Below are 57,671 nucleotides of genomic sequence, written 5' to 3'. Positions count from 1 at the left end.
AAAACCAATTACCGCGACATCCGCCATCTCAGTGTCCGGGTATCGTTAATTTTTACGATGCTGAACAGTATTGGCTCGACGTTGATTTTTTTTCTGGTTGGTCTGGTGGTATTCGGCTCCAGCCTGTATTTCAAAGACATCCCGACAGACTCGGTCGTCGGCTTCGCGCTGGTGATCCTGTATATGATCGACCCGGTAGAAAACGTCGTCAGTTCATTATCCCGTTTTAGCGAATTTACCGTCTCCTACCGTAACGTCGAAGGGCTGCCGCTGACCCGGGACGAGGCCGACATGGCCCCATCAAGCCACCATTCGCTCTCAGAACGGCTGGCATGGCAGACGCTTAACGTCCGCCAGCTCACCTTTCACTATCAGGCAGATGCCGGGGATCAGTACCGCTTTGGTATCGGCCCTATTGATGCACAGTTCCGGCGCGGAGAAGCAGTCTTTCTGACCGGCGGCAACGGCAGCGGTAAATCGACGTTTGCAAAACTGTTGGTCGGCTTGTACCAGCCAGATCAGGGCCAGATCAGTCTGGATGATGACATCGTGTCTGACACCATCCCGCTTACCGAATACCAGCAGGCATTTTCCACGATTTTCGCGGATTTCTTCCTGTTCGATCACGTTCTGGATGAATGGGGTAACCCCGGTGATGACGCCATGATCCAACGCCATCTGATTGATCTGGAACTGAACAATAAAGTGAGCGTCTCCCACGGTCAGCTGTCCTCGACAAACCTCTCCTCCGGGCAGAAAAAACGCCTGGCGCTGATCATGTCCTACTGTGAAAACACACCAATCTGTGTCTTTGACGAATGGGCGGCGGATCAGGACCCCAGATTCCGTCGGCTGTTTTACACCGAGATCATTCCCCGCCTGAAAGCGCAGAATAAGCTGGTCATTGTGATTACCCATGATGACCGTTACTTCCATCTGGCCGATCAGTTGCTCCGGTTTGATGACGGTCAACTGGCCACAGGGGCACCCGCATCGGCGAGCGGGACATCGGCTGATTGAGACATCTGCTGATTGAGGCGATGGCGGGTATTGCGTACATTTAGCCGCGCAATACCCATATCGTGGTTCGAAACACGAATGACGACGAACAGTCTCTTTCTATTTTCTACATGGGATATATTATAAAATTATCCCTTTACAACAGGCAGCATTGGCAATGGCTCTAATCCCCAAAAACTACGCGCGGCTGGAAAGCGGTTACCGTGAAAAAGCACTAAAAATCTATCCATGGGTGTGTGGACGTTGCTCACGGGAGTTTGTTTATTCAAACCTACGCGAATTAACGGTTCACCATATCGATCACGACCATACCAATAACCCTGAAGATGGCAGCAATTGGGAGTTATTGTGTCTGTTTTGTCATGACCACGAACACTCGAAGTACACGGAAGCCGAGCAGTACGGTACAACCGTTGTGGCGGGGGAAGACGCGCAAAAAGATGTTGGCACAGCCACCTATAATCCCTTTGCCGATCTCAAATCGATGCTTAATAAGAAGAAATAGTAGCAGCAACGTCCGCTTTACACACTGAGGCATTCGACAAACGAACACCACACCGATGAGACAAGCGCCCGGCAAGGACACAGTAGCCGGGCACCCAATGAGGGAAACAGGGAAAGTTACAGGCCCAGCTCAGATAACCCCGGATGGTCATCCGGACGGCGTCCCAGAGGCCAGTGGAACTTGCGCTCACTTTCTTTGATAGGCATGTCATTGATACACGCGTAGCGGTGATGCATCAGCCCGTCTTCACCAAATTCCCAGTTTTCGTTGCCGTAAGAACGGAACCAGTTACCGGAGTCATCGCGCCACTCGTAAGCGTACCGGACAGCAATTCGGTCACCGTCAAAAGCCCACAACTCCTTGATAAGACGGTATTCCAACTCTTTTTTCCACTTGCGCTCGAGGAAACCCCTGGCCTCTTCACGATTATTGGCAAACTCTGCGCGGTTACGCCATTTGGTGTCCAGAGAGTAAGCGAGCGACACTTTATCGGCATCGCGGGTGTTCCAGCCATCTTCCGCCAGCCTTACTTTTTCAATCGCTGACTCGCGGGTGAACGGCGGCAGTGGTGGACGGATTTGTGAATCGGACATGGTGGTGCCTCCAGTATAATTGGATATTTCAGTGAGTGTTTCATCGTTGGAACCCAGACTCGGCTACGGGATCGGCTTCAGTAACAGCTGAGCGACATCTCTTGCATCATCGGCGGCGCTGTAATCGCCCATAACACGCGACATGGTGATAGCGCCTTCAATCAGTATCAGTAGCTGCCGGGCCAGAGGTAACGGCTGCGCGGTATTCAGTTGAGCGGTAAGCTCAAACACGTAGTCCAGTAGCTTCTGTTTGTGCACGCTGGCTATTTGACGAACCGGATCAGAAGGATCTCCCACTTCACCTGCCGTGTTGATAAACGCGCATCCGCGATATCCCTCCGACTCGAACCAGCCTTTAAGCACGGTGAACATATTCAGGATGCGCTCCCGCGGCGTATCCGCCTTGTCGCATTCCGTCCTGAACCACTCCATCCAGCGCACATCACGCGCGCTCAGCGCCGCGGCAGCCACTTCGTCTTTGTTCGTGAAATGGTGATAAATACTTTTCCGGGCCACGCCTGACGTCTTCACCAGAAGATCCATACCGGTGGCATGAATACCGTTCTGGTAGATGAGCTGTTCAGCGGTCGCGAGAATCTTCTCTCGTGTGTTAGTCATGTTTTTGTTCATAGGGTGATGGTAGAACGATCGTTCTCCTCGATCAAGTGTTAGTCGATAATCTTTTTTGTCCCCCGGCGGGGGACATTAATAAAGTGCTTTAAAATCAAAAACAAAACATACATCTGGCAAAAAAACTGTATAACGCTGTAGCGTGCAGGAACGAAAACCCGATGTCCGGCGGGTTATCCCGTACGATCTCAGTGTGATGGATGGATGACGCGTTAGGGAGAGGCAGGTTAAAAAAATCCTGTAAAAATAAGGCGGTCTGAATTCTTGAAAACACAGTGAGTTTACCCGGCCCATGGGTCCGGATGATGTCTGCCCTTTCCTGAACAGAAGCCCCGTTAAATAGTTAACACGTTATGCTTCCTACGATGAGAATACGGTTACTCTCAACACATTCAATCGTTACCACATTGTCATTACACATCCCAAAGACCTCTTTCGTTAAAGGCGTCATGTTTCAGAACGTCGCCCTTCATGCGTCCTTGCCATTGGGTGATAAACGCTTGGGTGTTGGTCGCAGCAAGATGCGCAGTCAGTGCATCCTGATCTTGCCAGCGTTCAGATACGAGCACTCTTGCCACCAAAGGATCCTCTAGTGCAACGTCATACGCGAGGTTTCCTTCACGTTTGCGCGCGGTTTGAGCAAGTAGCTTTATATCGGCCATAAACTGCTGTAAGTAAGAGGGGTCAATCACTACATAACCGGAAATGATGAGCATATTCTTTGCCTTTTCTGTTACTCCCCGACCGTCATACAGGGCTGGTCGGGAAAGTGATTATCAAAAGTTTGTCAGCACAATTTTGCCCTGAATACTTCCCATTGCAGCACGCTGATGGGCGGCAGATGCCATGGCTAACGGATAAGTGCTATCAACGACGACCCGGATAATGCCGCTTTCCAGAAGATGACCAGCTTCAGATAATTGCGCACCACTGGAACGTACTTGCGTTGATGACACCAAAATATCTTTTTGAGCGGCCTCACTCCTTGCGGAAAAACCCAAAGGATTAACGAGAAATAATGCACCGCCTGGTCTTATACAGCGCAGAAAACGCGCCATATTGGCGCCACCAACTGCATCAAGAACGAGATCAACATTCTTTACGGCGCTCTCAGCCGCTGTTGTGGTGTAGTCGATAAATTCGTCAGCACCCAGGTCGCGTAATAGCGCCTCATTGCGCGAAGACGCCACTGCAATCACCCGCGCACCTTTCCAACGAGCAAGCTGCACGGCAATATGTCCCACGCCGCCACCGGCACCATTGACCAATACGGTCCGACCGGCTAATGGCACCGCTTTGTGAGGAAAAGGCTGGAAAGGATTTGGCGCATCATGCCCCGTTTCGATAAGAAACTGCCAGGCCGTGAGGAGTGACATCGGTGCGCCCGCGGCTTCAACATGTCCAATTCCCCGAGGTTTCAGCGCCAGTTCTGATGCAGGAACGCTGACATAGTCTGCATAGGCACCACTGCCCGCCATCACCCTTTCAGGAAAGCGCACCATCGAATAGACCTCATCTCCGATGCTGAACGCTGTAACATTTTTACCGACCGCTGCGACAACGCCGGATACGTCAGTACCTAAAATGAGCGGGAAAGTGGGATTTGGCCACCATTCCCGCGGCAATGCCCGATAACCGTCACGCAGATACCAGTCTGGCGGGTTAAGGCTGGCCGCCCGCACATGGACAAGAACATCGTCATTTCCCACCCGTGGCATGGATATGTCTTCATAAAGCAGATTATCTGGCCCGCCAAACGCATGTAGCTGTACTGCTTTCATCATTTCAGTCATTACCATCTCGCTCTAAAAGGTACTCAGGTGACAGAGCATACGACCAATACTCATAGTTGATAATATGGCCGAATTTCGCTTTACTTATGCCATGAAGGAACAAATAGGTATTGAAAGACTCACGGGTCTCATTGCATTCGCGCGTGCAGGTGCGTTGGGTAGCTATACTGCTGCTGCCCGCTCGCTTTCCGTTTCGCCTTCAGCCATCAGTAAGAGTATTCAGCGGCTGGAGAAGCATCTCGGTGTCACCTTATTCACCCGAACGACACGTTCGCTCGTACTGACTGCCGAGGGGCGTGAGCTGCACGAACGGGCTTTGCAGTTATTACGGGATGCCGAGGAGATAGAGCAGATAGCGAAGCGCTCACGCGCCGAGCCAGCAGGGATGTTGCGCATTGCGGCATCGTTACCGGTGGGCATCCATATGATTGCCCCGGTGCTTGCGGAATTTTGCGCACGTCATCCAAAAGTGATGATTGATTTACGCTTGAGCGATCAGGTAGTAAGCATCGTTGATGAAAATATTGATATTGCCATTCGAATTGGCGAGCTTGCAGATTCAAACCTCCTGTTGCGTCGCCTCCCGCCCTATCAGATAGGTTGTTATGCTTCGCCTGAATATTTAGCCCATAGCCCCCTTCCGGCACACCCCGATGACCTCATCGGGCATAAAACGATTAATCTGCGTTACCAAAATACAGGGCAACTTTTTCGCTGGCCGTTCCGCATCGGGGAGCGGGAAGTTGAAATAGTGCCTCCGTCAACGGTGATTGTTGATGCAAGCGAAGCGGTCATCGCAGCAATTGCCGCCGGAGCCGGAATAGGCATGGCTTCAGATTTTATGGTCGCGGCTCTGGTAAGGGAGAAAAAATTAGTCCCTGTACTCTCTGATTTTGCTGTGGAGCGTCGCAATATTTCAGCGGTCTGGCATGAAAGCCGTCGTTCAAATCCTGCGGTACGCGCCTTTCTGGACCATATGCTTAAATACGCTTAAATTGCCTGCCTCTGGTGATAATAAACACTGCACAGTGAGCGTTACCGTGAGCATGGTCTGCTGGTGTATGAGAACCTGCTGAAGCAGGGTTTTTACGCCTGGTATCCATTATTACTGGGGAAGATCATTCTCGGACAGTTTTTTTATTGGATAAGTAACCAATGGTTTGATTTCTTTAAGGACAAACATGCTCTGCATTTCTTTAATTCCCGGTAAGCGGCGTACAACTGACATGGCGAAATCAGCATAGTAGTCCAGATCAGATACCACAACTTGTAGCAGAAAGTCTGCATCTCCACCGATGCTATAGCAAGCAACCACATCTTCCAATGCAGTGACCTCTTCTTCGAATTTTTTTGCCTCCGCTTCACTGTGGCTATCAATCGCTACCCGAATGAAAACCATCACGCCCAGACCGATCTTTTTACGGTCAAGGACAGCACGGTAGCCCTGAATCACCCCATCTTCCTCAAGCTTGCGCACTTTGCGCCAACAAGGAGACGCTGACATGCCTATCTTTTCAGCCAGTACCTGATTAGTTACACGCGCATCGTCTTGTAACAGCTTGAGAATTTTCATATCTATCGGGCTAAGTGCCATAATGGAAAACTCCTTTCTTTTTTTAAGCATCAGAGGGTAATATTTACCTAAAAATCACGAACAAGTAAATAATATAGGTAACAATTTTCCATTTAGCTGCTGCATAATATATGTGCTTATTCGATAAATTATTACAAACAGCATAAGGGAACCGCTGAATCATATGTTGATGCATATAGTCATGTTTACATTCAGGAATCCATGGAGCTGGTCATCCCTGGAAGCTATTAATATTGCAGACTGGAAGGTTGTTGATATTGAGCTGCCCAGTGATTTTACACTAAATAGTGGTTTGCTATCTGTATTAAATGACCTCCCCAGTATTCATTGAAATATTTTCTACATCATTGAGGATAAAAGATGAAATTTGATGCCAGCCAACATCGCTGTACGATTATTATTGATAAAGATCTGCCAGCGGGTCTTGCTATGAATGCAGCAAGCGTCATTGGAATCAGTTTTGGACGTATGATTGAAAACCTTGTTGGTCCTGATATGCAAAGTCTTGACAACGTCAATTATCCAGGTGTTATTTACAGCCCACTTCCTGTTCTGCTGTCATCAGGTGAGTATCTTCATGAAATACAGACTAATGCAGAAAATGACAATGACATTTATATTATGCCATTCAGTGCATTGGCACAGTCATGCAAGACATATGATGAGTATGGAGAAAGAATATCTTCAGTCAATAGTGGAAATATCGAACTGGTAGCAATTGGACTCATTGGCCCCAAAAAGAAAATAACAAAAATGACAGGAAATCTCCCACTCTACAAATAATTTACCGTCAATTATTAAAATGCGGCCTCAATTTCTCACGTCAGAAGTTCCCCCGATAGCATGTAAGCTGCAAAAAACCTTATTTAAGCCCGTTGGGCTTGCCGTTCAGGATCTGGTCTTTGCAAGGGCCGTTGTTGCTCACACCAAAATATCTATGGACAACGAGTTTAAATAATCTTCTTTCCCGTATTTAATTTCGACAGGAATAATCATGTTAGGAACTGCTCAAATCATATCTTACATTGCTGCGCTCGGTTTAGCTGCCGCAATCCCAGGACCAGGTATGACTGCATTAGTCGCCCGTAGCGTAAGTGGTGGTGTTGTAACCGGTTTTACGATGCTGGCCGGATTAATTCTCGGAGATTTGATTTATTTATCTATTGCGGTGTTCGGTCTGGCGGTGATAGCTCACACTTACACATCCCTTTTCACACTGATTAATTGGGCCGCTTCACTCTATTTATGTATGCTGGCATGGCAATTTTGGTGCTACCAGTCTCAGGCAATAAACATTGCCAAAAGAGCAACAAAACGAGAATTAGTATCTGCCTGGTTTTCAGGATTGACCATTACACTTGGGAATCCTAAAACCATCGCCTTCTATCAAAACATTTTAAATGGAGTTATTATGTTAGGAATTGTAACGGATATGCCAGCATGGGTAATTATACTTTTAGTCTCCTCCCTGCTTTATTGCATAAGTTTTTGCTTTAAAAAGATGTCATCATTAAACTCCTGATCATTATCCCCAGCGGATTTATGATTGTCTCGATTATTTCGTTATTACAACAAGGCAATATTATTATTGCAGGTTTGATGTGGCTTGCTGGTTGTATTATCGGGGGTATGGCGGAAAATCGGATATTCTCACCTCAGACTTATCATCCTGGACGTAAAGTCGGTACCATTACCGTACCGGGAACCTGGTCTGTTATTATCATTTTTTTGGTCTACTTCCCTCTTCGCTACTATATCGGTTATCGTCAGGCAATGGCGGCCGACCATGCTCTTAGCATGCCGCTGATTTTATTATTAGCAGTGTCTTCCGGCGGTGCTGTCGGTTTCTTTACCCTTCGAGCATGCATTATATTCTGGCGTTATAAAAAATTTGCCGTGAAGGAATAGCAGAGTGGGTCAATTCAGCCGGTGCAGGGACTCCGATAACACCGGGTCCCTGGGATGTTCAGGCAACCGCCGCGCGGGCATCTGCATCAGAGATGGCCTGTTGAGGAGATAGTCTCTGGTAATGGGGGTATTCGCTCACAGGCGTCTTAAACGTGTTGCAAGAGCCTCACCAGCCGCACACGTTCGTCTCCTCGTCGGATTCGTAGCCTCTTACGATGTTAATCAGTTCTTTGACGGCATCTGCCGCGATCGCCGGGTCCTTTAACGCTACCAGGGTGGCGAAGTCTTTATCAACGGACACGCCATTATTGTTGTTGGTCACACTCAGCACGACGTCGCTGTCATCACCCATTTTTCCCGACAGCGCACTGATCAAATCCGTCACCGCCTGGGCGGCGACATCCGGCACATACAACGCCATCGGTTTCAGAAACACCCGTTCTTCTCTTTGATGGTGTTCACGGCCTGATAACGCCAAGGAATAACCTTTATTCTCGATATCCACGATAACTCCCTTACCCTTCGATTAAAATTTTAGGATCAACATAAAAATCGACGTTAAATAACGTGTCATCGGATAACGCTTCTATACGGTGCCACGTTTCTGGCGGGAAGACACCAAACTGCCCGGCCTCAATCGTCAGCGTATCAACCGGGTCCGGACTGGTTTCGTCCGCATAACCGTAATAGCGGATAGTCCCCTGCATGACGCATAAACGTGGGTAAACCCCCTGTCGGGTTCCGGCATCCAGATGACGTTGCCAAATAGACGCGGGGGCAGTTTCTTTTGTCCAAAATGGTGTGGTTCGTGTATGAATATAATGAGCGGGTATAACGATTCGTTGCATAGTTCAGCCTCTCTTTCCCCGATAAGATTGAAATGACGGGAAGATAAAACCATATGTTGCATATCATATACCTCTTTTTTTTAATTTGTGGATTATTTTTTACGCAAAATTGAATGAATTAAATAAAAACGTTATAAATCAATCAGATAAAATAAAAAAGACATAAAATTTAACGATAAAAAACAATCACTTAAAATTAATAAACCTCATTTAATAGCCTGATATCAATAGGTCTGACACCCAATAGACTACCCCATAAATACTCAATTGTAGTTATTGTTAAATGAATATAAGGAGAGTAGAAATGGGCGATAGAGTTCCGTTAGCAATAGGCATCGCCACAATGAAGAAGAACGTAAAATTAAATTCATTTTATTATGGATTCCCGGTATTTCTCGTCACCACAATAGATAGCAAAAATGGGAATACCAATATTTCCCCAGCCTCGTCAGCCATTTCTCTGGGGGACAAGATTATTATAGGCATTAGTAAAGGGAGTAAAACTCACAGTAACTTGCTGTCAGGCTCTGATGTGGTCATCAATATTCCTGACTATAATCTGTGGGAGAAAGTGGAAGCGCTCGGCAAACTGACAGGGGGAGAAACACTGTCTGAAAGCCAGATAAAATGGGGCGTTCAGGTCTGTCATGATAAATTTGCCCAGACCGGACTTCATACGGAAACATCCACCCGCGTCGCACCACCACGCGTGGTTGAATGTCCGATTCAGGCGGAATGTAAAACCGTCAGCACAACGGATAAAGGACGTTTTATACTCGCAGAGCTTGATATTCTGACCGTGTGGGTTGAAAACCACCTCTTAGGTCAACATGATGTTGTCGATTCATCAAAATGGAAGCCGCTGATCTACAACTTCCGTGAATACGATACCACCGGCGACGCATTAGGCTTTAATTTTAAATACGGGCATTAATTGCCACGCTCCCGTTATCCTCTAAATAATCCGAGTTGCAGGACAATGACCGTACCGCGTTTGTCCTGCAACGGCGTTTATAGGAGAGCGGTGCCTCTCACACAGCGGCGGGCATATTCATCAGGAAATGAATTTCACGCCTTGTTTTAACACGATATCGCACGCCTTGGTTTTGACCTTTTCCGCGAGTGGGCTGTTGCCAATCGCATTCAGATCGACCTGTTTCCCCTCACCGGTCTTTAACAAACCCGATACCCCTTGCAGGTAATCCGCAGGTTTCTTCTGTTCCGGTTGAGAAGCCAGCCCCAGCTTACTCATCAACTGATTTTTGATATTTTCGGTGTTCGTGGCCGCAACCAGTTTCTGTTTTATGCAGTATTGCAGGATGCCCGCCGCATTATGCATGCTGCCAGCACTCAGCGAGCGCGCATCACTACTGAGCAGGCTACCAAGCCCGCTGGCATTACCATCCGAAGCATTATGCTGGCTTAACTGGCTGGCCGCGCTGGAAAGGGAATCTTGCCAGCTGGCCGCCTGAACATAACCAGAAACTGCCATCAGGGCGGCAATACCCGCCATGTTCACTGCACGTTTGATTACTGTCATAACACGCTTGCTCTTCTTTGTTATCGAAAACTGCAATGAGTATACCTGCGCTGTGGCAAGCCACCATCCGATAAAACTGAAACAGAACGCGTCATCATCATGGTGCAGTAACTGAGCTAATACGCCATCAGCCCGATGAGCCAGACTTATTTCCTGTCAAACGGCGCGTAATATTCCACTTCAAAATACCCGGTATCTATTTTGCCGTTTTCATCTTTCCTGCACCGAATGATCTCCAGTACGCCACCATTGACATGGGTATAGTCCTGGCCGGGTAAGATGTGGTGGTAAATCGCTTTCAAAAACGATTTGTATTCCTGCTCGTCACCGGAAAAGGCGAAGCGTAAATAACGGTCACTTGATGTTGACGCCTGACTGTCCACATCATCAGCAAGCAGGCGTTCATGCGGCTCGACTGCACTCATGTGATGCGCCACGCGTACATGGCGATTAACCCGGTTTTCATCCGGGATCACGGTCGAAAAGGAATAAATGACTACCTCGTCGCCATCATATTGCTGGCTTGCCTGCTCCCACCAGTGGACCCGGTGCGAAATGTCATTCCCCGCGAGGAAGTCATCAACATTTTGCGAATGTTCAAACGAAAAGGTGGCCGTCGGTCTGGCCGGTAAATTAACCAGTTCGGGGATCGGCAGCCAGTCAACACCCGCGCCTAATGACGGTTGCAGATTGGAGAAATCCCAGAATGAGGTTCTGCGGTAATGGCCTGGAGACATACCAAAACGTTTTTTGAAGGTGCGGGTAAACGACTGCTGGGAGTCAAAGCAATAACGTAACGCCACATCCTGAACGGTTTGGCTGGTGAGCTTTAGCTCAACCGCCGCCTTACTCAAACGCCGGTTGCGAATATAGCTTCCCAGAGAAACGCCGGTTTCCTTCTTAAACAACCGCTGCAAATGCCATTTGCTATAACCCGATTTCGCGGTGACGTCATTGATCATCAGTGGGCTTTCAAGATGGTTTTCTATCCAGCCAACCAGCTCAGTAGTAAATCTCACCATCGATGGCATCGTTGATAACATCATTGCAAAATCCTCCTTACTGACTACCAGAAATACACTCAACCCTACCGATAACATGCCGGCATCTGCGTCCCCCCCCGCCGTATAACCGCGGCGTGGGCGAACACAACATACCGAAGAGAAGAACGTCAGTAAGGCAAGTAGCGCGCCACCACATCATCCGGCAGCATCTTGGTTAGCAGCCGTCTCAGTTGTTCCGTTTCCTCAGGCGTCAGGCGAGCAGTGATCTTCGCCGGCAAAACCTGCATCCCTTCCTGTTCAAACTGCTGGCAGATTTCCCGCCCTTTTTCCGTCAACGCCAGAATCACCTGCCGTTTATCACTGGGGTGAGACTGACGAATGAGCAACTCCCGCTTCGCCATCCGCTCAATCATGCGGCTCAGCGCGCCGCCGTCCATCATCACGTTTTTGCTCACCTCTATCGGGCTGGTCAACCCTTTATAGATACTGATCAAGACTTTGAACTGTGGAGCGGTGATATCACCATCAGCAAAATACTCATTGAGCAGGTGATCTTTAAACTGATTCGACAGGTGGATAAGCAAACCTATCGGGCAAAGCGCGTCGTCGTGGTTACTGTTCATGATATCGTAAAATTGACCAGGCATTAATTGATTAAGAAATTAATGCCTGGTCAATGAAATGTCAACGGCGATTCGTGCCTGGTGACATTTTCGCAGCAATAAAGGAGGGGATGAGGCGTTAACGAAAGGTCATGACCGACTGCAACAAGCGTTGCGCATAAGGGTGGGAAACGTTGGGCAATGCATTAACCGCGCAGCTTTCAACCATTTCCCCCTCACGGAAAAACATCACGCGATGGCACAGATACGCCGCCGCCTGAATATCATGCGTAATGAACAGGCAGGCAAGATTAATGCGTTTTTGCAACGCGATGAGCAAATCCAGAATCTGTACCTGAGAAGAGACATCCAGCGCGCTGATCGCCTCATCCAGCACCAATAACTGAGGCTGGGTTGCCACCGCGCGGCAAATGCACACGCGCTGGATCTGACCGCCCGACAGCTCATGGATATAGCGCTCGCGTAACGACGGCGCTAACCCGGCTAATGCCAGCAATTCGGTGATTCGGTGATCCTGTTCGGCACGATGGAGGGTTTCCTGTAGCCGCAACGGTTCGGATAACGCCTGATACACCGTCATCAGCGGGTTAATCGACGAGGTGTAATCCTGAAACACCGCGCTGATACGGTGCTTCCTGTTTTGGGCACAAGAAACCGGCTCGCCCGCCAGCAACACACGTCCCCGATCCGGCTGCTCCAGCCCGCAAATCAGGCGTGCCAGCGTACTTTTCCCGCCGCCGCTTTCACCGACGATACCGAGACATTCGCCCGGCTCAAGCGAGAACGACAGCGGCTTTATCACTTTATGCTCTCGTTTACGGAAAAAGTGACCGTGCGTTTGCCAATAACTTTTTTCAACCTGCCGGACCTCCAGCAACATACGCTATGTCCCCATAATCCGGTGAAACGCCTGACTCAACCGCCTGCGGGTATCAATCAACGTCCGTGTATAGTCCTGCTCGGGGCAGGTAAAGACCTGTTCGGTCTCGCCCTGCTCCACCACCCGACCGTCTTTCATCACCACCACAAACTGTGCCAGCGCCCTGACTAACGCCAGGTCATGGGAAACAAACAGCATCGCGCTCTGTGTGCGTGTTTGCAGCCCGATAAACTGCTGAACGATATCGAATTGCGTAATACTGTCGAGCGATGCCGTCGGCTCATCGGCAATGATTAACGCTGGTTGCAGCGCCAACGCGATGGCAATCATCACCCGTTGCAACATGCCACCGGAAAGCTGATGGGGGTAAGCGGCCAGCACGCTGTCCCCCTCCCGTAACCCCACACTCTCCAGCATGTGCCGGGCGCGGGCACGACGCTGCGCACGCGGTAATGACGTATGTTGCCTGAGCGTTTCGTCCAGATGGTTGCCCACGGTATATAGCGGGTCAAACGCGCTGGGGGCGTCTTGCATGATGAGCGCAATCTGCCGACCACGCAGCGAAAGCCATGCTTTGGGTGAGAGGTGTTGCATGTCGCACCCGTTGAACATCGTTTCACCGCTGGCGTGCAACCAGGGTGGCAACAAGCCAAGCAGGCTCTTGCACAGCAGGGTTTTCCCGCTGCCACTCTCGCCTACTATCGCCGTACAGCAACCACGATGGAGCGCCAGCGTCACATCCTGCACCAGCAGGTTACCGGTGCGCTTGTCAGCCACCGACAGTCGATTGACATCGAGTAATACCGGTTGCGTCATGATGGCGACGTCTCCCGGTGGACGTAACCGGCAGGCTCCAGTGCGTCATGCAAGAAGTCGCCAACCACATGGCAAGCTGCTACCACCACGGCAATGGCGATACCGGCAGGCAACATCTGTGTGGGATGGGTCAACATGACATTTTTCGCTTCGCTCAGCATATTTCCCCATTCCGGTAACGGTGGCTGAGCCCCTAACCCCAGGAAAGAGAGCGCGGAAATCATCAGGATCACACTGCCGATATCCGCTGACGCCAGGATAACGCTGTCAGCGGCAGCGGCGGGCAACAAATGCCGTCGCATGATGTACGTTGAGGGAGCGGCAATAACACGCACGTAGTTGATATAATTTTTGCTGCTGTGCCTGAGCGTCATACCGCGGATCATCCGTGCATACCAGGCCCATTTCGCCAGTACCACCGCCAACAGAATATTTGGCATGCCCGGCCCAAGAATGCCGACGATGGCAAAAATCATCACCTCGCTGGGAAACGCGAGCATGGCATCGCACAGGCGCATCACACCGCTATCAAGGCGGCCTTTGAAATAACCGGCGATCACCCCGATGATTCCGCCGGTCAGTACAGTCAATACCATAGCGGCGATGCTATAAAACACCGTGGTTCTGACGCCAAACACCAGGCGTGAAAAAACACACCGCCCCAGGTTATCCGTACCGAGCGGATACAGCAGGCTGACGCCCTGATATTTGTCTTTTATCGATATCAACGTCGGGTCATGCGGCGCAATCGCAGGGGCAAACACACCGGCCAGACAGACCATCAGCAACAACAGGCTACAGCACAACGCCAGCTTGTCCTGCCTGATTCTCGCAGCGATACCGGGCCGTCTCATTCCCGGGCCGCCTTCATGCGTGGGTCAAGCCTGACCTGCATCACATCGGTCAAAAAATTCCCTACCAGAAACAGCAGCGCCATCAGCAACATGTAGGCCTGAATGATCGGATAATCACGGTTAAAAATGGCGGATAGACACAGACGACCGACACCGGGCCAGGCAAAAATATTTTCTATCACCACCGTACCGGCAATCAGTTTGGGAATACTCATGCCTATCGCCACCAGTGACGCATGCAGGGAATTCACCAGCACATGCTTAGTGATAATCAGCGGTTCAGGCAACCCCCTTGCTCTGGCGTACAACACGTAATTTTGCCGCAGATTGCCGAGCATACTGCCCCGGATAAGGCGGATATAAGTACCGATATACCCCAACATCAGGGTACAGGCGGGGAGGATCACGGAATGCGTTTCCTGCATACCGCCAACCGGGAACAGGTTCAGCCTGACCGCCAGCCCCCACATCAGCAACAGGCCAAGCCAGTAATTGGGGATAGAAACGGTTAAAAACACCAGACTACGCACGACCTTATCCCACCCGGAATGTTCGGTTATCGCACAGGTGATGCCTAAGCTCAGCGACAACGTCACGATCAGCACCAGCGTGACCGACGCCAGATGTAAGGTCGCGGGCAGCGCTTGCATAAACTCATACCAGACTGGCTTTCTGGTGATAAATGACGTGCCGAAATCCAGGTGCAGCGCCCGCCAGAGCCACCACACATAACGCTGGAGGAATGGCCTATCCAGCCCCAGCTCATGGCGCACCAGCCGTATCGCTTCATCGGTCGGGACTATCTCATTAACACGCAGGGCAACCTCTGCCGGGTCGGAGGGCACCAAATTCAGCAACGAGAAAGCCAGAAACGAGATGACCGCAGCCAGCGGCACCATCATGAGTAATCGTTTGATGAAATAAGCACGCATCCGCGTCGTTTTCCTCTTCCACGCCCTGATGTCATAGCCGATGCCATCCCCGTTGCAGCACCATCAGCATGATCGCCCGGTATTCAGAACGACATGTTCTCGAAAGGGATCTCATACTGTGAGGCATTAAATGACACCCCTTTCAGCGTCGGTGCATAAATCGCTTTCGTCCTCGAATACGTCAACGGGATGTACACCGCTTCCTCCGTCAGCAGGGTGAATAACTGCGTGTAGCGTGCCTGACGCTGCTTTTCATCCGGCGTCAGTAAAATATCGCCAATCAAGGTGTCGATCTCGGCCTTGCGACGTAACCCCTTCTGCGCCTGATAATCCGCATGTGCGGGGATGCGGAACGAGGAGATATACGATGCCGGGTCATAAGGCGTTCCCCACGACAGCGAGTATTGCAGGTCAAAATCACCGGATTTCTGGCGGTCCAAAAACGCCTGTTTTTCTTCGCCCAGAATAGTCAGTTGCACGCCGACGTTCTTAAAATCACCCTGAATCAACTCAGCAATTTCTCGCTCCGCCGCGTTGTTGCGGTTATACGACAGCATCAACACCAACGCTTTGCCGTCTTTTTCCCGCACCGTTTTTCCTGCCGTCAAATGCCAGCCAGCGGCGTCCAGCAAGGCACTCGCCTGCTGTGCATTAAACCGGTAAACCGGCAAATCAATGTCACAATACGGTACACGGCGCGACAGTAAGGTATCGGCGACACTTTCGGTGTTACCCATGACACCACTGGCAATAGCCGTTTTATCAATCGCGTATTGCAGCGCCTGGCGCACCGCTTTATCGCCGGTGATAGGGCGACCGCTATTGAGCACCAGTGCGCGGGAGGCAACCGGTGGGCTTATCAACGTCCGATACTTCCCCGACGCCTCAAGTGCGGCAAAGCTATCCATATCCAGCATGTCGCCGTCCGCCCCGAAAATGAGCTGGACGCTCTCTTTTTGCAACGCCATCAGCATCGACTGTTGGTCAGGCATCACCCGCCACAGCACGCTGTCGAGATGCGGTCGGCGACCCCAGTAATCGGGATTGACGACAAAGCGCGCATACTGATTAGGTTTATGCTCCGCCAGCACCCAGGGGCCGGTGCCGGCATACCCGCTGATGCCCTCTTTGGTTTTACCGTTGATAAACACTTTCGGTGACACAAAACGGAAAGGCCGGGTTAAACCCAGTTCGATTAACGTCGGGTAATAGGGGTGTTTGAGTGTTATCTCGACACGGTAGCTATCCAGCACCGTGACCTTATCAATCTGCTGTACCAACTCAAGCCAGGCATGGCGTTGATAGTTGTCTAACACCGCGTCGATATTGCGTTTAACCGCATCCGCCGTGAACGGCTCACCATCGCTAAACCGCACGCCGTGGCGTAACGTGAAAACATACTGTTTGCCGTCGGGTGATATCGTCCAGCTTTCCGCCAGCCAGGGTTTAACCCCCTCAGGCGTATTGATGACCAGCGACTCAAACACCATATTCTGAGCGGCCATTTCGCCCGCATAAAGATGAGGATTGATATCACGAATATCTTTGGTACTGGCATAAACCAACTGATTGTCGCGCATATCGGCAGCAACAGAAAACGCGCCGAACAGCAAACACAGTACCAGCGCTGCCAGTGTGATGGGGCGTACCCTAGCCATGACATGTTACCCTGAAATAATGAAAAACAACGTCGACACATCCGCAACGAAAAATCTGCAATGAAAAACATGACGACAATAGTCGTTTATTTTTCTGCAACGATCATAAACATCGGCGTAGAAGCGTAATTAATTTTTTCCTCGTCGTCCCATAGATTTTCAGCAATATTTTCATCGGTAATCACCTGCTGAAAACCACAGACTGACAGGGCACGACGATCCCACTGCGGACGTATTTCCCGGCTTAACGGCAATGCTCTGGCGATATTTTCCATCGCAACAGTATCGGTATTCGCATAATGATCATCAATTTTTAATCGACAGGCATTGTGCCGGTCACGCAAATAGCCTTCACGCGCCTCATCATTGAAAAGATGGGCGTACCAGTTAGCATCAAAGTTAATTAACCGTCCGCCGGGTGCCAATACCCGATGCCACTCTTGATAGGCTTGCTGCGGGTGTTCCAAATTCCAGGTCACATTGCGGGTAACCAGCAGGTCGAAGTGATCATCGGGAAACGGCAAGGTATGGACATCCGTGGCAGTAAACCGGATATCAACGCCATAGTGTGCGGCATTGTTCCGGGCCTGCGCCAGCATGGCGGGTGTCACATCCACAGCGCTAACGTTATGCCCCGCCATCGCCAGTGTGACGGCAAAAAACCCCGGACCGGTGCCCACATCCAGTATATTTAATACCGTTTTTTTCGGCGCATGACGTAAAATTATCGACTGCCATAAGTGACGTTTAGCGCATGCCAATTCAGCGACGTTAACGTCGTTATATCCTTGTGCTCTATTGTTCCAATAATGTTTTACATCATTAAGTAAATCATCACTGGCGATATCATCCATGACGATGTCATGTGTTATTAATTGCGTCACAACAGGTCACCCCTATTCGACAAATTAAAAAATTACGACAAATTAACACCCATAAAAGAACTGTGCGGGGAATTCACCATCAAGGAATAATAGACCGCGAGGAGATAGTACACCGTGAAGAAAATAGATACCCGCACTGCGTATGAACTTTTATAAAAATATCACACTTCATTGAGGTAGATCATGAAAGCAATAACGCGCCAGACAGGTTAATTTCCTGTCGGCGCGATGTTCATCACAGTTACGGATTATTGGGTGAGCGCGTCTGGTGGGATATCCATATGGCGCAACACCTCCCCCATTATTTGCCCAAAGACAGGGCCGGCGACTGAGCCGCCGAAATGTTTACCCGCATCGGGGTGGTTGATCATCACCACCAGTGCCACACGCGGGTTGCTGGCGGGTGCCACCCCGGCGGTGTAGTTGACATAACCACCGTCGTATTTGCCGTCTGACCCCATTTTCTCTGCCGTACCGGTTTTAATCGCCAGACGATAGCCCGGCACCGCGGCCGTCACCCCACTCCCGCCGGGCAAGGCGTCGCTCTCCATCATGTGCACCACGGTTCTTGCCACATCATCATCGATAACCCGGGTGCCGAGCACCGGCGGCGTCACTTTAGTGATGGAAACCGGGCGGTAAATGCCGAATGAGCCGATAGTGGCGTACTCACGCGCAATCTGTAGTGGCGTGACGCGTAACCCGTACCCGAACGCAAAGGTTGCACGCTCAATGTCAGACCACCGCTCGCGATGCAGCGGGAAATAGCCGCTGGTTTCCCCTTCAATGCCTAAACCGCTGGCAACGCCCAGCCCAAAACGATGGTAGAGATCGACCAGCACGTTTGCCGGCATCGCCAGCGCAATATGAGACACCCCAATGTCGCTGGATTTTTGCAGGATGCCGGTAATGGTCAGTCGGCTCCAGTGCCCGACGTCTTTAATCAAATGACCATTCACCGGGTAAGGCGTGGTGTCGATAACCGAATCAGGCCGGATCAAATGGCGCTGCAGCCCAGCCATCACCACCAGCGGTTTAACGGTGGAGCCGGGTTCAAAGCTGTCCGAAATCGCCACATTTCGCATGTTCTTTTGCGGCTCGCCTTCGTAATTGTTGGGGTTATAGGACGGATAGCTGGCCATACCGAGAATTTCGCCGGTGTTAATGTCAATCAACACCGCCGCGCCGGAATCCGCCTTGTTCAGCTGCACACCGTCACGCAGATGTGAATAGAGAACGAATTGCAGATAACTGTCGATGCTCAGGGTCAGCGTCGGTGCCTGCTGCGCTGGATCGTCAGCCATCAGGCTCACCACATTGCCGTAGCGATCTTTACGGTAAACCCGTAACCCCGGTTTACCCTGCAACAACTTGTTGAAACTCCGCTCAATACCGTCCAGCCCTTGCCCGTCCACCCCCACAATGCCAATCAGGTTGGATACCGCGTCACTCATTGGGTAATAGCGGCTGGCGTCCGCCGGGGTGGAAATACCGCTAATATGCAACTGGTGGATATAGTCAGCGATACTGGATTCAACCTGACGTCCGATATAAAGAAAATGGCGGTGCGCATTTTCCTGAATCTTCTCTTTGATGGTACCAAGCGGCAGCGATAAGGCGGTGGATAGTGCACTCCACTGCGCGCTGGCAAGCGACGGATCACTCTCCAGCACATGGATAGGGTCAGCCACCACGTCATTCGACGACACGCTGACCGCCAGCGGATGACCGTTACGGTCGGTAATGCTGCCACGCAACGGTTGCATCACCAGTTCACGTAACGAACGCTGATTGGCTTCTTTTTCCAGTTGCAGGCTGGTCACCACCTGCAAATACCCGACACGCGCTACCAGCAACACCAGACAAACACAGATACCAACACACAGTAAAACAAAGCGCCCCTGAAAATAGGTCGCCGCCGCCACACTGACAGAACGTTTTTTGAGCATACACCACGCCAACTGAACAGAGGATGCGTCTCGCAATGCGGTACACCGCGGCGAAACGCACCCGATGACAATACTAATTTATCCTGTGGCGGCACTATAAATGACATCAATAGGCGGAACAGAAGCAGGAAACATCCTCACGTAATTCATTAATCATTGAAATGAAAGACACAGATGAAAACACCCTGTGACGAAAAAGCAGTCAACACTGTCCATCTCCCTCACTTATTTAACAATCATTTTACTTATTAATTTTCACAGTTAAATAGCCACCATCTATCACAATATTCATGTAATTCGATTTCATCTCTGAGCAAGCGGCGACTAAGATGAATAGTGAATTTCAGCCAGCGGACGCTAAGCACACAGTAGAGAGCGATTAACTCACTCATGAAATTCAATATACTGCGTTAAATATTGACGCAACACCCACGGCAAGCACCATGAGCAATTTCTTGTCCACCGCTCACTGCCCGGCAATCTGTGCAGGCCGGGTTAATGGGGACACATAGCATAAGGTAGAGAACGCATGACAACCGAAAGCAAATGCCCGTTCCATCATCAAGGTACGCCGGTTACCGCCAGCGGTAGCGGCACCGATAACCGCGCCTGGTGGCCCAATCAACTGAATCTGAACATTCTGCACCAACACTCTTCCCTGTCTGACCCGCTGGATAAAAACTTCAACTATGCCGAAGCCTTTAACAGCCTTGATCTGGACGCCGTCAAAAAAGACCTGCATGCCCTGATGACTGACTCACAGGAGTGGTGGCCTGCCGACTTCGGTCACTACGGCCCCCTGTTTGTCCGTATGGCCTGGCACAGTGCCGGGACTTACCGCACTGGCGATGGTCGTGGCGGAGCCGGTGCCGGTCAGCAACGTTTCGCGCCGCTCAATAGCTGGCCGGATAACGTCAACCTTGATAAAGCGCGTCGTCTGCTGTGGCCGATTAAACAGAAGTACGGTCAGAAAATTTCATGGGCTGACCTGATGATCCTCACCGGCAACGTCGCACTGGAATCGATGGGATTCAAAACCTTCGGTTTTGCCGGTGGCCGCGCTGATGTGTGGGAACCGGAAGAAGATGTGTACTGGGGTTCGGAAACCACCTGGCTGGGTGGTGACAAACGTTACTCCGGCGAACGGGATTTAGAAAACCCGCTGGCGGCGGTACAAATGGGGCTGATTTACGTCAACCCGGAAGGCCCCAATGGCAACCCAGACCCGCTGGCCGCAGCGAAAGACATCCGCGAAACCTTCAGCCGTATGGCGATGAATGATGAAGAAACCGTCGCACTGATCGCAGGGGGTCACACCTTCGGGAAAACCCACGGCGCAGGCGATGCCGCGCAAGTTGGCCCGGAACCGGAAGCCGCTGGTATCGAAGAGCAAGGCCTGGGCTGGAAGAGCTCGTTTGGCAGCGGCAAAGGCGGCGACACCATCTCCAGTGGGCTGGAAGTGACCTGGACACAAACCCCCACCCAATGGAGCAATTATTTCTTCCAGAACCTGTTCGGTTACGAGTGGGAACTGACCAAAAGCCCGGCAGGTGCCCACCAGTGGCGGCCGAAAGGTGGTGCGGGTGCCGGTGAAGTGCCGGACGCACACGACCCATCCAAACGTCATGTTCCGAGCATGCTGACGACCGACCTGTCGCTGCGCGTCGACCCGGCGTATGAAAAGATCTCCCGCCGCTTTTATGAAAACCCGGATCAGTTCGCTGATGCCTTCGCTCGTGCCTGGTTCAAACTGACGCACCGTGATATGGGGCCACGCGCTCGCTACCTCGGCCCGGAAGTCCCGGCTGAAGAGCTGGTGTGGCAAGACCCGATCCCGGTCGTTAACCACACGCTGGTCAGCGAACAGGATATCGCTAACCTGAAGGCAAAAGTCCTGGCTTCCGGCCTGACGGTTTCCCAGTTGGTCTCCACCGCCTGGGCATCGGCTTCCAGCTTCCGTGGGTCTGACAAGCGTGGTGGTGCCAACGGCGCGCGCATTCGTCTTGCCCCGCAGAAAGACTGGGCAGTCAATCAGCCGGAACAACTGGCGAAAGTGCTGGGCACGCTGGAAAGCATCCAGAACGAGTTCAACCACGCGCAGTCCGACAACAAGCGGATTTCACTGGCCGACCTGATCGTGCTGGCGGGTGCCGCTGGGGTGGAACAGGCAGCGAAAGCCGCTGGTCATGCGGTAACCGTACCGTTCACCCCCGGCCGGATGGATGCCTCTCAAGAGCAAACCGACGTTGAGTCATTCGCCGTACTGGAACCGATTGCCGATGGTTTCCGTAACTACCTGAAAGGCCATTACAGCGTGGCGGCTGAAGCGCTGCTGGTGGATAAAGCGCAGTTACTGACCCTGAGCGCACCGGAGATGACGGTGCTGGTAGGCGGGCTGCGTGTACTGGGCGCGAATGTCGCTCAGGCATCACATGGCGTGTTCACCGCCAAACCCGGCGTACTGACTAATGACTTCTTCGTTAACCTGCTGGATATGGGCACCGTCTGGAAAGCCACCGCAGCAGAAGAAGGTGTGTTTGAAGGGCGTGACCGTGTCAGCGGTGACCTGAAATGGACCGGCACCCGTGTCGACCTGGTCTTCGGTTCACACTCGCAGTTACGCGCGCTGGCAGAAGTCTATGGCAGTGCAGACGCACAGGCGAAGTTTGTCCACGACTTCATCGCCGCCTGGACCAAAGTGATGAACCTCGACCGTTTCGATCTGGCGTAATCATCACCCTACCCCGGCGTGTTTCACGCCGGGGTATTTCCCGCTAACGTATACCCTTCATACTTCACGTTGCAGTTTTCTCTTCGGGTGCCAGAATGCTGTTATCCTGTTTTCTTCGATTTATATCCCGCCAAATATTCATAAAAGATTCACAGTAAGTAAAAAATAAATATGCTGCTGGATCTATTTATCCATCAGGTGATAAAAAATATCCGCAGCGATTATTAAATACAAATATAGAACATAAAATAAACAAAATTAATCGATTGATTTTTAATATAAAAAATTAAATTCCCGCGCAGAAAACGCCTCCCTTTTTCACAAGTATACTTTGGTATACATGACCTATACTTTTTAATCGTGGACGCTCTGTCTCGATTATTTTATTTTCCTGCCACGCATTAAAGAATAACGCCGCACCATCGTCGTATTGCTCAGAGCACACTGACAATGCCGGTATCCGAGCCTATCCCAGTAGGCGTTATTGGCGTAGCCAGTTTGGACTCGGACTGCGCGGAGAACCCGCAGCGTACACGTAATACGTGAGGAGTTCGAGCACTGCCCAGGGCCAAAATGGCAAGTGAAATAGCCCTAATGGGATAGGCTCTTATTTTGGCTAATAGATTTGGCAAATAGCTCCGGAACCCCGTTCCGGCTACTGCCTGACTTACCGGGAGGAAAATCATGCGCCATCCACTCCAGGACATCATGACGGACAACCGTGCGCTGCTCACCAGACAGCGCGCGGCACCGTCCTATCGGGCCGATATCCTATTTTTTACCCTGCTGGCGCTGGTTGTTGCGCTGGTGGTATACGGCATGGAGCAAATGAGCCTGCCGCTGTCTATCCTCGATGCCAGCCCGGTCAGGCTGGATATCGCCCTGCTGCCGGAATATGCGCTACGCACCACGTTGCGCATGTTCGTGGCACTGGCGGTGTCGTTACTGTTCACACTGGTTATCGCCACGCTGGCGGCCAAAAGCCGTAAAGCCGAAATGGTGATCATCCCAGCGCTGGATATTCTGCAATCGGTGCCGGTACTGGGTTTTTTAACCTTCACTGTCACCTTTTTTATGGGGCTGTTCCCCGGCCGCCAGATGGGGGTGGAATGTGCCGCGATTTTCGCGATTTTCACCAGCCAGGCGTGGAACATGGCGTTTAGTTTTTTCCAGTCGTTACGCACCCTGCCGGCCGATCTGAGTGAAGTCAGCCAGCAATTCGGCTTTTCACCCTGGCGGCGATTTATCCGGCTGGAGCTGCCATTCGCTATCCCCGGACTGGTCTGGAACATGATGATGTCAATGTCCGGCGGCTGGTTCTTCGTGGTGGCCTCAGAAGCCATTACCGTCGGCAACACCACCGTCAGCCTGCCGGGGATCGGCTCCTGGCTGGCGCTGGCTATCGCTCAGGAAAACCTGACGGCTATCGCCTGGGCGGTGGTCGCCATGACGGTGGTGATCGTGCTTTACGATCAACTGCTGTTCCGGCCGGTGGTGGCCTGGGCGGATAAATTCCGTTTCGAACAAACCGCGTCGCAGAAAAGACCGCGTTCCTGGGTATACGACCTTGTTCGCCGGACTCACATCTCGACGGCGATCATCAACGTGCTGAGCTGGCCGTTTTACACACTGGCAGCATTGCGCTGGCCGTCGGTACCACGGTTTTTACGCCATACGCCCAGCCCTCGCTACAACAAAATCACCGACCGCTTGTGGCTGGCGCTGGTCATTATCGGCGTAGTGGCAGGCGTGGTACAGCTGGTGCAATACATCGGTGCCTCGCTCGGTATGGCTGATGTGATTGCCGTGTTTGGCATGGGGTTGGCAACACTCGCTCGTGTGGTGGTGTTGATTGCGCTGGCCAGTGTTATTTGGGTACCAATCGGTGTGTGGATTGGCCTGCAACCCAGTGTGGCGGAACGTCTGCAACCACTGGCGCAGTTTCTGGCGGCGTTTCCGGCCAACGTGTTGTTCCCGTTCGCCGTCATCCTGATTGCGGGTTTTAACCTCAATCCAGATATCTGGCTGTCGCCGCTGATGGTGCTGGGTACCCAGTGGTACATCCTGTTTAACGTCATCGCAGGCACAGCAGCGTTGCCGACCGACCTGCTGGAAGCTGCGCGTATTTACGGTATCCGACGCTGGCAGTGGTGGCGTCAGGTCGCGCTGCCGGGCATTTTCCCCTACTACGTGACAGGCGCGCTCACTGCCTCCGGCGGCTCCTGGAACGCCAGTATCGTGTCCGAATCCATTTCCTGGGGGAAACAACATCTGGAAGCTACCGGCCTTGGCGCTTATATCGCCAACGCGACCACCGCCGCCGATTTTCATCAGGTCGCGCTGGGCATCGCGGTGATGTCGGTATTCGTGATCGCGTTTAACCGCCTGCTGTGGCGTCCCTTGTACCAATTCGCCGAACGCCGCCTGCGCCTCGGTTAAGGAGAACATGATGACTATTCTTCAGCCCATCAATCTGGCTCATCAGCAGAACTGTCTGGTGAATGTACAACACGTCCGGCATCTGTATGGCAAATCCGGCAGCGCCGAACGACTGGTGCTGGATGACGTAAACCTGACGTTGTACGACAACGAAATCGTCGGATTACTCGGCCGCTCCGGTTCCGGCAAATCGACCTTGCTGCGTTCGATAGCGGGCCTGCTGACACCCAGCGCCGGTCAGGTGGATTTCCCACCGGGGCCGGACGGCAGGCCGACGACTGTCAGCATGGTTTTCCAGAGCTTCGCCCTGTTTCCCTGGCTGACGGTGCAACAGAATGTCGAAGTGGGACTGGAAGCGCAAAACGTACCGGTGGAGCAACGTCGCAAACGGGCACTGGCCGCCATTGACCTGATCGGTCTTGATGGCTTTGAAAACGCCTACCCCAAAGAGCTTTCCGGCGGGATGCGTCAACGCGTCGGACTGGCGCGTGCGCTGGTGGTGGACCCAGACATCCTGTTGATGGACGAGCCGTTTTCCGCGCTGGATGTGCTGACCGCTGAAACCCTGCGCACCGACCTGCTGGATCTGTGGGGCGAAGGCAGAATGCCGATCAAATCCATCCTGATGGTGACGCATAACATCGAAGAAGCGGTGTTAATGTGCGATCGTATCGTGCTGTTTTCCATCAACCCCGGTCGGGTCGCGTGTGAAATCCGTGTCGATCTGCCGCAACCGCGTAACCGTCAGGATCCGGCGTTTCGCGCGCTGGTTGAAGACATTTACGTTAAAATGACAACGGATAACAGCGCGGGTACCGCACGTCAGGGGATTTTCCCCGGTTCAGGGTTGGGTATGGTGTTGCCGTTGGTCTCTACCAACTCGCTGGCAGGCCTGATTGAAGCCGTACACGCCGCGCCTTATGCGGGCAAGGCAGACTTGCCTGAACTGGCTAACGCTTTGCAGTACACGGCTGACGAGCTGTTCCCGGTAGGGGAAATTTTGCAACTGCTGCGCTTTGCCGAACTGCAAGGGGGCGATATTCGGCTGTTGCCTGCCGCCGCCCGGTACGCCAATGCCAGTGTGGACGAACGTAAACAGCTGTTCGCCCAGCATTTGCTCAATTATGTGCCGCTGGTCGCGCACATCCGGCGGGTACTGGACGAACGTTCGTCGCGTACCGCCCCGGCGCGTCGCTTCCGTGACGAGCTGGAGGATTTCATGTCGGAAATCGACGCAGCACAAACGCTGAATGCCGTCACACAGTGGGGACGTTATGCGGAACTGTTCGCTTACGACGACATCCACGACCAGTTCAGCCTGGAAAATCCGTCGTAATCACAGACTCATCGTGGTGTGATCGACACAGAAAAAGGCCTTGTTCATGAGAGAAACAACATGAGTGAGAAAACACGTGTCGGTCACGCGGCCACGACACTGCGGGCTATCCCGCTGGTGCTAATGGCCGTAGGTATCGCCGTGGTGGATACCCTCACCGATCTGGAGATCGCGGTGGGGGTATTTCAGATTGCCATTGTGCTGCTGGCGGTGCGTTTTTTACCGCCACGCGGCGTCACCGCTATCGCCACGTTGTGTATCATCCTGACCCTGCTCAGTTACAAGCTCAGCAAGCCTGACGGTAGCGAATCCAGCCTGATTAACTGCGGCATCAGCCTGCTGGCGATCACGTTATCGACCTATCTGGCGTTAAAAATGTCGGCCGCGATTAATGCCTTTCACGAAGCGCGCGCCCAACTGGTGCAAATCTCCCGTGTTAACCTGATGGGGGAACTCACCGCCTCAATCGCCCATGAAGTTAACCAGCCACTGGCTTCCATCGTCACCAGCGGCGAAGCGTGCCTGCGCTGGCTCAACGCCTCCCCGCCCAACCAGGCCCGCGCCGAGCTGGCAGTGCAGCGCATCATCAACGACGCGACGCGCGCCAGCGAAATTATCGCCCGTATCCGTGGCTTCGCCAGCCGCACCCCACCGCATAAAGCGTGGCTGAACATCACCGATACCATTGACGAAATGCTACTGTTGATCCGCACCGAACTGATGCAACAGCATATTCTGTTTAGTCTCAATGTGGCGGAGGGGTTACCGCCCATTCTGGCGGACAAAATCCAGATTCAGCAGGTGTTAATGAACCTGATGCTGAACGCGCTGGATGCCATCGCGGCCAACGGTACCGAACAACGCACACTGTCGGTCAACGTGGAGCGGGATATCAGCGGCGATATCCGTTTTGCGGTTTGCGATCACGGTGTGGGTTTCACACCGGAACAACGTGAGCGGCTGTTTGAAACCTTTTTCACCACCAAATCGACCGGGATGGGGATGGGCCTGACCATCAGCCGCTCGATTATAGAAGCCCACGGCGGCCAGATTTGGGCCAGCGCCAATAGCGATGGCGGCGCGACGTTCTACTTCACCCTGCCGGGGACGGAAAAAAAGCACCATGAATGACGCCTTACTGAATAACACCTTAGCGAATGACCCTGCACCGCTGGTCTATATCGTGGATGACGACGCCTCGGTGCGTGCGGCACTGGAAGATTTGCTGGCATCGGTCGGGCTGGAAAGCCGCACCTTCGAGTCACCGCAACACTTCATCAGCGCATCACGGCCTGACCGCCCTGGCTGTCTGATTCTGGATGTGCGTATGCCGGGCATGAGCGGACTGGACTTTCAGGACGAGATGCACCGCCATGGCATCACGCTGCCGGTGATTTTTATTACCGCCCACGGTGACATTCCCATGTCGGTACGCGCCATGAAGGCCGGTGCGCTGGAGTTCCTGACTAAGCCGTTTCGCGAGCAGGACTTGCTCGATGCAATCCAGAAAGGGCTGGAGCGCGATGGCGAACAACGCCGCCATGCCGATATGCAGGCTAAGCTACAGGCGTGTTACGACAGCCTGACCGCCGGTGAACAACAGGTGCTGGAACACGTGGTGACCGGCCAATTGAACAAACAGGTAGCCGCTCAACTCGGTGTCAGCGAAATCACGGTGAAAGTGCGGCGCGCAGCGGTGATGCGCAAGATGAACGCCGACTCGCTGGCCGAGCTGGTGCGCTTGTACGATGCGCTGAAAAAGAGCGTGCAGGGGTGACCCGCTAATGAAAAAATCCCGACGCAACGCTGTCGGGATCCGTTGAATATACATAAACGCTACCGGTTTCAATCAAATTTATCCAAGAACGGCTGTGTGGGTATGGATGTGGATGTCGCGGCATTATTTTTATATCCATCAGGTTCCTGGCTATCGTCCTTTACCTTTACTTCGCCGTCTTTATAAAAATCAGACCCCAGTGTAATACCAACCAGATAAATAAGCGGGTCAGGATTCTCATTGTACAACTCAACACCATAAATCGGCCCACCAGAATCACCCGGCATTGAAGTATTATGCTCATCCGATGCAAAAAGGAAGACGCCCTCATACTTACACTCACTATCATCTATTTTGACCTTGTGTGGAACAATATCAAAACCATTCCCACCAGCCTTTTTTATAAAACTAACGACGCGATAATTAATATTATTCAACGTACCGGTATACATTCCGGCATTTTCTCTTTTGGGCATCCCATACCCTGCCTGAATAAACACATACTTGGGTTTTCCCTTTATTTCTTCATATACCTTAGCACTGAGTGCCATCAGGAATTCACTCTGTTTTTCCAGCTTTCCTTCTAATTCTGTTTTATTAAGCTCACCCCACAACGTACAGCACGGCTTTTCCAGCGGCTTGCAGTGAAAAATCAATAGGCACAAATCCGTACACCAATCAGCCACCAGTATAGCATCAGATATTTTTTTACTGGGTTTAGTGTCATTGACGGCATTAAAGCTAATACGGCAACTTCCTTTAAAATATGAAATTAATTTACTAGTATCGTCTTGACTCTCAATCAGAGCGCCAAGATTTAGTGATTTAACGATATTTTTCCCTTTGGCATTTATCAGGATATTATGCGCCGCAGTCAGTACATAATATTTATCACCCACAGAACATAACAACACCCCGGAGCCGGTAAATCCTCCACCAGTCAGCAATACCGTGGCCTTCTCAATAATATTTTTTATTTTACCATTCGCAGCTCCAGGAATACTCGCCATGACTTTACTAGTTTGCTCTTTCTCAATTTCGCTGATAATCATCATATCTCCTTAAGTATCAACCCTATTTCCCGGTTGATATTACTGAGTGGACTGACATTTAACTCGGGGAGATAAACGGAAGATGGTGACAATTATCATATTCGGGCTAACGGGTAATATGACCGTCAACCTTACAGCCCTACTGTACTGGATCATGTTGCCGTCATGTCACTAAATGTCTTTTTTTCGATAAACATCGTCCTGATTTGATAATAAGCGCCACGGCTAAGCGAGCGATAATCAACACCGTTATCCCCCCACTGCTTCAGTGGCAACTTTTATCCGTGGTAAATGCGTTCATGAATACCTTTATGACCCACTTCTGGCACCAGGCCAGGGCGTTCTTACTGATTTACGCCTGTTTGTTCCTCGGTATCGGCATTGCCGCCGTGCTGCCTATCACCTTGCCGGGCAGCATCATCGGTATGCTGATCCTGTTTTTGCTGCTGTCGTTGCAGATTATTCCGGCGCAATGGGTCAAACCGGGCTGTCACGTGTTGATCCGCTATATGGCGCTACTGTTTGTGCCGATTGGCGTCGGCGTGATGCAGTACTTTGATTTGCTACGCGCCCAGTTCGCACCGGTGATCCTCTCGTGCGCCGCCAGTACGCTGGTGGTATTGATCACCGTCAGCAGTTGCTCGCATCTGGTTCACGGGCGTAAGTCAGCCCGTCATCAGGCTGATGAGAAAAAAGGAGCCAACCATGTGGCATGATATCGTCTGGTCGCTGCCGTTAACGCTGCTGGTGTTCTTTCTGGCGCGTCGGCTGGCACAACGGCTGAATTCACCGTTGTTAAACCCATTGCTGGTGTCGATGGTGGTACTGATTGCGTTTTTACTGCTGTGTCATATCCCGTACGAACACTATTTCCGGGGCAGTTCGGTACTCAACAGCCTGTTGCAACCGGCCGTGGTGGCGCTGGCGTTTCCGTTGTACGAACAATTGCATCAAATCCGCATGCGCTGGAAGTCGATCATCAGCATCTGTTTTATCGGTAGTCTGGTGGCGATGGTGACCGGCACCTGGATTGCTCTGCGTCTGGGGGCCACCCCAGCGATTGCCGCGTCCATTATGCCGAAATCGGTTACCACGCCGATTGCCATGGCGGTGGGTAGCAGCATCGGCGGTATTCCGGCCATCAGTGCCGTGTGCGTTATCTTTGTCGGTATTCTTGGCGCGGTATTCGGTCACATGCTGCTGAATGTGATGCACATTCACACCAAAGCAGCGCGCGGCCTGGCAATGGGCACCGCATCGCACGCACTCGGTACGGCCCGCTGCGCCGAGCTGGACTATGAAGAAGGCGCGTTCAGTTCGCTGGCGCTGGTTATCTGCGGCATCATGACGTCGCTGATGGCTCCGCTGCTGTTCCCGATGATGATGGCGTTGGCGCACTAATCCGTACTGCAAAAGGCGCGAGAAACCGGTCAATAACGCGTCGGTGGCACGCCAAACATTTGACGGAAGGCGAAGGTAAACGAGGCGGTGCTGGCATACCCCAGATCCAGCGCCACCTGCGTGACACTGCGGTTGTTTTTCAACATCACCACGGATTCCAGTAACCGCATACGTTTCTTCCATTCACTGAACGCCACGCCGGTTTCTTTCTTGAAACGACGCGAAAACGTGCGCACCGACATGCCGGTGCGTGCCGACCACTCCTCAATGCCGTGAGGCGCATCCGGCGTTTGCTGGATATCACGGCATACCCGCATCAAGGTGGCGGAAGACGGCCACGACAGCGAAAACCCCGCATCCGGCAACTGTCGCAGCAAGGTCGTCAGTACCTTCACCAACTGGGCATCATCCCCGTCATAGTCATACTGTTCCGGCACGTGTTTGGTGGCATAGTGGATAAACTCACGAATAAAATCGCTGACCAGTACCACCTTGCAACTGCTGTGGTCGATAGCCACATAATCCGGCTCGATATACAGGCTTTCCAGCATCACGTCGCTGGTTGACAGAATACAGTGCGGCACATGCGCCGGGATCCACACCCCATACAGCACCGGCACGATCAGCGTCTTCCCCTCAATCTCTACCCGCATGCCCCCTTCACGCGCATAAAGAAACTCGACAAACGGGTGCTGGTGCTGTGCCACTTCGGTCCCTTTCACCAGTGGGTAAGAGCGAAAGTAGACCGGACGCGGTAAAGACAGCAATACCGGCGCAGGCTGCCCTGCTATCGGCAAGCGGGGAGATGACACAAGCGAATGAGACATAACAGCCTGACCTCTACTCGATGAAGTTTGTCTTGATAGGGTAACGCAGGCCAGCCTGATTTACCCGATAATCAACACCTGTTCGGCAGGTGCCAGCCCATGACCTGATGACCGAAGTCTCTGTGAGCATACGATTTTTCAAACCAGAAAATGGATTGGGGAACACTTCATGGAAGCGACATTACGTTTATATCACGGCGACCCGCCGTTTTTAGTCATACCTTGTCCATGTTTTGAGGGAATACGTCATTTTTGCGGCAATAACCGATGTCACGAAACAAGATGTCCCGAAATAACAGTACCCCAGTAGTGATTAGCACCTGTAATAACTCATTGAACTAACTGTTATTTAAGGAGACATCATGAGTAATGTTTGCATCGTTGATGACATCAGCGAAAAAAATGAATGGCGGCGTATTGCACAGGAACTGTTACATCAGGCTGGGATAACCATTAACGGTACCGAACCCTGGGATATTCAGGTTAACGACTCACGCTTTTTCAAACGGGTACTACAGCAAGGCTCCGTGGGGTTAGGTGAAAGTTACATGGAAGGCTGGTGGAACTGTGCACGGCTCGATATGTTTTTTCACCGGATACTCGCCGCCCAGTTGGACGAGCAGCGCCCGGCACGCTGGCGTGACCTGATGCGCATCGCGCTGGCCCGGTTGGTCAACCTTCAATCACGCAAACGCGCCTGGCAGGTCGGCAAAGTCCACTATGACCTCGGCAATGACCTGTTCTGCCATATGCTTGACCCCTACATGCAGTATTCATGCGGTTACTGGAAAGAGGCCGACACCCTTGATGACGCCCAGCAGCACAAACTGGCGTTGATCTGCGAAAAACTCCAGTTGAAACCCGGCATGACGCTGCTGGATATCGGCTGCGGCTGGGGAGGACTGGCGGTATACGCGGCTCAACATTACGGCGTTACCGTGCATGGCGTCACCATTTCCGCCGAGCAAAAAGCCTTTGTGGAAGCGCGCAACGGTGGGCTGGATATCCATATTCTGTTGCAGGATTACCGCGACCTTCACCAACAGTATGACCGTATTGTCTCCGTCGGCATGTTTGAACACGTAGGGCCGAAAAATTACGCCACCTACTTTGACGTGGTCAATCGGTGCCTGAAGCCGGACGGCTTGTTCCTGTTACATACCATCGGGTCGAATAAAACGGCGCATAACGTTGACCCGTGGATCAATAAGTACATTTTCCCCAACGGATGCCTGCCATCCATTAAACAAATTGCCGACACCAGTGAATCCTATTTTGTGATGGAAGATTGGCACAACTTCGGTGCCGATTACGATAAAACCCTGATGGCCTGGCTGGCACGTTTTAACACCGCCTGGCCGCATCTGGCTGACGATTACTCCCCCGCTTTCCGGCGCATGTTCAGTTACTACCTGACCGCCTGCGCCGGTGCGTTTCGGGCCAGAAATATCCAGCTATGGCAGGTTCTTTTTAGTCGGGGCGTCGAACAGGGATTGAACGTCCCCCGTTGAGTGTGACCCATGTTCAGGCTACAAGGCGCAGGCCGATGAACGTACGACAATAATGCGCCTACTGACGTTTAACCCGAGTGACTCACCCGAGTTGTTAACCCCTACAAACAGGAAGCTAAAACAACATGAATGTGAATTTCTTTGTCACCTGCATCGGCGATGCGCTCAAATCGCGTATGGCCCGTGACAGCGTGCTGTTGCTGGAGCAGCTCGGCTGCCATATTCACTTTCCCGAGCGACAAGGCTGTTGCGGTCAGCCCGCCATCAACAGCGGATATATCCGCGAGGCACGGCCGGGTATGAAAAACCTGATAGCCGCGCTGGAAGAGAACGACGACCCTATCGTGTCGCCTGCTGGCTCCTGCACCAACGCCATCAAACACTATGCCGACTGGCTGGCAGACGAACCGGAGTGGGCCAGACGCGCCACCCAGGTCGCCAGCCGGATGGTGGACCTCACCTCATTTATTGTTAACCGCCTTGGGGTTACCGATGTCGGTGCCCGTCTGCCGGGCAAAGCGGTTTACCACCCGTCCTGTAGCCTGTTTCGTAAAATGGGGGTGCGGGAAGAGCCACTGGCGTTATTGCATCAGGTACGTGATCTGGAATTGCTGCCGTTTCATGGACAGGAAACCTGCTGCGGCTTCGGCGGTACCTTTTCCGTCAAAATGGCGGAGATCTCCGGTGAAATGGTGAAAGAAAAAGTCGCGCACATCATGGAGGCCAAACCGGACTACCTGATCGGCGCCGATGTCAGTTGCCTGCTTAACATCGGCGGGCGACTACAACGCGAAGGGCATGCCGTTCGGGTGATGCATATCGCAGAAGTACTGATGAGCCGCTAAGGAGACGCCATGTACCTCAAGACCAGCAATACCCCGTTTCATGAGCGTATCCGCCAACAAATAGACGACCCGATCATGCGCCAGGCGGTTGCCAACGCGCAGGAGCGTATCGGTGCCAACCGTCAGAAGATGGTCGATGAACTGGGCGAGTGGGACGTCTGGCGTACCCGTGCGGCGCAAATTCGCGCCCATGTGCTCGATAACCTCGACGCCTATCTGTATCAGTTATCCGAACAGGTCACCGCTCGTGGCGGCAAGGTATTCTTTGCCGAAACACGCGAAGACGCTACCCGTTACATCTTGCAAGTCACACAGGCTAAACAAGCCCGCAAGGTGGTGAAATCCAAATCGATGGTGACCGAAGAGATCGGGATGAATGCCGTGCTGGAGAATGCCGGTATCGAGGTTATCGAAACCGATCTCGGCGAATACATCCTGCAACTGGATAAAGATGCGCCTTCCCATGTGGTGGTACCTGCCATCCACAAAGATCGCCACCAAATCCAGCGCGTACTGCAACAACAGTTGGGCTATGACGGTCCGGAAACGCCGGAAGCCATGACCCGTTTTATTCGCCAGAAAATCCGTGCCGACTTCCTCAGCGCCGACGTGGGGATCACCGGCTGTAACTTTGCTGTCGCGGAAACCGGCACCGTCAGTCTGGTGAGTAATGAAGGCAACGCCCGCCTGTGCACCACCCTGCCCCGCACGCACATCGCCGTGATGGGCATGGAACGTATCGTTCCGACCTTTGAGGAACTCGATGTGGTGCTCACCATGCTGGCACGCAGCGCGGTCGGTGCCCGTCTGACCGGTTACAACACCTGGCTGACCGGACCACGCGACCCGGGCGGCGTTGACGGCCCGGAAGAGTTTCATCTGGTGATCGTCGATAATGGCCGCTCAAAAATACTGGGCTCACCGTTCCAGGATATTCTGCGTTGTATTCGTTGCGGTGCCTGCATCAACACCTGCCCGGCCTACCGTCATATCGGTGGTCATGGTTACGGTTCTATCTATCCCGGCCCTATCGGCGCAGTATTATCACCGCTATTGGGCGGCTATGAAGACTTCAAGAATCTGCCTTACGCCTGTTCACTGTGTACCGCCTGCGATGACGTGTGCCCGGTACGCATTCCGCTCTCCTCACTGATTGTGCAACACCGACGCACGCTGGCAGAAAATGGGATGACGCCTGCGGCCGAGCGACGCATCGTCGGGTTGTTCAACTACGCCAATAGCCACCCTGGCCTGTGGAAAGTCGGCATGGTGGCAGGCGCGCGTGCCGCCCGCTTGCTCATTCGTAACGGCAAGATACCGTTTAACATCGGTGCGATCAGCGAGTGGACCGAAGCCCGCGACCTGCCGGATGCCGATGGTCAGAGCTTCCGCAGTTGGTTCAAACAGCATCAGCGTCAGACTAAGGAGAAACGCTAATGGAAAACCGTGACGCCTTTCTGGCCACCCTGGCCCGGCGACTGGGCCGCGAGCCACGTCAAACACCGCTGCCGTTGCCGCCGCTGGACAATAACCCGGCCCCGACCCGTCTGACCGATTTAACAGCACAACAGCGCTGTGACGCCTTTATTGATTACGCAAGTAACGTGATGCTGGCGCATTGCGAGGTCACACCGCTTAATCAGGTCGCAGAGGCCGCCGGAAAGCTGTGCCAGCATTATGGCGGCGCGCCGGTACTGATCAGTGGCGATGAACGACTGGTAGAGCTGGGGGTCACCGACTATCTGCAACAGCGCTATCAGGCACAGTGCTGGAACCCGGCCGCCGGGGAAGACAACCTGAAACTCGCCACACAGGCGCGTATCGGCGTGGTGTACGCCGATTATGGCCTGACTGAATCTGGTGGTGTGGTGCTGTTCTCTACCCCGCAACAAGGACGCGGCCTGAGCCTGTTGCCAGAATCAACACTGTTTGTTGTCCGCAAAAGCTGCCTGTTGCCACGCGTCGCGCAGTTGGCCCAGCATTTGCGCCAGCGGGCGCAACGGGGCGAACCTTTACCGTCGTGCATCAACCTGATAGCGGGCCCCAGTTCTACCGCCGATATCGAGCTGATTAAGGTGGTGGGGGTACACGGGCCGTTAAATGCTGCGTACCTGATTATTGAGGATTGCTAGGTGTATGGCAGTAGAGTAGGAGGTTTCGTGCGTGATGATCTCATGCCTTCCCTTGTAACATCATCGCACGCACGACAAGGAGAGGTGCAAGCGCCACCTCTCCTTGACCACTGGCTTGAGGGCTAAACTATGAACCCTGACGGGTTCACCCTTGCGGGCCAGCGCAAGCGCTGTTCCATTTTGCGTTGCAAAATGGTGTGCCGCTTCGCGGTACCTTCGGTGTTCGTCTTCGCTGTTCGGGCCGCCCGTGACGCTCTCCTGGAGCGGCACGGGCTTTCGCGGCGTCCTGCCGCTCACCCGGCGAAGTCACCCACCTCAGCGCAGTTTTTTACGCCAGAAAACCCAATACCGTGTAACCAAAATAATTCGTCGGTATTTTTATGCCTCTGCAAACAGGCACGGTCAACATTACGCTAATCCCAGCAAGGCGTTGAGACGGGCGATTTCTTGCCGCCACTGCGTCTGTAGCGCGGGTTTCTGGTGCTTCGCCTTACGCGCCAGGTCTTCAGCCAGCCGGTTTTCCAGTTCAACCAGTTGCGCCAGCAACCTGTCAGCTTCATCGATATGCGCTGATATCACCTGTGACGCCGCCGCTGGTGGTGGTGGCAAAGAGGGTGCGGTGTCAGCGGGCGCAGCCCCCAGACGCTGATAGATCAGGTCCAGATCGTGCCACTCGCTCAACACGCCGTGCTCAATCAGCCAGAAACGGTTGCAACTGCGGCTGATTAGCGCCCGGTCATGCGTCACCAGCAAGACACCACCGTCAAAGTCTTGCAGCGTATCGGCCAGCGCCTCTTTGCCTTCCATATCCAGGTGGTTGGTCGGCTCGTCCAGCATCAGTAGTCCGTAACGCGCCAGTGACAGCCCGACAAACAACAGCCGGGCACGCTCGCCGCCACTCAGGGTGGCAACGGTTTGCTGATGGCGCGACCACGGGAAACCGGCGCTGATCAAGGCCATCTTGCGGTCCTGCGCCACCGGTGCGAACGGTGCCAGCGCATCGAACAGGGTGTCGTCGTCACGTAGTTGATGCAGCGTCTGGTCGTAATACCCCAGTCGAACACGGGGATGCAGACGGATCGCCCCATCCGGCATCGCACTCGAGTACTGTTGCCACAAAAGGCGCAACAACGAAGACTTACCACAGCCATTGCGACCGATAATCGCCACCCGATCGCCGCTTTTCACCCGTTGTAACGGCAACGTGAATAACGGCGGGTGCTGCGGAGCCGGGCTGACGTCCAGCGTTGTCATCTCCAACAGACGATCGGCACTCAGTGCTTCGCCTTTCAGCGACAGCCGCCACTGACTACCGGCGCTCAGTTCGGTTTGATCCTCTTTTAGTCGCTCGATGCGTTTTTCCATCTGCTTGGCCTTGCGCGCCAGGTCTTCGTTATCATAAACCTTGCCCCAGATAGCCAGCCGCTTAGCACTGGCGGTCACGCGGTCGATTTCCTTCTGCTCCGCTTTGTGGCGCAAGGCATCGCTGCGATCGCGCTCCACCAGCGCCGCACGGGCAGCACTACAAGGCAGAGCAAAGTAATGCAGTTGTCGGTCACGCAGGATATAGCTGCCATTGGTGACGTTATCGAGCAACTGGCTGTCGTGGGAAACCAGCACAAAGCTGCCACTCCAGTGTTGCAGGAACTGCTCCAGCCACAATAGCGTCGGCAAATCCAGGTGGTTACTCGGCTCGTCCAGCAACAACAGGTCTGGCGAGGTGATCAAGGCTCTCGCCAGCAGCAGTCGGGTATGCTGCCCACCACTGAGAGTACCGGCACACAGTCGCCAGTCGTGTTCGCCAAAGCCCATCTCCGCCAGCAAGGTTTCCGCCCGCCAGCGTTCGCTGAGGCGTTCCGTCTCGGGAAGGCGGGCCAGCACCGCATCCAGCATCGTCAACGGATGCAGATCCATCGGCAGATGCTGTTCAACACGAGCCAGCAGGCAATGATTAGCGCGCGTCACACTGCCGCGACCTGGCGATAGCGTACCGTCCAGTAGCTTTAACAGCGTACTTTTGCCACAACCGTTATGGCCGATAAGACCAAGGCGATCACCTTGGTTCAGGGTAAAAGAAATGTCGTTCAGCAGAGGGCCGAAAGGGGTATCCACGCTCAGGGCGTGTACTGTCAGTAAAGTGCTCATTGCTTACTCAAGAGTTACAGGCACAAATGTGCCTCGTCAACACAACGCTGACGATAACCCGGTAAGCCCGAGAGAAGGGAAAATGCGGTTTGCTTCGCTCAAGCCACCGTTATCGCAGCACGATATCGATAACGCTTGAGCAGCGGCGATCGCCAAAAGGATGTGAAGTGTTAAACATTTCACAGCGCAGCATAATAGTCCTCCTTATTGTTATCCAAAGGTTAATCGATGAACGGATTGTAGCGGCAACGGGCGGTTTACACCACCCGCCAGCGACATTTTCCGCGTGTTATCTTCCCGCCAGCATCACCACCGCAACGCCAACCAGCACCAGACAGAACGTCAGTCGCAATGCCACCACCGGTAACTTATGCGCCAGCGCCACGCCCCATGACACGCTGAGAATGCCACCAATCGCCAGCGGAATGCCGGTCGCCCAGTCGACATTACCGGCCTGCGTGTACGACACCAGCGCCGCCAACGCGCCGGGTACCACCAGCGCCAGCGCGATACCTTGTGCCTGTGTCTGGGTGAAACCAAACAGCGTTACCAGCGCCGGGACCACAACCAGCCCGCCGCCGACGGTAAAAATACCGGACATAAAACCACTCGCCACCCCCAGCACTGGAAGATAACGTGCTGATAATACTGACGTCGAAGTGCGGCTACGTTGGCTGTTCACCCACTGCCAGATGTAGTAAGTCGCCAGTACCAACAGAAAAATGGCAAACGCCTGTTGCAGGTTATCAACCTGAATAGCCGCCGCCATGTGCGCGGCGATATAGGCCGATACAGTGGCAAAGGCGCACAACATCAATGTCATACGGGTATCGATTTTGTTGCGCTGCCGATAGCGCAGAAACCCTATCAGCACATTCGGCGTAATCATAATCAGCGCCGTTCCCTGGGCGAGATGCTGGTTCATACCAAACAGCATTCCCAACACCGGGATGGCTATCAACCCGCCGCCAATGCCCAACATACCGCCACATACCCCAAGCCCCATTCCCAGTATCAGGCACATGGCCACCTGGGTTATCACTACACTCGTCATAAACTGCTACTGCATCCTGTTACATCGTTGGTAAAAACCGTCGATGAAAAATCGTTGATAAGAAATAGAGCATGGAATACCCATTCATACCCTGAATAAAAAACAGGCGTCGCTAGCGCGCGTTGTCTGGTAATGAGTTATCTGATAACGGTTCGGCTATCTCAATCAGGTTCAGATCCGGGTCACGCAGGTAAATCGAGCGGATTTTCCCGGTCGCACCGGTACGCTCAACCGGCCCGTCGATAATCGGCCAGCCGCAGCGCTGCACATGCGCAATCACCTGTGTTAGCGGTTCGCTGGCAATAAAACACAGATCAAGCGCCCCGGGGGCAGGCAGATGAGCATGCGGCGTGAACTCACTTCCGCTGACATGAAGATTGATTTTCTGCTGCCCGAAACAAAACGCAATGCGGCCATTACCGAAGGTTTCCTGCCGCAGTTGCAACACCTGCGTGTAGAACTGCTGCGTCGCCGCCGGGTCAATACAGGTCAACACAATATGGTCAATGTGACTAATCAACGAGAAGTTTCCTGTCGTTAAGGCTATAAGATCAAAAGAAATAAGATCAAAGGAAATAAGATCAAAGGCAATAGAATGACATCCTAAGCGTTGGCGACGCCTTTGATAATGCCTTAATCGTCAATCACCCTTTCCTGTCAGGAAAGGGTCACGGCTGTGATAGGCTTGCTCTGCCCACGCTTTCAAGGACCCTCACCCGCTCATGATCAATCCCACGCACTTTGACTTGCAGTCACTGCGCCTGTTTTTGCAGGTTGCCAGAATCGGTAGCCTGACCAAAACGGCTGCCCATTTTCACATGACGCTGTCCGCCCTGAGCAAGCGCATGGCGGAGCTGGAGCGCACCGTCGATTGTGTGCTGTTTATCCGCCTGCCGCGCGGCCTGGCGTTGACTGCGGCGGGAAAAGAGCTGGTACACCACGCGCGTCAGGTGGTAAACAGCGTCGATCGCATGGCGGGCGAAATGCAGGATTACGCAGTGGGCGTACGCGGTCATATCCATATTTGGGCCAATACCTCAGCCATCATCGAATTTTTGCCGCAGGAACTGGCCGATTTTCTGCAACGTCACCCGCTGGTGCGTATCAACCTGGAAGAAAAACTGAGCGAAACGGTGGTCACCGCGCTGCTCACCGGGCAAGCCGATATCGGCATTTTCGCTGATAACGTCCCCTCGCCCGGCGTCGAAAAAATGCCTTATCGGGAGGATCAACTGGTGGTGTTGGTCTCCCCTCAGCATCCACTCGCCGGTTGCCGGGAAATCCCCTTCACCGACACCTTGCCGTACGATTTCGTCGGCCTCAACGATGGCAGTTCCTTGCTAAAACTGTTGCAGGACACCGCTGAAGAATACGGAAACCTGCTGCGCCTGCGCATTCAGGTCAGCAGCTTCGATGCCGTGTGCCGTATGATCGAAGCCGGGCTTGGTATCAGCATCCTGCCTGAAGGCGCAGTCCGCCCGGAAATTCTCGGCGTCGGGCTGCACGCCATTCGGCTGACCGATGACTGGGCTACCCGCAAACTGTGGCTGGGTATTAAATCCGGTGCGATATTGCAGCCTGAAGCCGCCAATTTGCTGGCACACCTGCGCCAGCCAGTACCCACACGCGCTGCTGATGCCGACTCCACCCCGTCACCCGAGGGTGATTGAGCGATGAAGGTGTTATCGCGCCATCGTCGGGCCTTCACGGTCGCGGCCCGCAATCGGCCAGCGTAGTTCAAACACTGCGCCGCCGGATGGTGCCGGGTAACAACGTGCCTGTCCACCGTGCGCCTGAGCAATCGCCTGCACCACCGCCAGCCCCAGCCCGCTGCCTTTGGTGTTATGCGGGTGGGAGGGTTCCCCCCGGGTAAATGCCTCAAAAATTCGCCCGGCAAAATGAGGGTCAATACCCGGTCCGCTGTCTTCCACACGCAGAAATACCTGTTCGTGCTCCACCCCGGCCTGAATGCCTAACGGGCCGGGGGTGGCATGTTTTTGGGCATTTTCCAGCAATGCCAGCACAGCCTGGCGGATCCGTACCGGGTCGCAGGGCACAGCGCGGTCGTCCAACGACAGTGACAGCGTAAATCCCGCCTGTTGTAGTGCAGGACCGAACGCATTGACCACTGTCGTCACTTCATCAGACAAGCGAGCCGGCATCCAGCGCAGTTCGAGATGACCGCCCTCTGCCAGTCCCACAACCCGCAAATCTTCAATCAGACGTCCCAACCCTTCCACTTGTGTCAACAGATTGCGAAACAACCCGATATCTGGTTCGAACACCCCTTCAGTCAACCCCTGCAAACGACCGCGCAAAATCGTGACGGGCGTACGCAACTCATGGGCGATAGCTGCATTCCAGAACGCCCGCTCTTGCTCCATGCGCTCTAGCCGTTCCGCCATCGTATTGAAGTCGCGCACCAGTAAAGCCGCTTCCCCCAGTGAGTAATCGTCAGTTTCAGCACGCGCCTTCAGCTCGCCTTCAGCGATTTGGCGCAGGCTGTGTGCCACCGAATTTAACGGCACCAGAATGCGGCGGGCCAGTCGAATGGCTAACACTACGGCTATCACCAGCGCCAGCAGGGTAGTACCAGCCATCCAGAACCACTCTATCGTGGTAGGCATCCACTGGTCAGTCGGCGAAATACTCTCTGGCGATACCACCAGCATGAGTGAGTAAAAGATATAGGAACCAAGCACCATTAGCAGCGTCACGGACAGCGCCAGCAGTATCATGGAGCGTATAATCTGTCGACTCAAGCTACCGTTGTGCTTCATGATAACTCGCCCAAACGGTAGCCGACACCACGCACGCTGGACGGAACACCACTCAATCCCAGCCGCTCCAGTTTCTTGCGCAATTTGCTGATGTGGCTATCCACCGTACGCTCGAGTGAATCCCCTTCCGGCAGGCAGGATACCAGTAGCTCCTCACGGCTAAAGACCCGACGCGGTGCACGTGCCATATGGGCAATCAATCGGAATTCAGTCAATGTCAGCTCCAACGGCTGATTGATGCCATTGCACTCAACCACTACTTCGTGGTTTTCCAAGTCTATCTGGAAAATACCAGCTCGCAAGAAACGCGGCGGCTGACGCTCAGTTCGTAGCCCGGTACGACGCAGCACCGCTTGCACCCTGGCCACCACCTCTGCCGGGTTAAACGGCTTGACCACGTAATCATCGGCACCAATGCGCAAACCCATCAGTTTGTCGATATCCTGGTCCAACGCAGTCAGCATGATTACCGGCGTATCCCCTCGCAGGCGAATCCCCGACAGCACCTGCCAGCCGTCAACCTGCGGCATTTGCACATCCAGCAGTACCAGATCCGGCCTCATAGAAAGGTGAAGCTCCAACGCCTGGCGGCCATTGGCAGCGTGAAGTGTACGTAAACCACTACGCGTCAGATATGCACGAAGAATATCAGCAATTTCCGGCTCATCTTCAGCGATAAGCACCAATCCATGGATATCGTCAGCAATGGGCATGGATTGCGTATGAACAGTCATTGGTCAGCTCATGATAAAAAATGCGGTTCTCCATCATATCTCCATATTTCTCCAACGGAAACCGCACACAGAAAATGCACACTCTCTCAGTCTGGCCTTACTATGGTCGGTAAATAGGGATTACAACGTCATATGAATACTAAGAAATCGCATCAATATCCGATCGCCTGCATGTTACCGGCCTGTCGGCTGGCCGTACCGGGTCAAAACGAAGAGAGCGGCGCAACGACAAGCCTGCCATTATCACTCAAGCGGTTATGTCGACACGGCGTATTGCTGGCACTGGTGGGCATGCTACTCACTGGCTGTGACCAGCCCGAGATCCCAGTCGAAACACCACCGGCGAAGGTTACGATCATGACCGTAAAACCGACACCCATTACCCTGACCGACGATCTTCCCGGCCGGGTGACAGCGGTAAGAACGGCGGAAATTCGCCCGCAGGTGGGCGGCATCATACAACGTCGCTTGTTCGAACAAGGCGCCGAGATCCGCGCCGGACAACCGTTGTTCCAGATTAACCCTGCTCCGTTCAAAGCAGAAGTCGATACCGCCAACGCCACGCTGCAACGCGCCCAGTCGGTATTAAACCGGGCACAGATTCAGGTTGCTCGCCTCAAGCCCTTACTCAACACCGGCGCTATCAGCCAGCAGAGCTACGACGATGCGACGGCACAACGCGAACAAGCCGCCGCGGATGTCGCACAGGCACGTGCCACACTGGCGCGTCGCCAGCTTGATCTGAGCTTCGCGACAGTCGAGTCCCCCATTACCGGGCGTATCGATCAGGCGCTGGTTACTGAAGGTGCGCTGGTCAACACCAACGACACCACGCCACTGGCACGGGTTCAACAAATTGACCAGGTTTACGTCGATGTGCGCCAGCCTGCCTCCTCACTCGAACAGCTACGCGACATGCTGAACAAGCGGGCTAAAGACAGTGACGGTATACCGGTGGAGATCTTGCGTAGCGACGGCCAGCCCTACCCGATGTCGGCGCGGATTTTGTTTTCCGGCATCAATGTGGATGCGAGCACCGGCGACGTGCTGCTGCGGATTCTGGTCGATAACCCGCAACGACAACTGCTACCGGGGATGTTTGTTCGCGCCCGCGTGCCGCTTAGCCATTACACCGATGCCTTGCTGGTGCCGCAACAGGCCGTCACACGCAACGGCGGTGAAGCTAAAATCTGGGTGGTTGATGGGCGCAGCAAAGCACATGCTGTCACGGTTGAACCCGGCGAACTAGTCAACCGCCAATACCGCATCCGCACTGGGCTGACCGCCGGTCAGGTGGTGGTGATCGAAGGTGGCGACAGGTTGAACGACGGTGCCTGGGTAGCAACCCAGCACTGGAAAAAAGTGCCATCTGCCACTGACATGGCCTCACGCTAAGCGTAAAGGAGTTAGGTACCATGCCGCAATTTTTTATCCAGCGCCCGGTGTTCGCCTGGGTGATAGCCCTGTTCATCGTGCTGCTAGGAACGCTCGCTATTCCCCAGTTGCCGATTGCCCGTTATCCGTCGGTGGCACCGCCAACCATTTCCATTACTGCGTCTTATCCGGGTGCTACACCTAAAACGCTCAACGATGCGGTGGTCGGGCTGCTGGAACGCGAGTTATCCGGTGTGAAAAACCTGCTGTATTTCGAATCATCGGTAGACACAGCCGGACAAGCGCAGATCAACGTCACGTTCAAACCGGGCACCAACCCTGAGCTGGCACAGGTGGATGTGCAAAACCGACTTAAATCGATAGAACCGCGGTTACCGCAAACCGTCAGACAAAACGGTATGCAGGTGGAATCTGCCGACTCTGGCTTTCTGCTGATGGTCAGCCTGACCTCGGATAACGGGCGTTACGATGAGGTTGAATTAAGTGACTATCTGGCTCGCCACATTGTCGAGGAATTGCGCCGGATTGAAGGGGTGGGCCGCATCCAGCTATTTGGCGCGGAACAGGCGATGCGTATCTGGGTCGATCCCAACAAGCTGTTGTCTTACGGGTTGACCATGAACGATTTGTCGACCGCCATTACCCAGCAAAACATGCAAATCGCTCCCGGACGGCTAGGCGATGCCCCCATCTTGCCGGGACAACGGGTGACGATCCCGCTGACGGTACAAGGGCAACTGGAAACCCCAGAGCAATTCGCTGCTATCGTGCTGCGCGCCAGAGAAGACGGTTCCCGGGTAGTGTTAGCCGATGTGGCACGCGTTGAACTGGGTGCCCAGTCTTACGGCTTTTCTGTGCGTGAAAACGGCAAGAATGCCAGTGCCGCCGCGGTACAACTGGCACCGGGTGCCAATGCGGTGCGTACCGCCAATGCCATCACCCAACGGATGGCCGAACTGAAAATATCCATGCCAGCGGGCATGGATTATTCGTTGCCGTTCAACACCGCGCCTTTCGTCAAACTCTCCATCGAACAGGTACTCAGGACGCTGATTGAGGCGATGGTGCTGGTGTTTCTGGTAATGTACCTGTTTTTACAAAACGTACGCTATACCCTGATCCCAGCGATTGTGGCCCCTATCGCCCTGCTCGGCACCTTTACAGTGATGCTGGCGGCGGGATTTTCCATCAACGTGCTGACCATGTTCGGCATGGTGCTGGCGATCGGCATCATTGTGGATGATGCCATCGTGGTGGTGGAGAACGTTGAGCGATTGATGGCGCAGGAAAGATTATCACCCAAGGCAGCCACCACCCGTGCCATGAAGGAGATCACCGGTGCGATTATCGCTATCACACTGGTACTGTCGGCGGTGTTCATTCCAATGGCATTCGCCAGCGGTTCGGTCGGCGTGATTTACCGGCAATTTACCTTGTCGATGGCGGTATCGATCCTGTTTTCGGCGTTTCTGGCGCTGACCCTGACGCCTGCGTTGTGCGCCACACTACTCACACCCGTCGCCGATGACCATCACACAAAAGGTGGTTTCTTCGGCGGTTTTAACCGCCGTTTCGAGCAACTGACGCATCATTATGCCAACGGTACCCGTGCGCTACTGCGCCGTTGTGGCTGTATGTTGTTGCTGTTTGCCGTACTGACCGGGTCACTGGTATGGATCCTCCGCGAGCTACCTTCTGATTTTCTGCCAGAAGAAGACCAAGGGTACTTTATGACGTCATTCCAGTTACCGTCGGACGCCACAGCAGCGCGAACGCTGGATGTGGTCAACACCTACGAACAGCACATTGCCTCGCGCCCGGATATCGAATCCAACATGTCGATTCTCGGTTTTGGCTTTTCCGGTTCCGGCCCTAACGCCGCCATGGCCTTTACCACCTTAAAAGACTGGTCTAAGCGTGGCGACACCACCACGCGCGCTGAAATAGCGCTGGCGCAACAGGCGATGTCGACCATCCGTGAAGGCACCAGCATGATACTGATGCCACCGGCTATCGATGAGCTTGGCACCTCGTCAGGCTTTACCCTGCGTCTGCAGGATCGCACCGGCCGGGGTTATCAGGCGCTCAAAGCAGCGGAAGCACAACTGCTGACGCTGGCGGCACACAGCCAGATTGTCACCAGCGTCTACCCGGATAGCCTGCCGCCAGGTAGCGCTGTTCAGCTAAAAATCGATCGTCAAAAGGCGGAAGCACTCGGCGTTTCGTTCAGCACCATCAGCGACACCTTGTCTGCCGCTATCGGCTCACTATACGTGAACGACTTCCCCAATGCCGGGCGTATGCAACAGGTGATCATTCAGGCCGATGCGCCAGCGCGTATGCAACTGGATGACGTGCTCAAACTCTACGTGCGTAACAGCTCAGGCGGTATGGTTTCGCTCAAAGAAGTGGTCACGCCGGTATGGAGCGATACCCCGTTGCAGTTGACGCGCTATCAGGGCGTACTGGCAGCCCGTCTCTCCGGCATGGCCGCAACAGGCGTATCCAGTGGGGCGGCTATGGCAGAGATGGAACGACTGGCGGCGCAGCTTCCACCCGGCTTCACCATTGAATGGACCGGGCAATCATTGCAGGAGCGGCAATCCGTCGCCCAGGCACCGATGTTGCTATTGCTATCGATGGTAGTGGTGTTTCTGGTACTGGCGGCGCTATATGAAAGCTGGTCTATTCCCATCTCGGTGATGTTGGTGGTGCCGTTGGGGCTGCTCGGTGCGGTGCTGGCGGTTATATTGCGCGGTATGCCGAACGACGTGTTCTTCAAAGTGGGGCTGATTACCGTTATCGGCTTGTCGGCCAAAAATGCCATCCTGATCGTCGAGTTCGCCAGACAGTTACGCGAACAAGGACATGGATTGGTGGACGCTGCCGTCACCGCCGCGCGTCTGCGCCTTCGCCCCATTCTAATGACCTCACTAGCGTTTGCATTGGGAGTAGTTCCGCTGATGCTGGCATCCGGTGCCAGCGCCGAAACCCAGCACGCCATCGGTACCGGCGTGTTCGGTGGTATGGTCAGCGCTACTGTACTAGCGATATTTTTTGTACCGGTGTTTTTTGTGACAGTGATGAGCCTACAGGAACGTTACAACCGCTGGCGTACACGTCATCGTAGTATTACGACAACAACTCCAGACAATCCTTAATTTTGCTTATTATATTATCGCTCCCCTCTTCATTGGGGAGCGATATACTCCCTATTTGGGGAGTGGACAACACAGCATGGAAAAATTACATTTAATTTAATAACATTAAATTTTTAGTAGCAGGTCTATGCAACACAGTGACAGCCAAGCTCCATCAGGAAATGCTTTGATTTTGTAATAACCGGTGAATTCCAGTGTGTTGTATGTCATTAATCCTAAATTCGTTCTTTTTTACAAAGAAATGCAATATACCTCTACAATAATATTCCCTCTGAGGTGAAAATATTTTACGCTATCGTTACCCCTTTAATAAATATCACCTTACCAACATGAAAAAATTTATGGATATGTTTTTTCGGTTGCCACGCTGGATGGCGATAACCTCTGCTGTCGTTCTGACGACATTAAGTTTCCTGCTTTACCAAAATTATTACAAAATACGGGAGGAGAAAGTCACTATTCCTACTGTAGCACAACCCCTGAATGCAATACTGGCAATGCCAGCCAAACTGCCAGTTGGAACCAAACCCGGCGTAGTGATTTTCGTACATGGCGATGGACCACTTGACGCTACCCACGGTGGTTTCTATCGTCCTATGTGGGAAGTTATCGCTAAGGCTGGGTATGCCAGCCTGTCATGGGATAAGCCCGGGATAAAAGGTGCACCGGGCAACTGGCTGCTACAAAGCATGGATGATCGAGCCCAGGAAGTAATGGATGCCATTCGCTGGATACAGTCCAACCCTAAGTTAGACGGTACACGCATCGGTCTATGGGGTGCCAGCCAAGGGGGATGGGTGATTCCCAAAGTGGCGCGCCTTGACCCGAATATCTGTTTCATGATAGCGGTCTCTCCGGCAATAAATTGGCTACAACAAGGCCAATACAATACCCTGGCCAGTATGCGAGAGCAGCATGCTTCCGAACAGGCCATCGAAAATGCCCAATCACGTAATGCAATTATTCTGCAATATTTAGAGCAAGGTAAAACACTAGCACAATATCAACATGACTATCCTGTAAAAACAGATTTAACCCCCGATCGTTGGTCTTTCATTCAAAAAAATTATCAGTCTGATGCTACTGATGATCTTAAAAATATACGGACAAAAGTATTATTAATGCTAGGAGGAAAAGATATCAATGTTGATGTCAGTAATACACGTGACACATACCAAAAACTATTAACCGAATCAGGACAATTGACTGTTAAGTATTACCCTCAGTCAACCCATAATATGGTTGAAAAATCAGTAGAGGATTCATTCATAAAATCCTGGGTATTAGGATTATTTTTCCCTCGACGGATTTTCACTACCAACTATCTTACTGATCAGACCAATTTCATTACCAATGCCCGTTGTACACAATAGAACGAGAAAGGAGAAGTACACTATACAATGTACTTCTCCTTATTTTGACCACATCCTATTTTTTGACTACGCCTGAATTATTTCCACTGCCAGATAACAGATATTACTCATCTGATAAATCATCAATATAGTATCAACAACACACTATACTCCATTAATACCAGCGGAAAATCCGTTTACCTATCCAAAAACTTATTACACCAATGACTGACAATACAGCCGCAACTGGTAATACCGTAATCACCCCTGTACCTTCAATAAATACTCGGCGCATCATGTTTGCCAACATGGTCAACGGTAGCCAATCGATAATGGCTGCACCGGGGAAATTTTTATAACTGAAAAAAATTCCCGATATTAATACCTGTACTAAAATGATCACCTCTAGTAGACCATTGGCTGTTTGCGCTTTTTTAGCACGAGAGGCAGCCAATACAGCAATACCCGAGAAGCACAGATTTCCCGCAAAATTCAGCAACAAAAACGCACTAAATGGTCCTTGAATGTTGACATCAAAGTAGACTTTTGCAAACCAGTAGATAATCAACACCTCAATAAAATTGATAATGAAGCAGGATAGAATGTGCGCCAGCAGAAAGATCGATGGATTCATCGGCGTAATACACATCTGACGAGTTACCTTGGTGATACGTTTTTCCACCAATGCCCAGCCAACAGCAATCAAACACGTTTCCATAATTGCCATTGCTAGTAACCCTGGCACCAGAAAATCTATGTAACGTAATCCAGGGGTTTCCAGCACTGAAAGATTTTTCACAACAGCCTGAGAAAATGATTGGTCTGATTCATTTAACAGGTAATATGTCAGCATAGCCTCGCTATTCTGTGGATCAAGGTAGTACAAACGACGTGATATATTATCTTTATCTGCCTGTGTTTCCACAATGATCTGAATGTCGCCACGTTTGAGTGCCAGAATAATATCGTTGTAATCTGTATAGTAACCAACGACATACTTAACTTTGACCACGCTCTCACGTTTCACATCGTCACGATTAATAATTGACTGAATCTCATGCGGCCTGGCTGCCAGTTCCTGTCCCCATGCGCGAATTTTTGCCTGCTGACTGGCATCCTGTGGCAGTAATATCCCAATATGCCGCTCCGGAATATCTTGTATAGAAAACGAAACTCCCAGCAACCATACCAACAACAATGGAAAACCGAACGACCAGAACAGGATTTGTGGTTCCCGAAAATATTGACGGAACTGTGTCAACATCAAAGAAAACAGTGCATTATTCATGGAACCCCCTGCCAGCCAACGTCATAAAAAGATCATCCAGTGTTTTTTTGCGTACCACCAGTTCGATAATATCGGTACGTGCGTCATGAGCTATCGCCAACAAATCATGCAGAAACTGAGTGGCATTAAAGGTCAACAGACTGATTTGCCCCGTAGAGGCATCATAGTTATAACGCAGTACTTTGGGATGCTGGTGTAGGCTTTGCAGCCTCTCTGGATGGGAAGTTCGGCATTCAATTACCTCGCCGACACAATGTTTCTTCAACAACTCATCCATTGTGCCGTGAGTGAGAATTTCGCCCTGATTCATGATACAGATGCGATCACACAGGTATTCCGCTTCCTCCATGTAATGAGTAGTCAGAATCATGGTAGCGTTATTCTCTTTATTTAATCGACGTAAAATATCCCACGTGTCGTGACGAATTCGCGGGTCTAACCCGGTGGTGGGCTCGTCCAGAATCATAATTTCCGGTTCGTTGAGAATAGCAACACCCAGAGCCAGTCGCTGGCGCTCTCCCCCTGATAAACCTTCAACGAAGGTATTACGCTTCGCCGTCAGTTCAACCATCTCCATGACATCCAGCATACGTTGGCGTGAGCAGCGGTAAAAACTGGCAAATAAAGCGAGTGTTTCTACTACTGTTAACTTATTGATGAACAACGTTTCCTGTAATACACCACTTAACCGGTGGCGCAACCAGTCCTTTTCTTTATCCCAGGTTTTTCCCAGGATCATTACTTTGCCACTATCTGGTTGTTTTAAACCTTCCAGAATTTCTACCAGTGTGGTTTTACCCGCACCATTTGGCCCAAGAAGGCCAAGAAACTCGCCCCGATAAACATCCAGTGATACCCCTTTTAATGCCTGATGATCCTTGTAGGTTTTCACCACTTGATCAAACTCAATCACTTTCTCTTTCGGTTTCATATCCATTGAATATCCAGCTCAATTAATTCAGGGAAGAGAGTTGTTGACGGATCAACTGTAAAAACTGTTCCATGCCCTCTTGATTGAAACAGCAACAGGTAATATGGAGCTTTAATTGCTGTTCAGCATCTCGAGTAATGTAGATATTGATAGTGTCGCTCTCCCAGCGGGTGGAAATATCGGCATCCATAAAATAGTCTGACTCACGGCAATGACGAATAGATAATGTATCTGACTGTGCCTGTGGTTGTTCCGTCTTAAAAGCATCCTGCAATACATTAATGTTGATTAACGGATCAGTTATACCTTTGGCGCGCCAGGCAGCATCTCTCTTCCACCACCAACGTGGTGGCTTAGGCTCCATGAACAGAAAATCAGCAAGAAAGCGTGGGTAAAGTCGTGCTTTTCGGGCGATAAGGTTATATAAACGGCTAAAGCATTCGATGCTATTAACTAGCAGCCAGGGGCTGTGTTTCCAACGACGACGAGCCAGGATACCCATTGGCAGACTCCAGGAGTGCAAATACTCATAGGCTTGCAGTACATTCTCTCTCACCTGCCCTAATAACGTGGTGATATCTGGTTGCTGGCTAAAATCCATCGGCACAGGCATAGCACGCAGTTGTGGAGCCATGAGCATTTCTGATCCAGACTGATTGCGCCCTTCAAGCACCGAATTGATGACCAGACGAGTCTCGCCGCTCATCTGATGTACTACCTGACCAATTAACGCTAACAACACCATCTGCACACTCATGCGATGCTGGCGTGCCAGCAGTTTCATCCCTTCCATGGTGCTCTCGCTCAACGGAATATCGCACTGATGATCGAGCAGGCTATGCTGGTTTATCAGTGACAATGGGAAATGAGCATACTGGTAATCAGCCAGATGCTTCAGCCAGAATGCCAGCTCCGCTTGCACAGCACTACCATCATTTACCGATCGCTCTTGTAACGCCCATTGATCCACTTGCGTCACCGATTGTTTATCGCCTGGTATACGGCCCGCCTTCAGACCAGCGTATACCGACCACATCTGCTGTTCGAACAGGTGGAATGCGCCGCCGTCAGCAATGATGTGCGGCATGCACAACAACAATAAATAACGCTGTGATTCCAGTTGGAACAGCTGTGCCCGCAAATGGGGGGGCTTATCGAAAATGAATGGTTGTGACATAAACTGAACAGCGACAGCTGAAATACGCTGGCGACAAATCGCCTCATCCACACCATCTAACCGCATAAACGGCAGGTCGAACCCATTCACATCACAGCACCGCTGCACTGGAGCCCAACTACTGAATGTCATACGCAGACTGCTGTGACGGCGAATAAGACAATTTAATGCCTGCTCTAACAATTCCGGCTGCAAATCGCCATCTATCAGTATGGCAGACTGGTTATTGGCCGTATCTCCCAACGCCATCGCCACAAACCAGAAACAATGCTGGGCATACACCAACGGTGCGTCGACGGACGACACCAGAGTCGCTGGTAATGACATCTGGTTGCTCATGCGCTCACCTCCAGCGGTGGTGTGGCCGATTTCTGGCGTAAACGCACCTGTCCAGCCAACCCAGCAATGGTGGGATAGTCATAGATGAAGCCTACCGGGAAGCTCACAGCCAATTGCTGTCTAATCTGGGCAATAATTTGCACTGCCATCAGCGAATGGCCGTTCAATTCGAAGAAATCATCTTCTATCCCAATCGGACCAATCCCCATTTTTTCCTGCCAGATACGGGCGATAGTAGTTTCGACCGCATCGCGTGGCTCTATATAGGCATTAGCGAGTGGAGGGCGCGGATACAGTTGTTGCGTTTCCAGTTCCTCACTCTCAGTTTGCGCATCGGGTTGCGTTGTCGTATCAGCATCGGGTAACGGTAATCCACGTGTCGAGATAACATATTGCGATTCCTGACGCGCCAGCAAACGGGCCATCAGCTCACTACCTTCCTGTGGACGAATACCGTGACGGATCACCGCTTCCGTATCACCGCTATTCCATTTTTTCAGACTGTCAACAGCCATACCCACTTCCTGCCAGGAATCCCACCCGACTGACAGATAACGCGTATGTGTGCGCTGACGGTTACGAGCTATCGCCCAGGCATCCTGATAAGCATTGGCAGAACAGTATGCTACTTGTCCCATGGGTCCGACTGTCGCAGCCAGCGAGGAACATTGAACGAAAAAGTCGAGTGGACGGCGCCGAAAATAGCGTTCAAGCACCAATGTTCCCTGAACCTTGGCATTGAATACAGCCAGTGAGTCCGCAGCGGTACGCTGTTGAATCAGACGACCATCCGCAATACCCGCACAATGGAACACGCCATGAATCATGCCTTGAGTACGACTTACTGCCTTCAACGCCTGACTAACCTGCCGCGTATTCCCCAGATCAACCGCAATCACACTGACGGTCCCCCCCAGTTGTTTAATTTTTTGTAGCTGCCTTATTTTCAAAGACTTATCATTATTCTCACTGTGCTCATCCAACCATTGCTGCCATTGTGGTTCTGGAGGAACATCACTACGCCCCAGCAGAATTACATGAGCCTGATAATGCTGAGCTAACCATTGCGCAATCGTCATACCAATGCCACCGAATCCCCCCGTGAGCAAGTAACGGCCATGACGCATCACTGGCAATTGCTCCTCATCTACTGGCTCCGCCACAATGGGTTCCAGGCTCTGGATATAACGCACTCCACCACGTAACGCGACAAAGCTATCATCACCCAGCGATGTCAACTCAGCCATCAATGGCGCCAAATTGTGGTCACGAGCAGGTGCAAATAGCGGCCGTGGTGGCAAATCAATATCGATGCTACGACAGGTAAGTTGCTCAAACTCTTTTTCCAATACCCGACAAGGCCCAACCAGTAGCGCTCGCGCTGGGTCACCCTGTTCGTCAGGTGTCACCACGTGCAGTGCATTTGAGATGACATGTAACAACAATGGCGTCTGGCGATCATAGTCAGTAAACTGCCGGGCAATATTCAGCAAACACTCATAATAGTCTGTGGCAACCGCAACCGATAATGCCCTTCTCGCTACAGGCCAGCACATGATGACGTGATCCAACGGAAACGCCTGCTTTCTCAGTGAGGAGGCAAAAGCCTCCAAATCCTGTGGTAAGGCGGGATCAATTACCCAGCTCAGAGGGCTCTTGCGGCTGAACGGTTTGCCGGCCACGACACGACAGACTCGCGCACCTTGTTGCTCCAACTGTTCGGCAATACGTTCAGCGACGCCAGCTTTATCCATAAAGATCACCACACCGCGACCACGCAATTTAATACGTTGAGCAACATTCAGCGGTTTTTGCTGCCAGCATGGTTGACTGGCCCACTGTTCCAGAGGCAAGCGCTCACCGGTGTTTGCCGGACCTTTCGGCGTCTCTGTTCTCTGAGCCTGCATGGTTAAATCGTAGACCTGACGCTGGAAAGCATAACCCGGCAGGGGAATACGGCAGCGAGTCTGATGACGGTACAGCGACCGCCAGTCCGGTTGGCAACCCCATTGCCAGAGTTGCCCCAGAGATGTCAGTAACTGGCGATAGTCGTTCTCACGGTGGCGGCTATCAGGTTGGGTACTCAGCACATGATTACCAACTTGAGTCATCGCAGGTTGTAACGATGCTAATCCTGTCAACGCTTTACCAGGACCGACCTCAAGTAGTATCGTTTCATTGCCATTTAACAGGCAGGCAATACCTTCATTGAATGCCACCGACTCACGCAACTGCCGTACCCAGTACTCAGGGTCAGTCGCCTGTTCATTGGTTATCCAGTCCCCTGTTACACAGGAGATGAACGGTATCTGTGGTGCCTGCATCATCACCCGCTCAACTATCTGGCGATAAGCCGACAGGCAACCATCCATCATAGAACTATGGAATGCATGTGAGGTATGAAGCGCTTTAGTTTCCACATCGCGTTCGCGCATCTGTTGAGCCAGATGTTCAATCGCATCACTCGGACCAGCTACAACACAAAATTCAGGCGCATTACTGGCTGCCAGAGAGATATTGGTACCCAAATACTCGCGGGCCTGTACCGCTGGTATGCCCAGCGCCAACATACTGCCAACTGGCATGGCATTCATCAGTTCACCACGACGGCAGACCAACATCAGCGCATCTTCAAGGCTAAACACACCCGCCAGACAAGCAGCAACATATTCTCCAATGCTATGGCCGATACAGGCTGTCGGCGTGATTCCCCAATCCATCAATTGGCGGCTCAACGCATACTCAGTAACGAACAATGCTGGCTGGGTAAAGCGCGTCTGATAAAGTGGTGAGCTAACACCTTGACCATCGTCATTAAACAACAGTGGACGGATATCTTGTCCTAGTAACGGTTGCAATAACGCAGCACATTGATCCACCGTTTCACGAAATACCACCGCATGGGAATATACCCCTGCCATCATGCCGGGATATTGCGAACCCTGACCACTAAACATAAATACCAGCGCAGGTTGTGTTTTACCCACTTTCTCAATCACTGGTTTGTATTGTGCCAGCAATGGCAAAGCTGACGAGCCACCGCCCACCACCAGGCTAGCGCGATAAGCATGATCACTACGACCAAGATGTAAGGTATAAGCTGCATCAGCCAGCGATGCCTGTGGCGCACCTGCCAGCCAATCATGGAAACGCATGATATTGTCTTGCAACGCTGCTGGAGTATGCCCGGAAAAACAGAGCAACTGCTGCTCAGGCGCGTCCCCAGAATGTCGAGGAAAACGGGACTCTTCCAGAATAACATGGGCATTTGTGCCCCCAATCCCAAAAGCACTAACCCCGGCACGGCGCACAGCTTCGCTCTGCCAGACTCGGCCCTCTGTCGGAATATAGAACTGGGTGCCGTCCAGTTCGATTTCCGGGTTAAGTCGGGTAAAACTAATCGCTGGCGGGATGTAGCCGTGTTGCAACATCTGTGCAACCTTGATTACCCCCGTCACACCGGCAGCCGAATCCAGATGGCCAACATTAGCCTTGACTGAAGCTATAGCACAACTGGCCGACACTGGATTATCGAGTTGGTAAGCCTGTTTGAGTGCCTTGACTTCTATCGGATCGCCAAGATGGGTACCGGTGCCATGTGCTTCAATATAGCTGACACTGTCTGCCGTTACCCCAGCCACCAGTAGTGCCCGTTGTAACGCCTCAGCCTGGCCCGCTACAGAAGGTGCACTGAATCCCAGTTTGCGTGAGCCGTCATTGCTAACAGCCGATCCTTTGATGATAGCCGCAATGGTGTCACCACTGTCCAGCGCGTCCTGCAAACGTTTGATGACTATTGCCCCGGCACCATCACCACCGATCATGCCAGAAGCATCAGCATCAAACGGACGGCAATGTCCGTCGTGCGATAAAATGCCGCTATTACCAAAGTGGTACCCGCCTTTGTCAGGGATACCTATATGCACCCCACCCGCCAACGCGATATCACACTCACCCACCAGCAATGACTGGCAAGCATAATGCAGTGATAACAGCGAACTGGCACAAGCCGCCCCCAGCGTCATCGCTGGGCCGTGTAAGTTGAGCTTATATGCCACCCGGGTGGAAACAAAGTCACGGTTATTGCTATTTAGCAGTTCTGCTAGCGAAACCCGGCGCAATGCATCAGGCCGATCCGCCAGACAGTGGATCAGATAGCTGCTTTCAGCGCTACTGGCAAATATCCCTATCTGACCGTCAAATTTTTCTGGTACATAACCGGCATTCTCCAGCGCATGCCAGCACACTTCCAGAAACACTCGTTGCTGGGGATCGATGGCTTCGGCTTCACGCGGCGAATAACCAAAAAATGCAGCATCAAACGCACATGGTTGCGCGAGATCAGCGGCACGTGCCATGTAATCGTCCTGCTGACGCAAAGAAACGGGGATACCAGCCTTCTCCAACTCATCATCACTCAATGTCCGGATAGACTCCACACCCTCTACCAGATTGTGCCAGAATTGCGCCACATCCTCTGCGCCGGGGAAAACCCCGGCCATACCAATGATCGCCAGTTCATAACCATGGATTGCCTGTGTGTTTTCCATTACCGCATGCTCCTTTTCGCTTGCAACGCAGACAAGCGATGCCGTCCTTCCTGAATACGGTTTTCCACCTGTTGACGATCTTGGGTCTGTACTGACTCACCGCTACGAATATGACGCACCAGTTGGTCAATGGTAGTAAAGTTGAGCAGGTCTAACATCGTTAACGTTGGGAAACCCGCCGCGACAAGTTTGAGATGGACTCGAGCCAATAACAGCGAATCCCCCCCTAAATCAAAGAAGTTTTCCTGTTGATCTGGCAATGGAATCGACAGCACCTCTGCCCATATTGTCTGCAAGGTTCCAACCAACGGGTCACTTTGTGGCTTCAGCACTGCAGGTGCCAGCAGGCTCTGCTTCAACCTTGCCACATCCAACTTGCCGTTGACCGTCAACGGTAGTGATTCAACAACACAGAAGCGGTTGGGGATCATATATCGTGGTAACCGCTCCAGCAGAAACGCGCGCAACCGATGACTATCAACCTGACGGCCAGCTACTGGCACCACACCAGCAACAATCTGTTTCTTCGGCCCATCGCTCACTACCACCACAGCAGCACGTTCGACCTCTGGATGTTGCCCCAACACCGACTCAATTTCTCCCAGTTCGATTCGATATCCACGAATCTTATTCTGGCTATCAAGACGTCCCAGATACTCGATATTACCGTCCTCTAACCAACG

The 57,671-nt window shown here is 52.5% G+C and carries 51 protein-coding genes (2 of these 51 running past the window's edge); 22 read left to right on the top strand and 29 right to left on the bottom strand.

All coding sequences use genetic code 11. The features are described from left to right. Window positions 1–1,020: the 3' portion of a cyclic peptide export ABC transporter gene (locus FAZ14_RS10000; protein ID WP_153508470.1), read on the top strand. Its footprint begins 645 nt before the window's first position; only the last 1,020 of its 1,665 coding nucleotides appear in the window; its start codon lies beyond the left edge, outside the window; its stop codon occupies window positions 1,018–1,020. Window positions 1,021–1,177: 157 nt separating this feature from the next. After that, a complete protein-coding gene (gene yajD, locus FAZ14_RS09995) occupies window positions 1,178–1,525 on the top strand; it encodes an HNH nuclease YajD (protein ID WP_016943791.1) in 348 nt (115 codons plus the stop codon). 116 nt (window positions 1,526–1,641) lie between these two features. On the opposite strand, the gene FAZ14_RS09990 is transcribed toward yajD, so the two are convergent. From FAZ14_RS09990 to FAZ14_RS09975, 4 genes are all read right to left on the bottom strand, one after another. Further along, entirely contained in the window at window positions 1,642–2,118 is a 477-nt protein-coding gene (locus tag FAZ14_RS09990) for a nuclear transport factor 2 family protein (protein ID WP_016943792.1), read from the bottom strand. A gap of 63 nt (window positions 2,119–2,181) precedes the next feature. Next, complete coding sequence (locus tag FAZ14_RS09985; protein ID WP_153508469.1) at window positions 2,182–2,748, bottom strand: TetR/AcrR family transcriptional regulator; 567 nt, start codon at window positions 2,746–2,748, stop codon at window positions 2,182–2,184. 413 nt (window positions 2,749–3,161) lie between these two features. After that, entirely contained in the window at window positions 3,162–3,464 is a 303-nt protein-coding gene (locus FAZ14_RS09980) for a putative quinol monooxygenase (protein ID WP_153508468.1), read from the bottom strand. A gap of 60 nt (window positions 3,465–3,524) precedes the next feature. Beyond that, the gene (locus tag FAZ14_RS09975) at window positions 3,525–4,541 is read right to left on the bottom strand and encodes an NADP-dependent oxidoreductase (protein ID WP_194287074.1); all 1,017 of its coding nucleotides are present in this window, start codon (window positions 4,539–4,541) and stop codon (window positions 3,525–3,527) included. A gap of 91 nt (window positions 4,542–4,632) precedes the next feature. Here FAZ14_RS09975 and FAZ14_RS09970 point away from each other — a divergent pair, with 91 nt between their 5' ends. Continuing rightward, window positions 4,633–5,535 (top strand): LysR family transcriptional regulator, encoded by a 903-nt coding sequence (locus FAZ14_RS09970; RefSeq protein WP_153508475.1) that lies wholly within the window; start codon window positions 4,633–4,635, stop codon window positions 5,533–5,535. A 111-nt stretch (window positions 5,536–5,646) separates the two neighbouring features. On the opposite strand, the gene FAZ14_RS09965 is transcribed toward FAZ14_RS09970, so the two are convergent. Further along, window positions 5,647–6,135 carry an Lrp/AsnC family transcriptional regulator gene (locus FAZ14_RS09965; protein WP_016943797.1) on the bottom strand — a complete coding sequence of 163 codons (489 nt, stop codon included), beginning with the start codon at window positions 6,133–6,135 and terminating at the stop codon, window positions 5,647–5,649. 360 nt (window positions 6,136–6,495) lie between these two features. On the opposite strand from FAZ14_RS09965, the gene FAZ14_RS09960 reads away from it, so the two are divergent. The 3 genes from FAZ14_RS09960 (at window position 6,496) to FAZ14_RS09950 (ending at window position 8,043) form a co-directional block, all read left to right on the top strand. Beyond that, entirely contained in the window at window positions 6,496–6,918 is a 423-nt protein-coding gene (locus tag FAZ14_RS09960; protein WP_016943798.1) for a DUF2000 domain-containing protein, read from the top strand. A gap of 211 nt (window positions 6,919–7,129) precedes the next feature. Next, window positions 7,130–7,657 carry a LysE family translocator gene (locus FAZ14_RS09955; RefSeq protein ID WP_016943799.1) on the top strand — a complete coding sequence of 176 codons (528 nt, stop codon included), beginning with the start codon at window positions 7,130–7,132 and terminating at the stop codon, window positions 7,655–7,657. 20 nt (window positions 7,658–7,677) lie between these two features. After that, complete coding sequence (locus FAZ14_RS09950) at window positions 7,678–8,043, top strand: hypothetical protein (RefSeq protein WP_016943800.1); 366 nt, start codon at window positions 7,678–7,680, stop codon at window positions 8,041–8,043. Between the two features lie 166 nt (window positions 8,044–8,209). On the opposite strand, the gene FAZ14_RS09945 is transcribed toward FAZ14_RS09950, so the two are convergent. Beyond that, entirely contained in the window at window positions 8,210–8,548 is a 339-nt protein-coding gene (locus FAZ14_RS09945) for a DUF1869 domain-containing protein (RefSeq protein WP_029456651.1), read from the bottom strand. A gap of 10 nt (window positions 8,549–8,558) precedes the next feature. Continuing rightward, window positions 8,559–8,891 carry a TehB family protein gene (locus FAZ14_RS09940; protein ID WP_019844735.1) on the bottom strand — a complete coding sequence of 111 codons (333 nt, stop codon included), beginning with the start codon at window positions 8,889–8,891 and terminating at the stop codon, window positions 8,559–8,561. Between the two features lie 343 nt (window positions 8,892–9,234). Here FAZ14_RS09940 and FAZ14_RS09935 point away from each other — a divergent pair, with 343 nt between their 5' ends. Next, window positions 9,235–9,825, top strand: coding sequence for a flavin reductase family protein (locus FAZ14_RS09935; protein WP_029456652.1), 591 nt, complete (start codon window positions 9,235–9,237; stop codon window positions 9,823–9,825). Window positions 9,826–9,945: 120 nt separating this feature from the next. Here the strand turns inward: FAZ14_RS09935 and FAZ14_RS09930 are convergent, their stop codons facing one another. The 10 genes from FAZ14_RS09930 to ftsI form a co-directional block, all read right to left on the bottom strand. Then, the gene (locus tag FAZ14_RS09930) at window positions 9,946–10,431 is read right to left on the bottom strand and encodes a YjjA family protein (RefSeq protein ID WP_016943803.1); all 486 of its coding nucleotides are present in this window, start codon (window positions 10,429–10,431) and stop codon (window positions 9,946–9,948) included. A gap of 146 nt (window positions 10,432–10,577) precedes the next feature. Further along, window positions 10,578–11,477, bottom strand: a complete 900-nt coding sequence (locus tag FAZ14_RS09925; RefSeq protein WP_016943804.1) for a helix-turn-helix domain-containing protein — start codon at window positions 11,475–11,477, stop codon at window positions 10,578–10,580. Between the two features lie 125 nt (window positions 11,478–11,602). Beyond that, entirely contained in the window at window positions 11,603–12,082 is a 480-nt protein-coding gene (locus FAZ14_RS09920; RefSeq protein WP_016943805.1) for a MarR family transcriptional regulator, read from the bottom strand. Between the two features lie 94 nt (window positions 12,083–12,176). Next, window positions 12,177–12,938, bottom strand: a complete 762-nt coding sequence (locus FAZ14_RS09915; protein WP_016943806.1) for an ABC transporter ATP-binding protein — start codon at window positions 12,936–12,938, stop codon at window positions 12,177–12,179. A gap of 3 nt (window positions 12,939–12,941) precedes the next feature. Further along, the gene (locus FAZ14_RS09910) at window positions 12,942–13,754 is read right to left on the bottom strand and encodes an ATP-binding cassette domain-containing protein (RefSeq protein ID WP_016943807.1); all 813 of its coding nucleotides are present in this window, start codon (window positions 13,752–13,754) and stop codon (window positions 12,942–12,944) included. Beyond that, the gene (gene opp1C, locus FAZ14_RS09905; protein ID WP_153508467.1) at window positions 13,751–14,608 is read right to left on the bottom strand and encodes a nickel/cobalt ABC transporter permease; all 858 of its coding nucleotides are present in this window, start codon (window positions 14,606–14,608) and stop codon (window positions 13,751–13,753) included. The genes FAZ14_RS09910 and opp1C overlap by 4 nt, the downstream gene beginning before the upstream one ends. Then, window positions 14,605–15,540 carry a nickel/cobalt ABC transporter permease gene (opp1B, locus tag FAZ14_RS09900; protein ID WP_153508466.1) on the bottom strand — a complete coding sequence of 312 codons (936 nt, stop codon included), beginning with the start codon at window positions 15,538–15,540 and terminating at the stop codon, window positions 14,605–14,607. The genes opp1C and opp1B overlap by 4 nt, the downstream gene beginning before the upstream one ends. An 83-nt stretch (window positions 15,541–15,623) precedes the next feature. Continuing rightward, window positions 15,624–17,198 (bottom strand): nickel ABC transporter substrate-binding protein, encoded by a 1,575-nt coding sequence (nikA, locus tag FAZ14_RS09895; protein WP_153508465.1) that lies wholly within the window; start codon window positions 17,196–17,198, stop codon window positions 15,624–15,626. 86 nt (window positions 17,199–17,284) lie between these two features. Next, entirely contained in the window at window positions 17,285–18,082 is a 798-nt protein-coding gene (locus FAZ14_RS09890) for a class I SAM-dependent methyltransferase (RefSeq protein ID WP_080646394.1), read from the bottom strand. A gap of 248 nt (window positions 18,083–18,330) precedes the next feature. Next, complete coding sequence (gene ftsI / locus FAZ14_RS09885; RefSeq protein ID WP_029456655.1) at window positions 18,331–20,031, bottom strand: peptidoglycan glycosyltransferase FtsI; 1,701 nt, start codon at window positions 20,029–20,031, stop codon at window positions 18,331–18,333. 529 nt (window positions 20,032–20,560) lie between these two features. Here ftsI and katG point away from each other — a divergent pair. The 5 genes from katG (at window position 20,561) to FAZ14_RS09860 (ending at window position 28,314) form a co-directional block, all read left to right on the top strand. Beyond that, window positions 20,561–22,762, top strand: coding sequence for a catalase/peroxidase HPI (gene katG / locus FAZ14_RS09880; protein ID WP_153508464.1), 2,202 nt, complete (start codon window positions 20,561–20,563; stop codon window positions 22,760–22,762). A gap of 684 nt (window positions 22,763–23,446) precedes the next feature. Beyond that, entirely contained in the window at window positions 23,447–25,201 is a 1,755-nt protein-coding gene (locus FAZ14_RS09875) for an ABC transporter permease (RefSeq protein ID WP_038926003.1), read from the top strand. 7 nt (window positions 25,202–25,208) lie between these two features. Further along, entirely contained in the window at window positions 25,209–26,537 is a 1,329-nt protein-coding gene (locus FAZ14_RS09870; protein WP_019844721.1) for an ABC transporter ATP-binding protein, read from the top strand. A 60-nt stretch (window positions 26,538–26,597) separates the two neighbouring features. Further along, window positions 26,598–27,668: a sensor histidine kinase gene (locus FAZ14_RS09865; RefSeq protein ID WP_153508463.1), complete on the top strand. Its 1,071-nt coding sequence runs from the start codon at window positions 26,598–26,600 to the stop codon at window positions 27,666–27,668. Continuing rightward, window positions 27,661–28,314, top strand: coding sequence for a response regulator transcription factor (locus FAZ14_RS09860; protein ID WP_038926005.1), 654 nt, complete (start codon window positions 27,661–27,663; stop codon window positions 28,312–28,314). The genes FAZ14_RS09865 and FAZ14_RS09860 overlap by 8 nt, the downstream gene beginning before the upstream one ends. Before the next feature lie 68 nt (window positions 28,315–28,382). Here FAZ14_RS09860 and FAZ14_RS09855 read toward each other — a convergent pair whose 3' ends face one another. Further along, on the bottom strand, window positions 28,383–29,366 hold the full coding sequence (locus FAZ14_RS09855) for a hypothetical protein (protein WP_016943818.1): 984 nt from the start codon (window positions 29,364–29,366) through the stop codon (window positions 28,383–28,385). Between the two features lie 299 nt (window positions 29,367–29,665). Between FAZ14_RS09855 and FAZ14_RS09850 the strand changes: the two genes are divergently transcribed. Beyond that, window positions 29,666–30,082 carry a CidA/LrgA family protein gene (locus tag FAZ14_RS09850; RefSeq protein WP_016943819.1) on the top strand — a complete coding sequence of 139 codons (417 nt, stop codon included), beginning with the start codon at window positions 29,666–29,668 and terminating at the stop codon, window positions 30,080–30,082. Then, window positions 30,072–30,767 carry a CidB/LrgB family autolysis modulator gene (locus FAZ14_RS09845; RefSeq protein ID WP_016943820.1) on the top strand — a complete coding sequence of 232 codons (696 nt, stop codon included), beginning with the start codon at window positions 30,072–30,074 and terminating at the stop codon, window positions 30,765–30,767. The genes FAZ14_RS09850 and FAZ14_RS09845 overlap by 11 nt, the downstream gene beginning before the upstream one ends. Before the next feature lie 29 nt (window positions 30,768–30,796). On the opposite strand, the gene FAZ14_RS09840 is transcribed toward FAZ14_RS09845, so the two are convergent. Further along, entirely contained in the window at window positions 30,797–31,594 is a 798-nt protein-coding gene (locus tag FAZ14_RS09840) for a helix-turn-helix domain-containing protein (protein ID WP_029456658.1), read from the bottom strand. Between the two features lie 362 nt (window positions 31,595–31,956). On the opposite strand from FAZ14_RS09840, the gene cfa reads away from it, so the two are divergent. The 4 genes from cfa (at window position 31,957) to FAZ14_RS09820 (ending at window position 36,082) form a co-directional block, all read left to right on the top strand. Continuing rightward, the gene (gene cfa, locus FAZ14_RS09835) at window positions 31,957–33,105 is read left to right on the top strand and encodes a cyclopropane fatty acyl phospholipid synthase (protein ID WP_016943821.1); all 1,149 of its coding nucleotides are present in this window, start codon (window positions 31,957–31,959) and stop codon (window positions 33,103–33,105) included. 125 nt (window positions 33,106–33,230) lie between these two features. Next, window positions 33,231–33,950 carry a (Fe-S)-binding protein gene (locus tag FAZ14_RS09830; RefSeq protein ID WP_016943822.1) on the top strand — a complete coding sequence of 240 codons (720 nt, stop codon included), beginning with the start codon at window positions 33,231–33,233 and terminating at the stop codon, window positions 33,948–33,950. A 9-nt stretch (window positions 33,951–33,959) separates the two neighbouring features. Continuing rightward, window positions 33,960–35,387, top strand: coding sequence for a LutB/LldF family L-lactate oxidation iron-sulfur protein (locus tag FAZ14_RS09825; RefSeq protein WP_016943823.1), 1,428 nt, complete (start codon window positions 33,960–33,962; stop codon window positions 35,385–35,387). Further along, on the top strand, window positions 35,387–36,082 hold the full coding sequence (locus FAZ14_RS09820) for a LutC/YkgG family protein (RefSeq protein WP_016943824.1): 696 nt from the start codon (window positions 35,387–35,389) through the stop codon (window positions 36,080–36,082). The genes FAZ14_RS09825 and FAZ14_RS09820 overlap by 1 nt, the downstream gene beginning before the upstream one ends. 408 nt (window positions 36,083–36,490) lie before the next feature. Here FAZ14_RS09820 and FAZ14_RS09815 read toward each other — a convergent pair whose 3' ends face one another. The 3 genes from FAZ14_RS09815 to FAZ14_RS09805 form a co-directional block, all read right to left on the bottom strand. Then, window positions 36,491–38,227 carry an ABC-F family ATP-binding cassette domain-containing protein gene (locus FAZ14_RS09815; RefSeq protein ID WP_153508462.1) on the bottom strand — a complete coding sequence of 579 codons (1,737 nt, stop codon included), beginning with the start codon at window positions 38,225–38,227 and terminating at the stop codon, window positions 36,491–36,493. A gap of 289 nt (window positions 38,228–38,516) precedes the next feature. Continuing rightward, a complete protein-coding gene (locus tag FAZ14_RS09810) occupies window positions 38,517–39,281 on the bottom strand; it encodes a sulfite exporter TauE/SafE family protein (protein WP_016943550.1) in 765 nt (254 codons plus the stop codon). Between the two features lie 112 nt (window positions 39,282–39,393). Then, entirely contained in the window at window positions 39,394–39,801 is a 408-nt protein-coding gene (locus FAZ14_RS09805) for a VOC family protein (protein ID WP_016943549.1), read from the bottom strand. Between the two features lie 202 nt (window positions 39,802–40,003). Here FAZ14_RS09805 and FAZ14_RS09800 point away from each other — a divergent pair, with 202 nt between their 5' ends. Beyond that, a complete protein-coding gene (locus tag FAZ14_RS09800) occupies window positions 40,004–40,951 on the top strand; it encodes a LysR family transcriptional regulator (RefSeq protein ID WP_029456609.1) in 948 nt (315 codons plus the stop codon). A gap of 12 nt (window positions 40,952–40,963) precedes the next feature. On the opposite strand, the gene FAZ14_RS09795 is transcribed toward FAZ14_RS09800, so the two are convergent. Then, the gene (locus tag FAZ14_RS09795) at window positions 40,964–42,061 is read right to left on the bottom strand and encodes an ATP-binding protein (RefSeq protein WP_029456608.1); all 1,098 of its coding nucleotides are present in this window, start codon (window positions 42,059–42,061) and stop codon (window positions 40,964–40,966) included. After that, window positions 42,058–42,795, bottom strand: a complete 738-nt coding sequence (locus FAZ14_RS09790) for a response regulator (protein ID WP_016943547.1) — start codon at window positions 42,793–42,795, stop codon at window positions 42,058–42,060. Before FAZ14_RS09790 ends, FAZ14_RS09795 begins: the two co-directional genes overlap by 4 nt. A gap of 132 nt (window positions 42,796–42,927) precedes the next feature. Here FAZ14_RS09790 and FAZ14_RS09785 point away from each other — a divergent pair, with 132 nt between their 5' ends. The 3 genes from FAZ14_RS09785 to FAZ14_RS09775 all read left to right on the top strand — a co-directional run bounded on the left by FAZ14_RS09785 (window position 42,928) and on the right by FAZ14_RS09775 (window position 48,724). After that, window positions 42,928–44,190: an efflux RND transporter periplasmic adaptor subunit gene (locus FAZ14_RS09785; RefSeq protein WP_016943546.1), complete on the top strand. Its 1,263-nt coding sequence runs from the start codon at window positions 42,928–42,930 to the stop codon at window positions 44,188–44,190. A 20-nt stretch (window positions 44,191–44,210) separates the two neighbouring features. Further along, window positions 44,211–47,351, top strand: a complete 3,141-nt coding sequence (locus FAZ14_RS09780) for an efflux RND transporter permease subunit (RefSeq protein ID WP_153508461.1) — start codon at window positions 44,211–44,213, stop codon at window positions 47,349–47,351. Between the two features lie 341 nt (window positions 47,352–47,692). After that, window positions 47,693–48,724, top strand: a complete 1,032-nt coding sequence (locus tag FAZ14_RS09775; protein WP_038926014.1) for an alpha/beta hydrolase family protein — start codon at window positions 47,693–47,695, stop codon at window positions 48,722–48,724. A 154-nt stretch (window positions 48,725–48,878) separates the two neighbouring features. Here FAZ14_RS09775 and FAZ14_RS09770 read toward each other — a convergent pair whose 3' ends face one another. The 5 genes in view from FAZ14_RS09770 to FAZ14_RS09750 are tightly spaced (at most 16 nt apart) and all read right to left on the bottom strand, a layout consistent with a single transcriptional unit that may run on beyond the window. After that, window positions 48,879–49,991, bottom strand: a complete 1,113-nt coding sequence (locus FAZ14_RS09770) for an ABC transporter permease (RefSeq protein ID WP_016943543.1) — start codon at window positions 49,989–49,991, stop codon at window positions 48,879–48,881. Beyond that, window positions 49,984–50,928 carry an ABC transporter ATP-binding protein gene (locus FAZ14_RS09765; RefSeq protein ID WP_016943542.1) on the bottom strand — a complete coding sequence of 315 codons (945 nt, stop codon included), beginning with the start codon at window positions 50,926–50,928 and terminating at the stop codon, window positions 49,984–49,986. The genes FAZ14_RS09770 and FAZ14_RS09765 overlap by 8 nt, the downstream gene beginning before the upstream one ends. A 16-nt stretch (window positions 50,929–50,944) precedes the next feature. Then, window positions 50,945–52,438, bottom strand: coding sequence for a condensation domain-containing protein (locus FAZ14_RS09760; RefSeq protein WP_016943541.1), 1,494 nt, complete (start codon window positions 52,436–52,438; stop codon window positions 50,945–50,947). Beyond that, window positions 52,435–56,988, bottom strand: a complete 4,554-nt coding sequence (locus FAZ14_RS09755; protein ID WP_038926015.1) for a type I polyketide synthase — start codon at window positions 56,986–56,988, stop codon at window positions 52,435–52,437. The genes FAZ14_RS09760 and FAZ14_RS09755 overlap by 4 nt, the downstream gene beginning before the upstream one ends. Continuing rightward, window positions 56,988–57,671: the 3' portion of a non-ribosomal peptide synthetase gene (locus tag FAZ14_RS09750; protein ID WP_016943539.1), read on the bottom strand. 5,808 nt of this gene lie beyond the right edge of the window; only the last 684 of its 6,492 coding nucleotides appear in the window; its start codon lies beyond the right edge, outside the window; the stop codon is at window positions 56,988–56,990. Before FAZ14_RS09750 ends, FAZ14_RS09755 begins: the two co-directional genes overlap by 1 nt.

This window comes from Dickeya oryzae, assembly GCF_009372235.1.
GTDB classification, from domain to species: domain Bacteria; phylum Pseudomonadota; class Gammaproteobacteria; order Enterobacterales; family Enterobacteriaceae; genus Dickeya; species Dickeya oryzae.
Note: the sequence above shows the minus strand (reverse complement) of the source record. Positions and strands in the feature narration are given on the sequence as shown.

What these genes read in the sequence shown, in the direction of transcription:
- yajD (WP_016943791.1), top strand. Translation starts at nt 1,178, where the DNA reads ATGGCTCTAATCCCCAAAAACTACGCGCGGCTGGAAAGCGGTTACCGT.
- FAZ14_RS09990 (WP_016943792.1), bottom strand. Translation starts at nt 2,118, where the DNA reads ATGTCCGATTCACAAATCCGTCCACCACTGCCGCCGTTCACCCGCGAG.
- FAZ14_RS09985 (WP_153508469.1), bottom strand. Translation starts at nt 2,748, where the DNA reads ATGAACAAAAACATGACTAACACACGAGAGAAGATTCTCGCGACCGCT.
- FAZ14_RS09980 (WP_153508468.1), bottom strand. Translation starts at nt 3,464, where the DNA reads ATGCTCATCATTTCCGGTTATGTAGTGATTGACCCCTCTTACTTACAG.
- FAZ14_RS09975 (WP_194287074.1), bottom strand. Translation starts at nt 4,541, where the DNA reads ATGACTGAAATGATGAAAGCAGTACAGCTACATGCGTTTGGCGGGCCA.
- FAZ14_RS09970 (WP_153508475.1), top strand. Translation starts at nt 4,633, where the DNA reads ATGAAGGAACAAATAGGTATTGAAAGACTCACGGGTCTCATTGCATTC.
- FAZ14_RS09965 (WP_016943797.1), bottom strand. Translation starts at nt 6,135, where the DNA reads ATGGCACTTAGCCCGATAGATATGAAAATTCTCAAGCTGTTACAAGAC.
- FAZ14_RS09960 (WP_016943798.1), top strand. Translation starts at nt 6,496, where the DNA reads ATGAAATTTGATGCCAGCCAACATCGCTGTACGATTATTATTGATAAA.
- FAZ14_RS09955 (WP_016943799.1), top strand. Translation starts at nt 7,130, where the DNA reads ATGTTAGGAACTGCTCAAATCATATCTTACATTGCTGCGCTCGGTTTA.
- FAZ14_RS09950 (WP_016943800.1), top strand. Translation starts at nt 7,678, where the DNA reads ATGATTGTCTCGATTATTTCGTTATTACAACAAGGCAATATTATTATT.
- FAZ14_RS09940 (WP_019844735.1), bottom strand. Translation starts at nt 8,891, where the DNA reads ATGCAACGAATCGTTATACCCGCTCATTATATTCATACACGAACCACA.
- FAZ14_RS09935 (WP_029456652.1), top strand. Translation starts at nt 9,235, where the DNA reads ATGAAGAAGAACGTAAAATTAAATTCATTTTATTATGGATTCCCGGTA.
- FAZ14_RS09930 (WP_016943803.1), bottom strand. Translation starts at nt 10,431, where the DNA reads ATGACAGTAATCAAACGTGCAGTGAACATGGCGGGTATTGCCGCCCTG.
- FAZ14_RS09925 (WP_016943804.1), bottom strand. Translation starts at nt 11,477, where the DNA reads ATGATGTTATCAACGATGCCATCGATGGTGAGATTTACTACTGAGCTG.
- FAZ14_RS09920 (WP_016943805.1), bottom strand. Translation starts at nt 12,082, where the DNA reads ATGCCTGGTCAATTTTACGATATCATGAACAGTAACCACGACGACGCG.
- FAZ14_RS09915 (WP_016943806.1), bottom strand. Translation starts at nt 12,938, where the DNA reads ATGTTGCTGGAGGTCCGGCAGGTTGAAAAAAGTTATTGGCAAACGCAC.
- FAZ14_RS09910 (WP_016943807.1), bottom strand. Translation starts at nt 13,754, where the DNA reads ATGACGCAACCGGTATTACTCGATGTCAATCGACTGTCGGTGGCTGAC.
- opp1C (WP_153508467.1), bottom strand. Translation starts at nt 14,608, where the DNA reads ATGAGACGGCCCGGTATCGCTGCGAGAATCAGGCAGGACAAGCTGGCG.
- opp1B (WP_153508466.1), bottom strand. Translation starts at nt 15,540, where the DNA reads ATGCGTGCTTATTTCATCAAACGATTACTCATGATGGTGCCGCTGGCT.
- nikA (WP_153508465.1), bottom strand. Translation starts at nt 17,198, where the DNA reads ATGGCTAGGGTACGCCCCATCACACTGGCAGCGCTGGTACTGTGTTTG.
- ftsI (WP_029456655.1), bottom strand. Translation starts at nt 20,031, where the DNA reads ATGCTCAAAAAACGTTCTGTCAGTGTGGCGGCGGCGACCTATTTTCAG.
- katG (WP_153508464.1), top strand. Translation starts at nt 20,561, where the DNA reads ATGACAACCGAAAGCAAATGCCCGTTCCATCATCAAGGTACGCCGGTT.
- FAZ14_RS09875 (WP_038926003.1), top strand. Translation starts at nt 23,447, where the DNA reads ATGCGCCATCCACTCCAGGACATCATGACGGACAACCGTGCGCTGCTC.
- FAZ14_RS09870 (WP_019844721.1), top strand. Translation starts at nt 25,209, where the DNA reads ATGATGACTATTCTTCAGCCCATCAATCTGGCTCATCAGCAGAACTGT.
- FAZ14_RS09865 (WP_153508463.1), top strand. Translation starts at nt 26,598, where the DNA reads ATGAGTGAGAAAACACGTGTCGGTCACGCGGCCACGACACTGCGGGCT.
- FAZ14_RS09860 (WP_038926005.1), top strand. Translation starts at nt 27,661, where the DNA reads ATGAATGACGCCTTACTGAATAACACCTTAGCGAATGACCCTGCACCG.
- FAZ14_RS09855 (WP_016943818.1), bottom strand. Translation starts at nt 29,366, where the DNA reads ATGATTATCAGCGAAATTGAGAAAGAGCAAACTAGTAAAGTCATGGCG.
- FAZ14_RS09850 (WP_016943819.1), top strand. Translation starts at nt 29,666, where the DNA reads ATGAATACCTTTATGACCCACTTCTGGCACCAGGCCAGGGCGTTCTTA.
- FAZ14_RS09845 (WP_016943820.1), top strand. Translation starts at nt 30,072, where the DNA reads ATGTGGCATGATATCGTCTGGTCGCTGCCGTTAACGCTGCTGGTGTTC.
- FAZ14_RS09840 (WP_029456658.1), bottom strand. Translation starts at nt 31,594, where the DNA reads ATGTCTCATTCGCTTGTGTCATCTCCCCGCTTGCCGATAGCAGGGCAG.
- cfa (WP_016943821.1), top strand. Translation starts at nt 31,957, where the DNA reads ATGAGTAATGTTTGCATCGTTGATGACATCAGCGAAAAAAATGAATGG.
- FAZ14_RS09830 (WP_016943822.1), top strand. Translation starts at nt 33,231, where the DNA reads ATGAATGTGAATTTCTTTGTCACCTGCATCGGCGATGCGCTCAAATCG.
- FAZ14_RS09825 (WP_016943823.1), top strand. Translation starts at nt 33,960, where the DNA reads ATGTACCTCAAGACCAGCAATACCCCGTTTCATGAGCGTATCCGCCAA.
- FAZ14_RS09820 (WP_016943824.1), top strand. Translation starts at nt 35,387, where the DNA reads ATGGAAAACCGTGACGCCTTTCTGGCCACCCTGGCCCGGCGACTGGGC.
- FAZ14_RS09815 (WP_153508462.1), bottom strand. Translation starts at nt 38,227, where the DNA reads ATGAGCACTTTACTGACAGTACACGCCCTGAGCGTGGATACCCCTTTC.
- FAZ14_RS09810 (WP_016943550.1), bottom strand. Translation starts at nt 39,281, where the DNA reads ATGACGAGTGTAGTGATAACCCAGGTGGCCATGTGCCTGATACTGGGA.
- FAZ14_RS09800 (WP_029456609.1), top strand. Translation starts at nt 40,004, where the DNA reads ATGATCAATCCCACGCACTTTGACTTGCAGTCACTGCGCCTGTTTTTG.
- FAZ14_RS09795 (WP_029456608.1), bottom strand. Translation starts at nt 42,061, where the DNA reads ATGAAGCACAACGGTAGCTTGAGTCGACAGATTATACGCTCCATGATA.
- FAZ14_RS09790 (WP_016943547.1), bottom strand. Translation starts at nt 42,795, where the DNA reads ATGACTGTTCATACGCAATCCATGCCCATTGCTGACGATATCCATGGA.
- FAZ14_RS09785 (WP_016943546.1), top strand. Translation starts at nt 42,928, where the DNA reads ATGAATACTAAGAAATCGCATCAATATCCGATCGCCTGCATGTTACCG.
- FAZ14_RS09780 (WP_153508461.1), top strand. Translation starts at nt 44,211, where the DNA reads ATGCCGCAATTTTTTATCCAGCGCCCGGTGTTCGCCTGGGTGATAGCC.
- FAZ14_RS09775 (WP_038926014.1), top strand. Translation starts at nt 47,693, where the DNA reads ATGGATATGTTTTTTCGGTTGCCACGCTGGATGGCGATAACCTCTGCT.
- FAZ14_RS09770 (WP_016943543.1), bottom strand. Translation starts at nt 49,991, where the DNA reads ATGAATAATGCACTGTTTTCTTTGATGTTGACACAGTTCCGTCAATAT.
- FAZ14_RS09765 (WP_016943542.1), bottom strand. Translation starts at nt 50,928, where the DNA reads ATGGATATGAAACCGAAAGAGAAAGTGATTGAGTTTGATCAAGTGGTG.
- FAZ14_RS09760 (WP_016943541.1), bottom strand. Translation starts at nt 52,438, where the DNA reads ATGAGCAACCAGATGTCATTACCAGCGACTCTGGTGTCGTCCGTCGAC.
- FAZ14_RS09755 (WP_038926015.1), bottom strand. Translation starts at nt 56,988, where the DNA reads ATGGAAAACACACAGGCAATCCATGGTTATGAACTGGCGATCATTGGT.